This is a genomic window from Tepidicaulis sp. (assembly GCF_965222285.1).
Taxonomy (GTDB): domain Bacteria; phylum Pseudomonadota; class Alphaproteobacteria; order Parvibaculales; family Parvibaculaceae; genus Tepidicaulis.
Genome location: NZ_OZ244942.1, coordinates 1908536 through 1962321 on the forward strand (window position 1 = coordinate 1908536; position 53786 = coordinate 1962321).

63 protein-coding genes and 4 tRNA genes (2 of these 67 running past the window's edge) are annotated in these 53786 nt (G+C 60.6%); 6 read left to right on the plus strand and 61 right to left on the minus strand.

Features of this window, described 5'->3' with window-relative positions; all coding sequences use genetic code 11:
* The 52 genes from ACOQOT_RS09055 to ACOQOT_RS09310 form a co-directional block, all read right to left on the minus strand.
* Positions 1–1945: the 5' portion of an acetyl-CoA carboxylase biotin carboxylase subunit gene (locus ACOQOT_RS09055; protein ID WP_420558978.1), read on the minus strand. Its footprint begins 77 nt before the window's first position; 1945 of the gene's 2022 nt are visible here — the first part of the coding sequence; its start codon is at positions 1943–1945; the stop codon falls past the left edge of the window.
* 9 nt (positions 1946–1954) lie between these two features.
* Positions 1955–3487 (minus strand): acyl-CoA carboxylase subunit beta, encoded by a 1533-nt coding sequence (locus ACOQOT_RS09060; protein ID WP_420558979.1) that lies wholly within the window; start codon positions 3485–3487, stop codon positions 1955–1957.
* Positions 3488–3700: 213 nt separating this feature from the next.
* Positions 3701–4480: an ATP12 family chaperone protein gene (locus tag ACOQOT_RS09065; protein WP_420558980.1), complete on the minus strand. Its 780-nt coding sequence runs from the start codon at positions 4478–4480 to the stop codon at positions 3701–3703.
* Positions 4477–5205, minus strand: coding sequence for an HAD-IA family hydrolase (locus tag ACOQOT_RS09070; RefSeq protein ID WP_420558981.1), 729 nt, complete (start codon positions 5203–5205; stop codon positions 4477–4479). Before ACOQOT_RS09070 ends, ACOQOT_RS09065 begins: the two co-directional genes overlap by 4 nt.
* Positions 5202–6194: an RluA family pseudouridine synthase gene (locus tag ACOQOT_RS09075; protein WP_420558982.1), complete on the minus strand. Its 993-nt coding sequence runs from the start codon at positions 6192–6194 to the stop codon at positions 5202–5204. Before ACOQOT_RS09075 ends, ACOQOT_RS09070 begins: the two co-directional genes overlap by 4 nt.
* Positions 6191–6565 carry a fluoride efflux transporter CrcB gene (gene crcB, locus ACOQOT_RS09080; RefSeq protein WP_420558983.1) on the minus strand — a complete coding sequence of 125 codons (375 nt, stop codon included), beginning with the start codon at positions 6563–6565 and terminating at the stop codon, positions 6191–6193. The genes ACOQOT_RS09075 and crcB overlap by 4 nt, the downstream gene beginning before the upstream one ends.
* A gap of 2 nt (positions 6566–6567) precedes the next feature.
* Positions 6568–7872 carry a replication-associated recombination protein A gene (locus ACOQOT_RS09085; protein WP_420558984.1) on the minus strand — a complete coding sequence of 435 codons (1305 nt, stop codon included), beginning with the start codon at positions 7870–7872 and terminating at the stop codon, positions 6568–6570.
* A gap of 56 nt (positions 7873–7928) precedes the next feature.
* Positions 7929–9365 carry a DegQ family serine endoprotease gene (locus ACOQOT_RS09090; RefSeq protein WP_420558985.1) on the minus strand — a complete coding sequence of 479 codons (1437 nt, stop codon included), beginning with the start codon at positions 9363–9365 and terminating at the stop codon, positions 7929–7931.
* Between the two features lie 208 nt (positions 9366–9573).
* Positions 9574–9993 (minus strand): 50S ribosomal protein L17, encoded by a 420-nt coding sequence (rplQ, locus tag ACOQOT_RS09095; protein ID WP_045448932.1) that lies wholly within the window; start codon positions 9991–9993, stop codon positions 9574–9576.
* A gap of 52 nt (positions 9994–10045) precedes the next feature.
* Positions 10046–11116 (minus strand): DNA-directed RNA polymerase subunit alpha, encoded by a 1071-nt coding sequence (locus ACOQOT_RS09100; protein ID WP_420558986.1) that lies wholly within the window; start codon positions 11114–11116, stop codon positions 10046–10048.
* A gap of 50 nt (positions 11117–11166) precedes the next feature.
* The gene (rpsK, locus tag ACOQOT_RS09105; RefSeq protein ID WP_420558987.1) at positions 11167–11556 is read right to left on the minus strand and encodes a 30S ribosomal protein S11; all 390 of its coding nucleotides are present in this window, start codon (positions 11554–11556) and stop codon (positions 11167–11169) included.
* A gap of 36 nt (positions 11557–11592) precedes the next feature.
* A complete protein-coding gene (rpsM, locus tag ACOQOT_RS09110) occupies positions 11593–11961 on the minus strand; it encodes a 30S ribosomal protein S13 (protein WP_045448940.1) in 369 nt (122 codons plus the stop codon).
* A gap of 197 nt (positions 11962–12158) precedes the next feature.
* Complete coding sequence (locus ACOQOT_RS09115; RefSeq protein ID WP_420558988.1) at positions 12159–12731, minus strand: adenylate kinase; 573 nt, start codon at positions 12729–12731, stop codon at positions 12159–12161.
* On the minus strand, positions 12728–14059 hold the full coding sequence (gene secY, locus ACOQOT_RS09120) for a preprotein translocase subunit SecY (RefSeq protein WP_420558989.1): 1332 nt from the start codon (positions 14057–14059) through the stop codon (positions 12728–12730). Before secY ends, ACOQOT_RS09115 begins: the two co-directional genes overlap by 4 nt.
* Before the next feature lie 53 nt (positions 14060–14112).
* The gene (gene rplO, locus ACOQOT_RS09125) at positions 14113–14592 is read right to left on the minus strand and encodes a 50S ribosomal protein L15 (RefSeq protein WP_045448946.1); all 480 of its coding nucleotides are present in this window, start codon (positions 14590–14592) and stop codon (positions 14113–14115) included.
* A 26-nt stretch (positions 14593–14618) separates the two neighbouring features.
* Positions 14619–14813: a 50S ribosomal protein L30 gene (gene rpmD / locus ACOQOT_RS09130; RefSeq protein WP_045448948.1), complete on the minus strand. Its 195-nt coding sequence runs from the start codon at positions 14811–14813 to the stop codon at positions 14619–14621.
* 21 nt (positions 14814–14834) lie between these two features.
* Complete coding sequence (rpsE, locus tag ACOQOT_RS09135) at positions 14835–15404, minus strand: 30S ribosomal protein S5 (RefSeq protein WP_045448950.1); 570 nt, start codon at positions 15402–15404, stop codon at positions 14835–14837.
* 7 nt (positions 15405–15411) lie between these two features.
* Positions 15412–15768, minus strand: coding sequence for a 50S ribosomal protein L18 (rplR, locus tag ACOQOT_RS09140; protein ID WP_420558990.1), 357 nt, complete (start codon positions 15766–15768; stop codon positions 15412–15414).
* A gap of 8 nt (positions 15769–15776) precedes the next feature.
* Positions 15777–16310, minus strand: coding sequence for a 50S ribosomal protein L6 (gene rplF, locus ACOQOT_RS09145; protein ID WP_420558991.1), 534 nt, complete (start codon positions 16308–16310; stop codon positions 15777–15779).
* 39 nt (positions 16311–16349) lie between these two features.
* Positions 16350–16748, minus strand: a complete 399-nt coding sequence (gene rpsH / locus ACOQOT_RS09150; protein WP_420558992.1) for a 30S ribosomal protein S8 — start codon at positions 16746–16748, stop codon at positions 16350–16352.
* A 13-nt stretch (positions 16749–16761) separates the two neighbouring features.
* Positions 16762–17067 carry a 30S ribosomal protein S14 gene (gene rpsN / locus ACOQOT_RS09155; RefSeq protein WP_045448959.1) on the minus strand — a complete coding sequence of 102 codons (306 nt, stop codon included), beginning with the start codon at positions 17065–17067 and terminating at the stop codon, positions 16762–16764.
* A 40-nt stretch (positions 17068–17107) separates the two neighbouring features.
* A complete protein-coding gene (gene rplE, locus ACOQOT_RS09160; RefSeq protein WP_420558993.1) occupies positions 17108–17665 on the minus strand; it encodes a 50S ribosomal protein L5 in 558 nt (185 codons plus the stop codon).
* The gene (rplX, locus tag ACOQOT_RS09165) at positions 17658–17975 is read right to left on the minus strand and encodes a 50S ribosomal protein L24 (protein ID WP_420558994.1); all 318 of its coding nucleotides are present in this window, start codon (positions 17973–17975) and stop codon (positions 17658–17660) included. Before rplX ends, rplE begins: the two co-directional genes overlap by 8 nt.
* On the minus strand, positions 17975–18343 hold the full coding sequence (gene rplN, locus ACOQOT_RS09170) for a 50S ribosomal protein L14 (protein WP_045448967.1): 369 nt from the start codon (positions 18341–18343) through the stop codon (positions 17975–17977). The genes rplX and rplN overlap by 1 nt, the downstream gene beginning before the upstream one ends.
* A 49-nt stretch (positions 18344–18392) precedes the next feature.
* Entirely contained in the window at positions 18393–18629 is a 237-nt protein-coding gene (gene rpsQ, locus ACOQOT_RS09175) for a 30S ribosomal protein S17 (protein ID WP_420558995.1), read from the minus strand.
* 3 nt (positions 18630–18632) lie between these two features.
* A complete protein-coding gene (gene rpmC / locus ACOQOT_RS09180; RefSeq protein ID WP_045448971.1) occupies positions 18633–18836 on the minus strand; it encodes a 50S ribosomal protein L29 in 204 nt (67 codons plus the stop codon).
* Between the two features lie 40 nt (positions 18837–18876).
* A complete protein-coding gene (gene rplP, locus ACOQOT_RS09185; protein WP_045448973.1) occupies positions 18877–19296 on the minus strand; it encodes a 50S ribosomal protein L16 in 420 nt (139 codons plus the stop codon).
* Positions 19297–19327: 31 nt separating this feature from the next.
* On the minus strand, positions 19328–20032 hold the full coding sequence (gene rpsC, locus ACOQOT_RS09190; RefSeq protein ID WP_045448975.1) for a 30S ribosomal protein S3: 705 nt from the start codon (positions 20030–20032) through the stop codon (positions 19328–19330).
* A complete protein-coding gene (gene rplV / locus ACOQOT_RS09195; RefSeq protein ID WP_420558996.1) occupies positions 20032–20412 on the minus strand; it encodes a 50S ribosomal protein L22 in 381 nt (126 codons plus the stop codon). Before rplV ends, rpsC begins: the two co-directional genes overlap by 1 nt.
* A 3-nt stretch (positions 20413–20415) precedes the next feature.
* Positions 20416–20694: a 30S ribosomal protein S19 gene (rpsS, locus tag ACOQOT_RS09200; protein WP_420558997.1), complete on the minus strand. Its 279-nt coding sequence runs from the start codon at positions 20692–20694 to the stop codon at positions 20416–20418.
* Positions 20695–20706: 12 nt separating this feature from the next.
* Positions 20707–21540: a 50S ribosomal protein L2 gene (rplB, locus tag ACOQOT_RS09205; RefSeq protein ID WP_420558998.1), complete on the minus strand. Its 834-nt coding sequence runs from the start codon at positions 21538–21540 to the stop codon at positions 20707–20709.
* Between the two features lie 24 nt (positions 21541–21564).
* The gene (locus ACOQOT_RS09210; RefSeq protein ID WP_420558999.1) at positions 21565–21858 is read right to left on the minus strand and encodes a 50S ribosomal protein L23; all 294 of its coding nucleotides are present in this window, start codon (positions 21856–21858) and stop codon (positions 21565–21567) included.
* On the minus strand, positions 21855–22475 hold the full coding sequence (gene rplD, locus ACOQOT_RS09215; RefSeq protein ID WP_420559000.1) for a 50S ribosomal protein L4: 621 nt from the start codon (positions 22473–22475) through the stop codon (positions 21855–21857). The genes ACOQOT_RS09210 and rplD overlap by 4 nt, the downstream gene beginning before the upstream one ends.
* The gene (rplC, locus tag ACOQOT_RS09220) at positions 22475–23215 is read right to left on the minus strand and encodes a 50S ribosomal protein L3 (protein WP_420559001.1); all 741 of its coding nucleotides are present in this window, start codon (positions 23213–23215) and stop codon (positions 22475–22477) included. The genes rplD and rplC overlap by 1 nt, the downstream gene beginning before the upstream one ends.
* A gap of 37 nt (positions 23216–23252) precedes the next feature.
* Positions 23253–23561 carry a 30S ribosomal protein S10 gene (gene rpsJ / locus ACOQOT_RS09225; protein ID WP_045448991.1) on the minus strand — a complete coding sequence of 103 codons (309 nt, stop codon included), beginning with the start codon at positions 23559–23561 and terminating at the stop codon, positions 23253–23255.
* Between the two features lie 60 nt (positions 23562–23621).
* The gene (gene tuf / locus ACOQOT_RS09230) at positions 23622–24812 is read right to left on the minus strand and encodes an elongation factor Tu (protein ID WP_420559002.1); all 1191 of its coding nucleotides are present in this window, start codon (positions 24810–24812) and stop codon (positions 23622–23624) included.
* A gap of 38 nt (positions 24813–24850) precedes the next feature.
* Entirely contained in the window at positions 24851–26926 is a 2076-nt protein-coding gene (fusA, locus tag ACOQOT_RS09235; protein WP_420559003.1) for an elongation factor G, read from the minus strand.
* Between the two features lie 42 nt (positions 26927–26968).
* The gene (gene rpsG, locus ACOQOT_RS09240) at positions 26969–27439 is read right to left on the minus strand and encodes a 30S ribosomal protein S7 (RefSeq protein ID WP_420559004.1); all 471 of its coding nucleotides are present in this window, start codon (positions 27437–27439) and stop codon (positions 26969–26971) included.
* Positions 27440–27451: 12 nt separating this feature from the next.
* Entirely contained in the window at positions 27452–27823 is a 372-nt protein-coding gene (gene rpsL, locus ACOQOT_RS09245; protein WP_045449717.1) for a 30S ribosomal protein S12, read from the minus strand.
* Between the two features lie 448 nt (positions 27824–28271).
* The gene (locus ACOQOT_RS09250) at positions 28272–29222 is read right to left on the minus strand and encodes a DUF4344 domain-containing metallopeptidase (RefSeq protein ID WP_420559005.1); all 951 of its coding nucleotides are present in this window, start codon (positions 29220–29222) and stop codon (positions 28272–28274) included.
* 127 nt (positions 29223–29349) lie between these two features.
* Positions 29350–33591 (minus strand): DNA-directed RNA polymerase subunit beta', encoded by a 4242-nt coding sequence (gene rpoC, locus ACOQOT_RS09255; protein WP_420559006.1) that lies wholly within the window; start codon positions 33589–33591, stop codon positions 29350–29352.
* Positions 33592–33733: 142 nt separating this feature from the next.
* Entirely contained in the window at positions 33734–37819 is a 4086-nt protein-coding gene (gene rpoB / locus ACOQOT_RS09260) for a DNA-directed RNA polymerase subunit beta (RefSeq protein ID WP_420559007.1), read from the minus strand.
* 131 nt (positions 37820–37950) lie between these two features.
* Complete coding sequence (gene rplL / locus ACOQOT_RS09265) at positions 37951–38328, minus strand: 50S ribosomal protein L7/L12 (protein WP_420559008.1); 378 nt, start codon at positions 38326–38328, stop codon at positions 37951–37953.
* A 51-nt stretch (positions 38329–38379) separates the two neighbouring features.
* Positions 38380–38898 carry a 50S ribosomal protein L10 gene (rplJ, locus tag ACOQOT_RS09270; protein WP_420559009.1) on the minus strand — a complete coding sequence of 173 codons (519 nt, stop codon included), beginning with the start codon at positions 38896–38898 and terminating at the stop codon, positions 38380–38382.
* A 373-nt stretch (positions 38899–39271) separates the two neighbouring features.
* Complete coding sequence (rplA, locus tag ACOQOT_RS09275) at positions 39272–39973, minus strand: 50S ribosomal protein L1 (protein WP_420559010.1); 702 nt, start codon at positions 39971–39973, stop codon at positions 39272–39274.
* Between the two features lie 4 nt (positions 39974–39977).
* Complete coding sequence (rplK, locus tag ACOQOT_RS09280; RefSeq protein ID WP_420559011.1) at positions 39978–40406, minus strand: 50S ribosomal protein L11; 429 nt, start codon at positions 40404–40406, stop codon at positions 39978–39980.
* 111 nt (positions 40407–40517) lie between these two features.
* Complete coding sequence (gene nusG, locus ACOQOT_RS09285) at positions 40518–41048, minus strand: transcription termination/antitermination protein NusG (RefSeq protein ID WP_045449728.1); 531 nt, start codon at positions 41046–41048, stop codon at positions 40518–40520.
* A gap of 13 nt (positions 41049–41061) precedes the next feature.
* The gene (gene secE, locus ACOQOT_RS09290) at positions 41062–41259 is read right to left on the minus strand and encodes a preprotein translocase subunit SecE (RefSeq protein ID WP_045449730.1); all 198 of its coding nucleotides are present in this window, start codon (positions 41257–41259) and stop codon (positions 41062–41064) included.
* A gap of 85 nt (positions 41260–41344) precedes the next feature.
* Positions 41345–41420, minus strand: a tRNA-Trp gene (locus ACOQOT_RS09295).
* 11 nt (positions 41421–41431) lie between these two features.
* Positions 41432–42622 (minus strand): elongation factor Tu, encoded by a 1191-nt coding sequence (gene tuf, locus ACOQOT_RS09300; protein WP_420559002.1) that lies wholly within the window; start codon positions 42620–42622, stop codon positions 41432–41434.
* A 132-nt stretch (positions 42623–42754) separates the two neighbouring features.
* Positions 42755–42828: transfer RNA gene (locus ACOQOT_RS09305), tRNA-Gly, on the minus strand.
* Between the two features lie 44 nt (positions 42829–42872).
* Positions 42873–42957, minus strand: a tRNA-Tyr gene (locus tag ACOQOT_RS09310).
* A gap of 219 nt (positions 42958–43176) precedes the next feature.
* On the opposite strand from ACOQOT_RS09310, the gene rlmB reads away from it, so the two are divergent.
* Positions 43177–43983 (plus strand): 23S rRNA (guanosine(2251)-2'-O)-methyltransferase RlmB, encoded by an 807-nt coding sequence (rlmB, locus tag ACOQOT_RS09315; protein WP_420559012.1) that lies wholly within the window; start codon positions 43177–43179, stop codon positions 43981–43983.
* An 11-nt stretch (positions 43984–43994) separates the two neighbouring features.
* Here rlmB and ACOQOT_RS09320 read toward each other — a convergent pair whose 3' ends face one another.
* Positions 43995–44759 carry a TSUP family transporter gene (locus ACOQOT_RS09320; RefSeq protein WP_420559013.1) on the minus strand — a complete coding sequence of 255 codons (765 nt, stop codon included), beginning with the start codon at positions 44757–44759 and terminating at the stop codon, positions 43995–43997.
* Positions 44760–44910: 151 nt separating this feature from the next.
* Here ACOQOT_RS09320 and ACOQOT_RS09325 point away from each other — a divergent pair.
* Together ACOQOT_RS09325 and ACOQOT_RS09330 are read left to right on the plus strand one after the other, a co-directional pair.
* Positions 44911–44986: transfer RNA gene (locus tag ACOQOT_RS09325), tRNA-Thr, on the plus strand.
* A gap of 79 nt (positions 44987–45065) precedes the next feature.
* A complete protein-coding gene (locus tag ACOQOT_RS09330) occupies positions 45066–45428 on the plus strand; it encodes an STAS/SEC14 domain-containing protein (RefSeq protein ID WP_420559014.1) in 363 nt (120 codons plus the stop codon).
* On the opposite strand, the gene ACOQOT_RS09335 is transcribed toward ACOQOT_RS09330, so the two are convergent.
* The 3 genes from ACOQOT_RS09335 to ACOQOT_RS09345 form a co-directional block, all read right to left on the minus strand.
* Positions 45409–45999, minus strand: coding sequence for a hypothetical protein (locus ACOQOT_RS09335; protein ID WP_420559015.1), 591 nt, complete (start codon positions 45997–45999; stop codon positions 45409–45411). The two genes, ACOQOT_RS09330 and ACOQOT_RS09335, sit on opposite strands and share 20 nt — an antisense overlap.
* 39 nt (positions 46000–46038) lie before the next feature.
* Positions 46039–46686, minus strand: a complete 648-nt coding sequence (locus ACOQOT_RS09340; protein WP_420559016.1) for a glutathione S-transferase family protein — start codon at positions 46684–46686, stop codon at positions 46039–46041.
* Between the two features lie 96 nt (positions 46687–46782).
* Complete coding sequence (locus ACOQOT_RS09345) at positions 46783–47688, minus strand: LysR family transcriptional regulator (protein WP_420559017.1); 906 nt, start codon at positions 47686–47688, stop codon at positions 46783–46785.
* A 111-nt stretch (positions 47689–47799) separates the two neighbouring features.
* Between ACOQOT_RS09345 and ACOQOT_RS09350 the strand changes: the two genes are divergently transcribed.
* Genes ACOQOT_RS09350 through ACOQOT_RS09360 form a run of 3 tightly spaced genes read left to right on the plus strand, consistent with a single transcriptional unit; the run spans position 47800 to position 49777 of the window.
* Positions 47800–48135 carry a darcynin family protein gene (locus ACOQOT_RS09350; RefSeq protein ID WP_420559018.1) on the plus strand — a complete coding sequence of 112 codons (336 nt, stop codon included), beginning with the start codon at positions 47800–47802 and terminating at the stop codon, positions 48133–48135.
* Between the two features lie 11 nt (positions 48136–48146).
* Positions 48147–48767 (plus strand): hypothetical protein, encoded by a 621-nt coding sequence (locus ACOQOT_RS09355; RefSeq protein WP_420559019.1) that lies wholly within the window; start codon positions 48147–48149, stop codon positions 48765–48767.
* A gap of 44 nt (positions 48768–48811) precedes the next feature.
* Positions 48812–49777, plus strand: coding sequence for a zinc transporter ZntB (locus tag ACOQOT_RS09360; protein WP_420559020.1), 966 nt, complete (start codon positions 48812–48814; stop codon positions 49775–49777).
* Between the two features lie 3 nt (positions 49778–49780).
* On the opposite strand, the gene ACOQOT_RS09365 is transcribed toward ACOQOT_RS09360, so the two are convergent.
* The 5 genes from ACOQOT_RS09365 to yaaA all read right to left on the minus strand — a co-directional run.
* Positions 49781–50320 carry a hypothetical protein gene (locus ACOQOT_RS09365; RefSeq protein WP_420559021.1) on the minus strand — a complete coding sequence of 180 codons (540 nt, stop codon included), beginning with the start codon at positions 50318–50320 and terminating at the stop codon, positions 49781–49783.
* A 236-nt stretch (positions 50321–50556) separates the two neighbouring features.
* Positions 50557–51774 carry an LLM class flavin-dependent oxidoreductase gene (locus tag ACOQOT_RS09370; protein ID WP_420559022.1) on the minus strand — a complete coding sequence of 406 codons (1218 nt, stop codon included), beginning with the start codon at positions 51772–51774 and terminating at the stop codon, positions 50557–50559.
* 38 nt (positions 51775–51812) lie between these two features.
* On the minus strand, positions 51813–52847 hold the full coding sequence (locus ACOQOT_RS09375; protein WP_420559023.1) for a hypothetical protein: 1035 nt from the start codon (positions 52845–52847) through the stop codon (positions 51813–51815).
* Between the two features lie 36 nt (positions 52848–52883).
* Positions 52884–53549 (minus strand): TetR/AcrR family transcriptional regulator, encoded by a 666-nt coding sequence (locus ACOQOT_RS09380; protein ID WP_420559024.1) that lies wholly within the window; start codon positions 53547–53549, stop codon positions 52884–52886.
* A gap of 135 nt (positions 53550–53684) precedes the next feature.
* A protein-coding gene (gene yaaA, locus ACOQOT_RS09385; protein WP_420559025.1) for a peroxide stress protein YaaA crosses the window boundary here: on the minus strand, positions 53685–53786 show its 3' end. The gene runs 684 nt beyond the window's last position; the window shows 102 of its 786 coding nt (coding positions 685–786); its start codon lies beyond the right edge, outside the window — the gene reads right to left on this strand; the stop codon is at positions 53685–53687.

Here is a 53786-nt window from a genome sequence, read left to right on the forward strand (position 1 = left end):
CGCGCTCGGCGCGCAGGATGTTTTCCATCTTCATCGCCTCGACAACGGCAAGGGACTCGCCCGCTTTGACTTCCTGGCCGACTTCCACATTGATGGAGACGACAAGACCCGGCATCGGACAAAGCAGCAGTTTGGACGTATCCGCTTCCACCTTCTCCGGCATCAACAGCGCGAACTCATGGGCGCGGCGTGTGCGCACCACGACATTGGCCGAAGAGCCGCGATAATTGAGGTGATAGCCCTGCAGGCCCTTCGCGCGGTCAAGCTGCATGACGACCGGCTGGCCGTCGATCGCCCCGCGGAAGACCTTCTGGCCCGGCGTCCAGTTGCTGGAAATGTGATGACGGCTCGTGACCTCACCATCATCGCTCAGGAACGCCACATCGAGCCCGCCTGCCGCTTCCTGCGCTTTGACGCGCTGCGACCAGTCGGTACCGAAGGACACGACCCAGTCTTCCGGCAGCTTGCGCTGGCGGTGCGGCAGCTGATGGGAAATCTCCGTCGCCCGCGCCGCATGCAGCTCGTTCACATAAGTAGCGACAAGCGCGAAGAGATCCGCCCGTTCCGGCGTCACCTCAATGCCGCTGAACCCGTCCGGGAATTCTTCGGCGATGAAGCCCGTGGTCAGTGCGCCCGAGCGGAAGCGCGGATGCTCCATGATCGCGCCGAGGAACGGGATATTGTGCTGAATGCCCTCAATGCGGAACTGGTCCAGCGCCTCGGACATGGCATCGATCGCTTCTTCGCGGGTTGGCGCATGGGTGCAGAGCTTGGCGATCATCGGGTCGTAATAAAGGGAGATTTCACCGCCCTCGAAAACGCCCGTGTCGTTGCGAACCGTACGCGTGCCCGTCACCCCTTCGGCCGGCGGCTGATAGCGCACCAGACGGCCCGTGGAGGGCAGGAAGTTACGGTAGGGATCTTCCGCATAGATACGGCTTTCGATGGCCCAACCCTTCAGCTTCACATCCGCCTGTTTGAGTGAGAGTTTTTCGCCTGCCGCAATGCGGATCATATGTTCCACAAGGTCGATGCCGGTAATGAGTTCCGTCACCGGGTGCTCCACCTGGAGGCGCGTGTTCATTTCAAGGAAATAGAAGTTCTTTTCCTTGTCGACGATGAATTCCACCGTGCCCGCGCTGCGGTAATCGACGGCTTTGGCAAGCGCCACGGCCTGCTCGCCCATCGCCTTGCGGGTGGCTTCGTCGAGGAAGGGGCTCGGCGCCTCCTCGATCACTTTCTGGTTGCGGCGCTGAATGGAACATTCGCGCTCGCCCACATAGATCGCTTCCTTGCCGTCGGCCAGCACCTGAATTTCAATGTGGCGCGGCTCGGTCACGAATTTTTCGATGAAGATACGGTCATCGCCGAAGCTCGACTTTGCTTCGGAGACGGAGGAATTAAAGCCGTCCGCAACCTCGCCTTCCGACCAGGCAATACGCATGCCCTTGCCGCCGCCGCCGGCCGAGGCCTTGATCATCACCGGATAGCCGATTTCGTTGGCGATCTTCACCGCCTCATCCGTATCCTTGATGACGCCGAGATAGCCCGGCACCGTGTTGACCTTGGCTTCGTTGGCGAACTTCTTGGACGCGATCTTGTCGCCCATCACTTCGATGGCTTTGACGTTCGGCCCGATAAAGGCAATGCCTTCTTTTTCCAGCGCCTCGGCGAACTTCGCATTCTCCGACAGGAAGCCGTAACCCGGATGCACAGCTTCCGCGCCCGTCTCTTTGATGGCTTTGAGAATGTTTTCGATAATCAGATAAGACTGATTGGACGGCGCCGGGCCGATATTCACCGCCTCATCCGCCATTTCCACATGCAGCGCATCGCGGTCGGCGTCCGAATAAACGGCAACGGTTTGAATGCCCATGCGGCGGGCGGTCTTGATGACGCGGCAGGCAATCTCGCCGCGGTTCGCGATCAGAATCTTCTTGAACATGACGCCCCCTTACAACGGCAAATTGTCGTGTTTTTTCCAGGGATTTTCGAGCTCCTTGTCGCGCAGCAGCGCCAGAGCCCGGGCCACCCTGGCCCGTGTGCCGTGAGGCATGATCACATCGTCGATATAGCCGCGCTCGGCTGCGACGAACGGGTTGAGGAAGCGGTCTTCATAGGCCTTGGTATGCGCCTCGATCTTTTCCGGATCGCCAAGGTCCTGGCGGTGAATGATCTCCACCGCCCCTTTGGCGCCCATCACCGCGATCTGCGCCGTCGGCCAGGCATAGTTGATGTCGCCGCGCAGATGCTTGGAGGACATCACGTCATAGGCCCCGCCATAGGCTTTCCGGGTAATCACCGTCACCTTGGGAACGGTCGCTTCGGTATAAGCAAAGAGCAGCTTGGCGCCGTGCTTGATCAGCCCTCCATATTCCTGCGCCGTGCCCGGCAGGAAGCCCGGCACATCGACGAAGGTGACGATCGGAATCTCGAAACAATCGCAGAAGCGCACGAACCGCGCCGCCTTGCGGCTTGCATCGGAGTCAAGCACGCCCGCCAGCACCATGGGCTGGTTGGCGACGATGCCGACCGTGCGCCCTTCGATGCGCCCGAAACCGGTAATGATGTTCTTGGCGAAGTTTTCCTGCAGCTCGAAGAAGTCACCCTCATCCACCGTCTTCAGCACCAGCTCCTTCATGTCATAGGGCATGTTGGGATTGTGCGGGATGAGCGTGTCGAGCGAGGGTTCCTCGCGGTTCGGATCGTCGAAGAAAGGACGCTCCGGCACGCCGGACACGTTGGAAAGCGGCAGGAAGTCGATCAGCCGGCGCAGCTGCGTCATGGCGATCACGTCATTGTCGAAAGCCCCGTCGGCGACGGAAGATTTCGTCGTGTGGATCGAAGCACCGCCCAGCTCTTCGGCCGTCACGGTCTCATTCGTCACGGTCTTCACCACATCCGGGCCCGTCACGAACATGTAAGACGTATCGCGCACCATGAAGATGAAGTCGGTCATGGCGGGTGAGTAAACGTCGCCGCCCGCGCACGGGCCCATGATCACGGAAATCTGCGGCACGACGCCCGAAGCCATAACGTTCCGTGTGAAGACTTCCCCGTAACCGCCCAGCGCATCGACGCCTTCTTGAATGCGCGCGCCGCCCGCATCGAAAAGGCCGATCACCGGCGCGCCGGTGCGGATCGCCATGTCCTGAACCTTGGTGATTTTCTTGGCATGGGTACGGGAGAGTGAGCCGCCGAAAACGGTAAAGTCCTTGGCAAAGATATAGACCTTGCGCCCGTTCACCGTGCCCCAGCCGGTCACCACGCCATCACCCGGGAATTTGGTCTTTTCCATCCCGAATTCGTGGCAATCATGTTCGACGAACATGTCGAACTCTTCAAAAGAGCCTTCGTCGAGGAACAGTTCGATACGCTCGCGGGCGGTCAGTTTGCCCTTTGTGTGCTGCGCATCGATGCGGCGTTGCCCCCCGCCCATCCGGGCGTTCTGACGCCGCTCTTCCAACTGGCGGACGATTTCTTTCATGGCGTCCCCTCACCTTGTTACTTTGCGTTTTGAGGCCGTTTTCAGACAGGCGGCGAACCCGCCCTTGCGATACCCTAAAAGCCGGGAAAAGCTGAAAATTTGGCGCCTTGAATAGCACCCGCGCCGGGCAATGACCACCCGCTTCTTGCCTTTCTGCACCCGCTCCCGCGCAAGCTGGCGGTGACGTTGCGGCAATCTCTCCAGCCTAGGCGCTTAGCGTCCCATAAGCGCGAGGAATCGCCCCGCCGCCTCGATAGCGCCGCGCCGGGCCACCAGCCTGTCCCGCGCTTCTGCGTCCTCGCCCCATTGCTCGGCCTGGAAGGCTTCATCGAGATGGGCGGCCTCATAAGCAGTCTCCGGCGTGATATGACCGCGATGGACCGCCAGCGCGATGATCAACGAGCCGGTAAGCGCGGTCAGGCTGGAAAAGCCGCTCAGCTCGAAATCGTCCATCCCTTCGACGGGGCCCCGAAGACGCGCCAAATGCGAGGCATCCTGTTCGAGCGGCAGCACGCTCGCAGTTATGGCAAGCCGCGCGCCAAAACTTTCCTCCGCCCAATCGAGCAGCGGCTGCCACTGCGCCGCCTGCCGCTCGGCCAAGGCTTCGGGAAAATCCGCCCGGTAACACAGGAGGTCCGTGCCCGCGAAATTCATTACTTCGTCGATCACTGCCGCCCGCTGCGCCGAAATCCGGTCGATGGCGGTATTGGCAAGCTTGGTGAGCGGCATGGAGAAGGTGTCGATATGTTCCTTCTGCGCGTCCCATTCACCGGCAATCGCCCGGCCAAGCGGTTCGGCGGGCACGCGCAGCACGGCTTTGGCCGGCGTCTTCACCACCCGCCCGTCCAGGGTGATGGCAAAACCGCCTTCCTCTTCGCGGATATTCACATCCTTGTAGAAGCGTTTGGGCTTCGGCGCTTTGGCGTCCTTGCCCGGATGCGGCTTGAAACGGTCTGCGGCAAGGTTCCGGCCCAATTCATCATCAATGCTCATTCCGCCGCCTCTTTACCGTTCGGGGCTTTGCCTTGCGCCTTACTCTGCCACTCCGTCCAAAGCGTGCCGAGCGCCTCTTCCGTTTCGCCGAAATGCTGCAAAATGAGCCGCGCGCCGCTGGCGCTGAGCGCGGTCGGCTCATGATAGCCCCAGGCAACGCCAAGCCCGTGTGCGCCCGCGCTCCGCGCCATCAGCATATCATAGCTGGTGTCACCGATAACGACCGTGTGGTCCGCCCGGGCACCGGTTTCGCCGAGCGCCCGCTCGATCATGCCCGGATGGGGTTTGGAAGGCGCATCGTCGGCGGTTTGCAGCGTGATGAAATAATCGGACAGTTCATGCAGCGCCAGAATGTTGCGCAGGCCCTTTTGCGATTTGCCCGTCACGATGCCGAGCAGCACATTTTCTTCGTTCCGCAGCCAGTCCAGCGCCTCCTGCGCGCCTTCGAACAAAGGTTCGTGCAGATCGGGCCGCCCGCGCAGGGTCGTGAACGCATCGCGGTAAGCCTCCGTTACCCGCATCAAGGTCGCAGGGTCCGTTTCCGGCAAAAGCGCGGCAATGGCGTTTTCAAGCGAAAGGCCCACAATGGACAGCACTTCCCCGCGGGGCAGCAGTTCCAGGCCGTTTTGCGTGAAGGCCTCGTTCATCGCCGCGACAATCATATGCTGGCTGTCGACAAGCGTGCCGTCGCAGTCAAAGAGCACGAGTTTCAGCTCTCCGCTCATGCCAGAAGCTCCACAAACGGATCACCGTCATCATTGGGATCGAAACCGAGCAGTTTCCAGGCTTTCAGCATATGCTCCGGCAACGGTGCGGTGCATTTCAGCCGCCCGCCTTCGGGGTGGGCAATATCGAGAGCGCGGGCATGAAGATGCAGCTTGCGCTCGATCTCCCCGCCCGGATGCGCTTCCGCCCCGCCATATTTGCCGTCCCCGGCAATCGGCGTTTTCAGCGCATAGGCGGCATGGGCGCGGATCTGGTGCGTGCGCCCTGTCACCGGCATGAAGGCCACCCAGGCAAGGCGCTGACCCGCCTGCGCCACCACGGCGAAATGGGTCGTGGCGTTTTTCGCTTCTTCATCCTCGAACTCGGCGGCATGCACCCGCTCGCGCCCCGGCCCGCCGAGTTTGGCAAGCGGCATACGGATCGTGCCTTGCGCCGGGCGCGGCACACCGACGGTGAGCGCCCAATAAATCTTGTGCGCATCCTTCTTTTTGAACGCCCGCCCGAGATAGGCCGCCGCCTTGCCGGTCCGTGCCAGCACCAGCACGCCGCTCGTATCCCTATCGAGCCGGTGGACGAGTTTCGGGCGCTCCGGCGCATCGAATTTCAGCCCCTCCAGCATCCCGTCGAGATGGCGTTCGGTTTTCGAGCCGCCCTGCACGGCAAGACCGGCCGGCTTGTTGATGACGATGAGCGAACTATCCTTATGTCGCACCAGCTCCTGCACATAGGCGCGGTCCTGCGGCGTGGTTTTTGGCTTCGGCTTTGCCGGCGGCGGGCTGAGATCGCCGAGCGGCGGCACGCGCACCATCTGCCCGGCCTCAAGACGGGCATTGCTTTTCACGCGCCCGCCATCCACCCGCACCTGCCCCGTGCGCAGCAGCTTTTCGACGCGCCCTTGAGTGAGGCCCGGGTAACGCTTCTTCAGCCACTTATCGAGGCGCACGCCGTCGTCTTCGGCGCGGACATCCACTTGTTCGACATTACTCACGTCAGCACCGCCCTTACGGCATAAAGTCCCGCGAAGACCGCGGCGATGGAAAGGCCCATGGAACCGAACGCATAAAGCAGCGCCAGGCCCGCCTGTTTCTTTTCAAAAAGGTTCGCCACATCGAGCGAATAAGCGGAGAAGGTCGTAAAGCCGCCGAGCACGCCCGTCACGAGAAACGCGCGCATCTCAGGGGTAAGCGAAAGCCGCAAGGCGCCCGCTTCCACCAGCGCGCCGATGAGGAACGAGCCGATGACATTCACCCCGAACGTGCCCCAGGGAAAATTCGGCCCGAAAAGGCGCAGCGCCTGTGCGGCAAAGAGATAACGGGCGGACGCGCCCAGCGCTCCGCCCAGCGCCACAGATAGCAGCATTTTCACTTTGTCTTCTCCTGCCTCAGCTTTGCCCAATAGGCGAGCCGCTTGGCAATCTCCCGCTCGAACCCGCGCTCGGGCGGCTTATAGAACTGCCGGCGGTCCATTTCATCGGGAAAGTAATTCTGCCCCGAAAAAGCCTCCGGCGTGTCGTGGTCATAAACATAGCCTTCCCCGTAGCCAAGCTCCTTCATCAGTTTGGTCGGGGCATTGAGGATATGGGCGGGCGGCGCCACGGAGCCCGTCTCCTTCGCCGCGCGCATGGCCTGGCCATAGGCTTTGTAAGCCGCGTTCGATTTCGGCGCGCTCGCCATATAAAGCACGGCCTGGGCAAGCGCCAGCTCGCCTTCCGGGCTGCCGAGAAAGTCATAGGCCTCTTTCGCATCGAGCGCCACGCGCAGCGCCTGCGGGTCGGAAAGGCCGATATCCTCGACCGCCATGCGCACCACCCGGCGAATGATATAAAGCGGGTCTTCCCCGCCCGTCAGCATCCGCGCCAGCCAGTAAAGCGCCGCATCCACATCCGAGCCGCGCACGGATTTATGCAGGGCACTGATGAGATTGTAATGCCCTTCCCGGCCCTTGTCGTAAAGCGGCGCGCGGCGCTGGACGAGACGGATCAGCTCGTCCGTCTCCACGACCTCCGGCAGATCGAGAGCGAAAAGCTCCTCGGCCATATTGAGCAGGAACCGCCCGTCCCCATCCGCCATGGCCCGCAGGGAGGCCCGCGCTTCTTCGGTAAGCGGAAGGCTGCGGCCCTCATAAGCTTCGGCGCGCTTCAGCAGCTCTTCGAGCGCCGGATCATCGAGCCGGTTCAGCACCAGCACCTGCGCGCGCGAGAGCAAAGCGGCGTTCAGCTCGAAAGAGGGGTTCTCCGTCGTCGCCCCGATCAGCGTCACCGTGCCGTCTTCCATCACGGGCAGAAAACTGTCCTGCTGGGTGCGGTTGAACCGGTGGATCTCGTCGATGAAAAGCAACGTGCCCTTGCCCGTCTCCCGCCGCGCGCGGGCCGCCTCGAAGGCTTTCTTCAAGTCCGCAACGCCGGAAAAGATCGCCGACATCTGATGGAACTCGAGCCCCACATGCCCCGCCAGAAGCCGTGCCATGGTGGTCTTGCCGGTACCGGGCGGCCCCCAGAGAATGATCGAGGAAAGATGGCCGGAGGCGACCATCCGCCCGATGGGCCCCTCCGGGCCGATCAGGTGGCTTTGACCCACCACTTCCTCGAGCGACTTCGGGCGCAAACGGTCCGCCAGGGGCCGCGGCGCCTCATCGCCCATTCCGGCTGCATCGAAAAGCGTGTTCATCCGCTATGCCTAGCACGGAACGGCGCGCGTCTCACCCCGTCCCGCCAGCTTGTCACCTAGCCGCGCACACTGGCCGAGAAAATCTCGTCCCCGCGCTTGATCTTGAATTCCCATTGCCCGCGCGGCGTAGCAATCAGCTTTTGCAATTCGGCCGTATCGCCAACCTCATCCTCATCGATGGAAATGATGATATCGCCTGGGCGCACCCCGATCCGCTGGGCGGGGCTGCCCCGCTGCACGCGCAGAACCACGACGCCGGTCGCCAGCGTGTCGATGCGCAGTTCATCGGCAAAGGCGGGGGAAAGATTGCCCACCGTCGCCCCGGAAAAGGGGTTGCGGCCCGAAAGCTCCGTCACATTGCGGGGCGGGTCTTCCGGTGGAAGCTGCAGGGAGAGCCGCGCCGTACCCGTGCGCCCGCCGCGCACATAGGAAACTTCCATGCGCGCGCCTTCCGCCTTCGTCGCCACCCGGTAGCGCACGCTTTGAGGGTCGAACACATCGCGCCCATCGACGGCGCGGATCACGTCCCCGGTGCGAAGGCCCGCCTTATCCGCTGGCCCGCCCGGATAAACATTCTGCACCAAGGCCCCCCCCGGCCTATCAAGGCCCAGACTTTCGGCAAGGTCGGAGGTGACGGGCTGCAGGCTCGCCCCGAGCCAGGGCCGCTTCACCGTGCCGCCATCGACCGCGAATTCCACCACCGAGCGCACCATATTGGCCGGGATGGCAAAGCCGATCCCGATCGAGCCGCCCGAGCGGGAAAAGATCGCCGTATTGATGCCGATCAGCTGACCGTCCATCGTCACCAATGCACCGCCGGAATTGCCCGGATTGACCGCGGCATCGGTCTGAATGAAGAATTGATAATCGGACACCCCGACCTGCGTGCGCGCCAGCGCCGAGACGATCCCGCTCGTCACGGTCTGCCCGACACCGAAGGGATTGCCGATCGCCAGCACCAGATCGCCCACCTCGACCGCATCGGAATCCTTGAAGGTAATCGCCGGCAGCGTCTCGCCCTTAGGGTCGATGCGCAAAACGGCAAGGTCCGTGCGTTCATCGGCCAGCACGAGCTCCGCGTCGAATTCACGCCGGTCCGCCAGCGCCACGGTAAAGCTGTCACCCTCCGCCACCACGTGATTGTTGGTGACGATGATCCCGTCGCCCCGCACGATGACGCCGGAACCCAGCGACTGTTGCACCCGCTCACGCGGCACACCGAAGCTGAAACGGTCGCCGAAAAAGCGCTGGAAGAATGGATCATTGGAGAAAGGAGATGGGCTCTCCTTCACCACCCGTTTGGAATAGACATTGACCACGGCAGGCGCGGCCTTTTGCACGACCGGCGCATAGGAAAGCTGCACCTCGGCCCGCGAGCCGGGCACCACGCGCGTGGTTTCGGCGCGCGCTGAAAGCGGCGTGAAAAGCAAAGCGGCGATCAAGAGGACGGCGGCAACCGCCATCCAGAACAGCGCATACGCGGAATCAGACATTACTTCCCCTACCATCACTCACTGCCCCGGCTATGGGCGGCCCCCTCGTCGAGGGTATTTTGGCCCACGCCGGTATTTTGGCAAAGGCCGGACCTTGCGCAAGTTACGATCCAGCCAGATTCCTGAAATATCCGGTTTATCCAAAACAAAAGGGCAGAAGCCGAAGCTCTGCCCTTTGTTTCTCGAAGACTTAAGTCACCGGCGGCCTTTAAGCTGCGGCATCCTCGTCATCCATGATCACGGGACCCGAATCCTGCCCGCGGGCGGTCTCATCACGGTCGACGAATTCGATGACAGCCATCGGCGCATTGTCGCCATGACGGAAACCGGCTTTCAGAACACGCGTGTAGCCGCCCTGGCGCTCTTTGTAGCGCGGACCCAGTTCGTCGAAGAGCTTGGCGGCCCATTTCTGGTCCGGCAGCTGCGAATAGGCCTGACGGCGCGCATGCAGATCGCCGCGCTTGCCGAGCGTCACCAGCTTCTCCACATAGGGGCGAAGCTCTTTGGCTTTCGGCAACGTGGTCACGATCTGCTCGTGCTTGATCAGCGCAACGGCCATATTGGCGAGCAACGCCTTACGGTGGCTAGCTGTTCTGTTGAGCTTGCGGCCGGCTTTCCCGTGGCGCATGACTGTCTCCTGCTCTTCAATCTACGGCGCCTCACGGCGCGGCATGTCAAACTTAATACTGATCTTCGAAACGCTTGGCCAGATCGTCGATATTTTCCGGCGGCCAGTTCGGCACTTCCATGCCGAGATGCAGGCCCATCTGCGCCAGCACTTCCTTGATTTCGTTCAAGGACTTACGGCCGAAGTTCGGCGTGCGGAGCATTTCCGCTTCCGTCTTCTGAATGAGATCGCCGATATAAACGATGTTGTCGTTCTTCAGGCAGTTGGCCGACCGGACCGAAAGTTCCAGCTCGTCCACCTTCTTCAGAAGCGCCGGGTTGAATTCCAGCTCCGGACGGCGGTCTTCGACCACGGCTTCCTTGGGCTCTTCGAAATTTACGAAGATCTGCAGCTGGTCCTGGAGAATGCGGGCCGCATAGGCAAGCGCATCGTCCGGCGTCAGCGAGCCGTCGGTCTCAATCTGCATGGTCAGCTTGTCATAGTCGAGCACCTGACCTTCGCGGGTGTTTTCGACCTTGTAAGAGACGCGCTGCACGGGGCTGTAAAGGCTGTCGACCGGGATCAGGCCGATCGGCGCATCTTCCGGGCGGTTGCGCTCGGCGGCAACATAGCCCTTGCCCGTGTTGACCGTGAATTCCATACGGATTTCCGCCCCCTCATCGAGGGTCAGCAGCGCATGGTTCGGGTCCAGAATGTCGATATCCGCGCCCGCTTCGATGTCCCCTGCCGTCACGATGCCGGGGCCCGTTTTCACGAGGCTCATGCGCTTCGGACCTTCCGCATGCAGCTTGAGCGACATCTTCTTGATGTTCAGGATCACGTCGGTGACGTCTTCGCGTACACCGGCGATCGAGGAGAACTCGTGCAGCACACCGTCGATATGCACCGCCGTCACCGCAGAGCCCTGCAGCGAGGACATCAGCACCCGGCGCAGCGAGTTGCCAAGGGTCATGCCGAAGCCGCGCTCGAGCGGTTCTGCAACCACCGTCGCCTGACGCTTCGGGTCGTGGCCCGGCTGAACTTCAAGCTTGGCCGGCTTGATCAATTCTTCCCAATTCTTCTGGATCACTTGTGCAACCTCGTGCCGTTTTTCGGGGTTTCGATCAAACACCCTGGGCAGCATTCCCTGCCCGTTCGATCCAGCGCTGCAGCCCGCGGCCGCAGCGCTTCATATTAAACGCGCCGGCGCTTGGGCGGACGGCAGCCATTATGCGGGATCGGCGTCACGTCGCGGATCGACGTGATCACGAAACCGGCTGCCTGCAGTGCGCGCAACGCGGACTCGCGCCCGCCGCCCGGACCGCAAACTTCCACTTCCAGGGTCTTCATGCCGTGCTCGGCAGCTTTCTTGCCGGCGTCTTCAGCCGCAACCTGCGCCGCGAACGGCGTGGACTTACGGCTGCCTTTGAAACCCATGGCGCCGGAAGAGGACCACGAAATCGCGTTGCCCTGGGCATCCGTGATCGTGATCATCGTGTTGTTGAAGGAGGAATTCACATGGGCCACGCCAGAGGTGATGTTCTTCCGTTCCCGGCGTTTGACGCGTGCTTTTTCCTTGGCCATCTCTTAACCTTCGTCGCTTGCGGAAAACCCGCGTGATTACTTCTTCTTGCCGGCAATAGCTTTTGCCGGGCCTTTGCGGGTGCGCGCATTGGTGTGCGTGCGCTGGCCGCGAACCGGAAGACCGCGGCGATGCCGCAAGCCGCGATAGCAGCCCAGGTCCATCAGACGCTTGATGTTCATGGCCGTCTCACGGCGCAGGTCACCTTCCACGGTGTACCCGGCGTCGATCGTTTCACGGATCTGGATCACCTCGGCGTCGGTGAGTTCGTTCACGCGGCGCTCAGGGGCAATACCAACTTTCTCACAGATATCGGCCGAATGTTTGGCACCGATGCCGTGAATATATTGAAGCGCGATCACGACCCGCTTATTGGTCGGGATGTTGACGCCAGCGATACGAGCCACGTTGTCTCTCCTAATCCGAGGAATCGCAAGCCAAAAACCAGCACCAAGCAGCACCCGGGTTTGCCGAAAAATGCCGGAATTCCGCCATTTTTCGTTAAGCAACCGAAAATCTGCCTGGAACTGTTGCTACGGAGGCCGGGATTATAGGAATTACCCCAATCCAGTCAACCGCTTAGGCAGCAGTTCCTGCGTTTCTTCTACAGTTTGAGCACGGCCTCGATTTCAGCCGTGACATCGTCAATCGATTTCATGCCGTCGACCGACCGGAGAATGCCTTTTTTCCCGTAATAGTCGATCAGCGGCGCGGTTTGTTCATGATAAACCCCAAGCCGCTTTTTCAGCGCTTCGGCATTATCATCCGCGCGGGCGCCCCCGGCGGTCTCGGCTGCCCGGGTTTCGATCCGGGACAGCAGAATCTTGTCGTCAACTTTCAGCTCGATTACGGCATCGAGCGCCTCGCCGCGACCGGCCAGCATCTCGTCCAGCGCCTCGGCCTGGGCCACATTCCGCGGAAAACCGTCCAGAATATAGCCGTTTTTGCAATCCGCCTGCTCGGTGCGCTCGGAAATGATGCGGACAACAACCTCGTCCGGCACCAGATCGCCGCGCGCCATGATCGCTTCGGCTTTTTTACCCACTTCCGTGCCCGCGGCAACGGCGGCGCGCAGCATGTCGCCCGTCGACAATTGCACGAGCCCGTGGCTCTCCTGGATACGCTGGGCTTGCGTCCCCTTGCCCGCGCCGGGAGGGCCCAAGAAAATCAACTTCATCGACGGCTTCCCCTGAGCTTGGACTTCTTGATGAGTCCTTCATACTGATGCGCAAGCAGATGGCTCTGGATCTGGGCGACCGTATCCATGGTCACGCTCACGACAATCAGAAGAGACGTACCGCCGAAATAGAACGGCACGCTGTATTGCGAAATCAGAATTTCAGGCAAGAGGCAGACAAGCGTAATATAGCCGGCGCCCACCACGGTCAGACGGGTCAGCACGTAGTCGATATATTCCGCCGTGCGCTTGCCGGGACGGATACCGGGAATGAACCCGCCATATTTGCGCAGGTTTTCCGCCGTATCCTCGGGATTGAAAACAATCGCCGTATAGAAAAAACAGAAGAAAATGATGCCGGCCGCATAAAGCGCCATATAGAGCGGCTGACCATGGCCGAGCAGCGCCGTCACCGTGTTCAGCCAGCCGGGACCCTGCCCTTGCGTGAAATTCGCAAGCGTGATCGGCAGCAGCAGAATAGACGAGGCGAAGATCGGCGGAATGACGCCGGCCGTATTCAGTTTCAGCGGCAGATGTGAGCTGTCGCCGCCGTAAATCTTCATGCCGACCTGGCGCTTGGGATATTGCACGATGAGCCGCCGCTGCGCCCGCTCCATGAAGACGATGGCTGCGATGACGCCCACCACCATGACCAACAGGAAGAGGATCAGTGCCGTAGAAATCGCGCCTTCACGGCCAAGCTCCAACGTGCCCACCAGCGCGGCAGGAAGCTCGGCGACGATACCGGCGAAAATAATCAGTGAAATCCCGTTACCGACGCCGCGCGCCGTGATCTGCTCACCCAGCCACATCAGAAAGACGGTGCCGCCCACCAGCGTAATGACTGTGCTCGCGCGGAAGAAGAGCCCCGGATCAAGCACCACATTGCCTGCCCCTTCCAGACCCACGGCAATGCCGTAGCCCTGCATCGTGGCCAGAAGCACCGTGCCGTAGCGTGTATACTGGGTAATCTGCTTGCGGCCCTGCTCACCTTCCTTCTTGAGCTGCGCCAGATGCGGGCTCACCGTCGTCATCAACTGAATGATAATCGACGCGGAAATGTAGGGCATGATCGTCAGCGCGAAGATCGCCATACGGCCGACCGCCCCGCCCGAGAACATGTTGAAGACGCCGAGCAGGCCGCTCTGCTGCTGCTGGAAGACCTGAGCCAGCGCCGCAGGGTCGATGCCGGGGAGCGGAATGTAAGTACCGAGCCGGTAAATGATCAGCGCGCCGAGCGTAAACCAAAGCCGCTTCTTGAGTTCCTCCGCCTTGGCAAAGGCAGAGAAATTCAGATTTGCCGCCAGCTGTTCCGCCGCTGATGCCATATCATGCCGCTCCAGGCAAAGGGCAGGTCGATGCCTGCCCTAATTTCTTGGAATTATTCGGAAGCTTCCGGTTTCGGAGCAACCTTGACGCTGCCGCCCGCTTTCTCAACCGCCTCGATGGCGCCCTTGGAGGCACCGGCGATATCGAAATTCACCTTGGCTTTCAGCTCGCCCTTGGCCAGAAGACGCACGCCGTCCTTCTTGACCCGGCGGATCACGCCGGCAGCCTGAAGAGCTTCACCCGTCACCGGTGCATTCGCATCGAGCTTGCCGGCATCGATGGCGGTCTGCACGCGGCCCAGATTGACCTCGTTATATTCCTTCGGCGAAGGCACGTTGAAGCCGCGCTTCGGCAGGCGCCGGTGCAGAGCCGTCTGACCGCCTTCATACCCTTTGATGGCCACGCCCGAACGGGATTTCTGACCCTTGACGCCCCGGCCGCCGGTCTTGCCCTTGCCGGAACCGATACCGCGGCCCACACGCATACGGGACTTACGGGCACCTTCGTTATCGGAAAGCTGATTGAGCTTCATTTCTCTGTCCTCGCCGCTGACGCGGTTTACGATTCTTCGACGATCCGCACCAAGTGTGCGACCTTGTTGACCATGCCGCGCACGGAAGGCGTATCTTCCAGCACGGAGGTCTTGTGCATTTTGTTGAGCCCGAGGCCGATCAACGTCTGCCGCTGATCGGGCTTGCGCCGGATCGGGCTAGCGATCTGCTGGACCGTAAGAGTGGACTTCTTGGCTGCCATCGGTCTAATCCTCGCTCAGGCTTACTCGCTTGCCAGCGCTTCGCCAGCACCATCGCTGCGGCGGCCAACAATGTCAGAAACTTTCTTGCCCCGGCGCGAAGCAACCATGCGCGGGCTCTGCTCCAGCGACAACGCATCGAAGGTTGCGCGAACCATGTTATAGGGATTCGAGGAGCCGAGCGACTTGGCAACCACGTCCTGAACGCCGAGCGTTTCGAACACGGCGCGCATCGGACCGCCTGCGATGATCCCGGTACCGGGAGGCGCCGAACGCAGAACCACACGGCCCGCGCCATGACGGCCTTCGATATCGTGGTGCAGCGTGCGCCCTTCGCGCAGCGGCACGCGCAACATGTTGCGCTTTGCCGATTCCGTCGCCTTACGGATAGCTTCCGGCACTTCGCGCGCCTTGCCATGACCGAAACCGACCCGGCCCTTCTGGTCGCCTACGACGACGAGAGCTGCGAAACCGAAACGCCGGCCGCCCTTCACCACCTTTGCGACGCGGTTGATATGGACCAGCTTGTCCACAAATTCGCTATCGCGCTCTTCCCGGTTGTCCTTACGTGCCACTTTGCTCGTCCTTTGAATTGAGACCTTAGAAGCTCAGGCCGCCCTCGCGGGCAGCGTCGGCAAGGGCCTTCACACGGCCGTGGTAGATGTAACCGCCACGGTCGAAAACCACTTCCTTCACACCGGCTTCCAGCGCGCGCTTGGCGACCAGTTTACCGATCTCGGCTGCAGCCGCCTGGTCCGCACCCTTAGCTGTGAAGTCTTTTTCCAGCGTCGAGGCCGAAGCCAGCGTTACGCCCTTCGTGTCATCGATGACCTGGGCATAAATATGCTTCGACGACCGGAAGACGGACAGCCGCAGGCGACCATTCGACATTTTGCGCAAACGGGCGCGATTGCGCTGTTTCCGCCGCTCGTTCAGATTGCGTTGCTGCTTGCTCATGGCTCTCGTTACTTCTTCTTGCCTTCCTTACGGAAGATGTATTCGTCCGAATAACGCACACCCTTGCCTTTGTAAGGCTCCGGCGGGCGGTATCCGCGAATTTCTGCCGCGACCTGGCCGACCTTCTGCTTGTCGATCCCGGTAATTTCGATTTCGGTCGGCTTCGGCGTTGCCACCTGAACACCTTCCGGCACCTCGTAAACCACATCGTGGCTAAAACCAAGAGCCAGCTGCAGTTTCTGGCCCTGAGCCTGCGCACGGTAGCCGACGCCGGTGATTTCCAGGTTCTTTTTGAACCCTTCCGCCACACCGTCAACCAGGTTCTGCACCAGCGTGCGCTGCATGCCCCACATGGAGCGGGCCCGCTTGCTGTCGTCGCGCGGAGCGACGGCGATGCCGTCTTCGCCCTGCGAGATCGATACTTCGTCCACCAGCGTGAGCGAAAGCTGACCCTTCGGGCCCTTCACCGCCACGTTCTGCCCGTCGATGTTCACAGTCACGCCGTTCGGGACGGTGATGGGTAGTTTACCAATTCGCGACATCGTTTTCGCTTCCTTGATCCGTTAGTCTGTTCCGCCGTCTTAGAAGACGCGGCACAGAACCTCGCCGCCGACATTGTTTTCGCGCGCCGACGCGTCAGACATCACACCTTTAGGCGTCGACAGGATCGAAACGCCGAGGCCGTTGCGCACCGCAGGAATGCCCCGCGCCGAGGAATAGACCCGGCGGCCAGGCGTCGAAACCCGCTGAATTTCATGAATGACCGGATGGCCTTCATGATACTTCAGGTGCACCTCAAATTCAGATTTACCGCCGCCATGGTCCACACGGGTATACCCGCGAATGAACCCTTCGGCTTCAAGAACGTCCAGAACCCAGCCACGCAGTTTGGAAGCCGGCGTGGAAACCGTCGACTTGCCCCGCATTTGGGCATTACGGATACGCGTGAGCATATCTCCGAGCGGATCGGTCATTGTCATGCGATCGCCCTCCTTACCAGCTCGACTTCACAAGCCCCGGGACCAGGCCATTCGACCCCAGCTCCCTGAGCGCAATACGTGACATACGCAGTTTGCGGTAATAAGCGCGCGGGCGTCCGGTCACATCGCAGCGATTGCGAATGCGAACCTTGGCCGAGTTGCGCGGCAGTTTCGCAAGGTCGAGCTGCGCCTGAAAGCGCTCCTCGGCCGAAAGCGACTTATCACTCGCAACCGCCTTAAGCTTTTCGCGCTTGTTTGCATAGCGCGCGACCAGCTTCTGACGTTTCATATTCTTTTCAATGGCGCTCTTCTTAGCCACTTAAACCTCCGATGACCGCATTGCGGACCCGTGTCCAAAATTATTTGATGAAGGGGAAATTGAAGCCCTTCAACAACTCCCGTGCTTCGTCATCCGTCTTTGCCGTGGTGCAGACGATGATGTCCATACCGCGCACCTCATCGACCTTGTCGTAGTCGATTTCGGGGAAAACGATATGCTCACGAAGGCCCATGGCGTAATTGCCGTTGCCGTCGAAGCTCTTGCCGTTCAGACCGCGGAAGTCACGCACGCGCGGCAGCGCGATGTTCACCAGCCGGTCCAGAAATTCGTACATCTGGGCACGGCGCAGCGTCACTTTGCAGCCGATCGCCATGCCGTCACGGATCTTGAAGCCGGCTTCCGACTTCTTGGCCCGCGTTACGACCGGCTTCTGACCGGAGATGGCAGCAAGGTCTGCGACCGCCGCTTCCATCTTCTTCTTATCGGCGACGGCTTCGCCGACACCCATATTGATCACGACCTTATCCAGGCGCGGCACTTCGTGCACGTTCGCATAGCTGAACTTTTCCTGCAGCTGCGCGCGGATCTGATCGTCATATTGCTGTCTCAGACGCGGCTTGTTTTGCACATCAGCCATCGATCACTTCTCCCGACGCCTTGGCGTACCGAACCTTGCGCCCGTCATCGAGCGTCTTGAACCCTACCCGCGTCGCCTTGCCGGACTTCGGATCGACCAAAGCCAGGTTCGACAACTGAATCTTCGCTTCACGGCGCTGCAGGCCGCCAGGGCCGGTCTGGGAAGCGCGCTCATGCCGCGTCACCATGTTGACCCCTTGAACAAGCGCCCGGTCTTCCTGCGGGAAAACACCGATGACCTGGCCTTGCTTGCCCTTGTCTTTGCCTGTCAGCACGACGACCTTGTCGCCTTTTTTAATCTTCGCAGCCATCAGATCACCTCCGGCGCGAGCGAAACGATCTTCATGTGGCTCTTCGCACGCAGCTCGCGGGTTACCGGACCGAAGATACGCGTCCCCACCGGTTCGCCCTGGTTGTTAATCAGCACCGCAGCGTTGCGGTCGAAACGGATGACGCTGCCGTCGGGACGGCGGATGTCCTTGGCGGTACGAACGACGACCGCTTTCATCACATCACCCTTTTTCACACGGCCGCGCGGAATGGCTTCCTTTACGCTGACCACGATAATGTCGCCAATGCCGGCATATTTTCTCTTCGAACCGCCCAGCACTTTGATGCACTGAACGCGACGAGCGCCCGAATTGTCCGCGACATCCAAGTTCGTCTGCATCTGAATCATGGCTGTCTGCCCTTCACCTTAAGCGAGAGACCGGATACCCAAATGGGTTTCAGGCTTCGTCTCGAATAACTTCCCAACGTTTATTCTTCGAAATCGGCGGGCATTCGCGGATGCGAACGGTCTCGCCTTCTTTCACCGTGTTCGTCTCGTCATGCGCGTGGTAGCGCTTCGACCGGCGCACGGTTTTCTTCAAAACCGGATCGATGAAGCGGCGCTCGACATTGACGACGACGGTCTTGTCGTTCTTGTCGCTCACGACGACGCCCTGCAGGATACGTTTCGGCATAGGTTACTCCTTGCCTGCTTCCAGCGCGCGGGCGCGCTGAACGGTCTGAACTCGCGCAATGTCCTTGCGCACCTGGCGCACGCGGAACGTGTTCTCAAGCTGTCCGCTGGCTGCCTGAAAGCGCAGGTTGAACTGCTCTTTCTTGAGCTTCACCAGCTCATCGGACAGCTGGTCCGGCGTCATATCTCTCAGCTCGCTGGCCTTCATGGCCTCATCCTCTCTTTAACGCTTGGGGCGTCACGCCCGCTTATGCCCCTTCGCCAGGACGGCTGACGAAACGTGTCTTGATCGGCAGTTTTGCCGCTGCCAGCTTCAAGGCTTCTTCCGCCACATCGTGCGGAACGCCGTCCACTTCGAACATGATCCGGCCGGGCTTGACGCGGGCGGCCCAATATTCAGGCGAACCTTTACCTTTACCCATACGGACTTCCGTCGGCTTCTTGGAGACCGGCACATCCGGGAAAATCCGGATCCACACACGGCCGGCACGCTTCATGTGACGCGTGATGGCACGGCGGGCGGCTTCGATCTGCCGGGACGTGATCCGTTCAGGTTCCATCGCCTTCAGGCCATAGGCGCCGAAGTTGAGCGCAGTGCCGCCCTTCGCCACACCATGAATGCGGCCCTTATGCGCCTTGCGGAACTTTGTGCGCTTCGGTTGCAGCATCTTTCAAACTCTCTCGTTTCCCGTTCGCCGATCAGTTGGCGCCGGCGTCGCGGCGGCGGCCGCCATCTCCACCTTCAAGCGCGCGACGTTCCTGCGCCATCGGGTCGTGCTCAAGGATCTCGCCTTTGAAGATCCAAACTTTGATGCCGATCGTGCCGTAGGCAGTGTGTGCCGTGGCAACGCCGTAATCGATATCCGCACGCAGCGTGTGAAGCGGCACACGGCCCTCGCGGTACCATTCGGTCCGGGCAATTTCAGCGCCGCCGAGACGGCCCCCGCAATTGATCCGGATGCCCCCGGCACCGAGCCGCATCGCCGACTGAACGGCGCGCTTCATGGCGCGGCGGAAAGCCACACGGCGTTCCAGCTGCTGCGCGATGTTCTCGGCAACCAGCGTCGCGTCGATCTCGGGCTTGCGCACTTCAAGAATGTTGAGATGGACTTCGGAATCCGTCATCTCACCGATCTTGCGGCGCAGGCGCTCGATATCCGCGCCCTTCTTGCCGATCACCACGCCCGGACGGGCGGTGTGAATGGTCACGCGGCACTTCTTGTGCGGGCGTTCGATAACGACGCGCGACACACCGGCCTGCTTCAGTTCCTTCTGCAGGAACTCACGGATACGGATGTCTTCATGAAGAAGCGTGCCGTATTCGCGGCCATCGGCGAACCAACGCGAATCCCAGGTACGGTTGATGCCGAGGCGAAGGCCAATCGGATTAATTTTCTGTCCCATCAGGCAGACTCCTCGACTTGACGAACGACGATCGTGAGCTGGGAGAACGGCTTTTGAATCCGCCCCACCCGGCCGCGTGCCCGCGGCTTCCAGCGCTTCATGACCAGGTTCTTGCCGACATAGGCTTCGGCGACGACCAGGCCGTCCACGTCCAGATCGTGGTTGTTTTCTGCGTTCGCGACGGCGCTTGCCAGCACCTTCTTCACGTCATCCGAAATCCGCTTGCGCGAGAAAGTCAGATCGGCCAGCGCCTTTTCCACTTTCTGCCCGCGGATCATCGCTGCTACCAGGTTGAGCTTCTGAGGGCTCACCCGCAGCATCCGGCCGACGGCTTTCGCCTCGTTATCGGCGAGCGTGCGTTGCTTCGACGGCTTACCCATCGCTTACTTCCTCTTCGCTTTCTTGTCGGCCGCATGACCGTAATAGGTACGCGACGGCGCGAATTCACCGAACTTGTGACCGACCATGTCTTCCGACACGAGCACCGGAATGTGCTTCTGGCCGTTATAGACGCCGAAGGTCAGCCCGACGAATTGCGGAAGGATCGTGGAACGGCGGCTCCAGATTTTGATCACTTCCTTGCGTCCGCCTTCGCGAACGGCATCGGCCTTCTTCAGCATGTAGCCGTCTACAAACGGGCCCTTCCAAACAGAACGAGTCATGCTTCGTTTCCCTTACTTCCGGCGCTGGTGACGGCTGCGGACAATGAACTTATCCGTAGACTTATTCGAACGGGTCCGCTTGCCCTTGGTCGGCTTGCCCCAAGGGGTCACCGGGTGACGGCCACCCGAGGTACGGCCTTCACCGCCGCCATGCGGGTGATCGATCGGGTTCATCGCGACACCGCGAACCGACGGACGCTTGCCGTGCCAGCGCTTGCGGCCTGCCTTGGCCAGCGTAATGTTTGCCTGATCCGGGTTGGACACGGCGCCGATAGAGGCCATGCACTTGCCGGAGACGAGACGCTGCTCACCGGAGCCGAGGCGCAGAATGGCGTAACCCTGATCGCGGCCCACGAGCTGCGCGTAAGTGCCTGCCGAACGCGCCATCTGGCCGCCCTTGCCCGGCTTCATCTCCACATTGTGGATGATGGTGCCGACCGGAATGCTGGACAGCGGCATCGCGTTGCCCGGCTTCACGTCCACGCGCTCGCCCGAGATCACCCGGTCGCCGACCGCCAGACGCTGCGGTGCCAGAATGTAGGACAGCTCGCCGTCTTCGTATTTGATCAGCGCGATGAAAGCCGTGCGGTTGGGGTCGTATTCCAGACGCTCGACCGTCGCTGCCACGTCGTATTTGCGGCGCTTGAAATCCACCACGCGGTAAGCGCGCTTGTGACCGCCGCCAATGCGCCGGGCTGTGATGCGGCCGGTATTGTTACGGCCACCCTTCTTCGTCAGCCCTTCGGTGAGCGACTTGACGGGCTTGCCTTTCCACAGGGCGCTGCGATCGACGAGGACCAGACCGCGCTGGGCAGGGCTTGTAGGTTTATAGCTCTTAAGTGCCATTGTTCTCTAGCTCTTCCCTTAGTCTTAAAGGCCCGTCGTCACGTCGATCGAGTAACCTTCCTCGAGCGTCACGATAGCTTTCTTGAAATCGCTGCGGCGGCCGATGGTGCCGCGGAAGCGCTTCGTCTTGCCCTTCTGGCGCAGCGTGTTCACGGCTTTCACCTTCACGCCAAAGAGCTTTTCGACGGCTTCTTTGACTTCCGGCTTGGTCGCGACCAGCGGCACACGGAAAATCACCTGGTTCTGCTCCGAAGCCATGGTGGCTTTTTCGGTGATCAGCGGCGAAACGATGGTGTCGTAATACTTGGCGTCGCTCATTTGAACCGCGCCTCCAGGCTGTCGAGGGCCGCTTTGGTCAAGACCAGCTTGTCGCGGCGCAGAATGTCATAAACGTTGATGCCCTGAGCCGGCAGCACATCCACATGGGGAATGTTGCGGGCTGCCAGAGCGAAGTTTTCGTTCAGCTCCGGGCCGTCGATGATCAGAACCGAGTTCAGACCGAGCTTGCCGAACGCTTCCTTGACCGTCTTGGTCTTCGGCGCCGTCATGTTGACGTCTTCCAGAATGACCAACTCACCAGCCGTCGCTTTGGCCGAAAGAGCGTGACGGAGCGCCAGCGCGCGGATCTTCTTCGGCAGGCTTACGGCATGGCTGCGCACAACCGGACCGAAGGCCTTGCCGCCGCCGCGGAACTGCGGGGCTTTCTTGTTGCCGTGACGTGCCCCGCCCGAGCCCTTCTGGCGCACGATCTTTTTCGTGCTGCCGGCTACTTCCGAGCGGCCTTTGGACTTGTGCGTGCCTGCCTGCTGACGGGCCAGCTGATAGGTCACCATCCGGTGCAAGAGGTCGGCCCGCGGTTCCAGACCGAAGACGTCCTCCGGCAGATCGACCGTACCGGCCTTCTTGGCCTCAAGAGTCGTTACATCCGCCTTCATCACTCTTCACCTTTCTCTTCAGCTGCTTCGGCCGGTTCGGCGCTTTCGGCAGCCGCGCCACCATTCGCCGCACGGATCGCAGCCGGCATCGGCACACCTTCCGGCAGCGGATGCTTCACGGCATCGCGCAGGAAGACCCAGCCGCCTTTGGAGCCGGGAACGGCGCCGCGCACCAGGATCAGACCGCGGTCCGCATCCGTCTGCACGATTTCCAGATTCTGCGTCGTCACCCGCACCGAGCCCATGTGACCGGCCATCTTCTTACCTTTGAAGACGCGGCCCGGCTCCTGGCACTGACCCGTGGAACCATGGCTACGGTGGCTGATGGACACGCCGTGCGAGGCGCGAAGGCCGCCGAAATTGTGCCGCTTCATGGCACCGGCAAAGCCCTTACCGATCGAGGTGCCGGAAACGTCCACCTTCTGGCCCGCCACGAAGTGGTCGGCGGTGATTTCCGAACCGACATCGATCAGATTGTCGGCGCTCACGCGGAACTCGGCCATCTTCCGCTTGGGCTCGACATGAGCGACGGCGAAATGACCCCGCATCGCGCGGTTCACGTTTTTCGGCTTCACCCGGCCAGCACCGAGCTGAACGGCGGAATAACCATGTTTGTCTTCGGTACGCTGAGAAACGACCTGGCAATTATCCAGACGAAGAACGGTAACCGGAACGTGCCGGCCGTCTTCGGTGAATACGCGGGTCATCCCCAACTTCTGTGCAATCACTCCGGAGCGCATGGGTCCGAAATCCTTTTTCTAATCCGAGATCGCGCTCTTAGAGCTTGATCTCAACATCAACACCAGCAGCAAGATCGAGCTTCATAAGCGCATCGACCGTCTGCGGGGTCGGATCTACGATGTCGAGTACCCGCTTATGCGTGCGGATCTCGAATTGTTCACGGCTCTTCTTGTCGATATGAGGACCACGAATAACCGTAAACTTCTCAATGCGGGTCGGCAGCGGAATAGGCCCGCGCACCTGAGCGCCCGTGCGCTTTGCGGTATTCACGATTTCCTTCGTCGAAGTGTCCAGAATTCGATGATCGAACGCCTTCAACCGGATGCGAATATTTTGGCTCTGCATTGCTTCTTCCTAATGCCTACCCGGTGGAGGGGGCCCGTTGCCGGGCGCCGCCTGCCCTGATTACTCGATGATAGCGGAGACGACGCCGGCGCCGACGGTACGGCCGCCTTCACGGATAGCGAAGCGCAGCTTCTCTTCCATGGCGATCGGAGCGATAAGCTCGACTTCCATCTCCACATTGTCGCCCGGCATAACCATTTCCGTGCCTGCCGGAAGCTGAACAACACCCGTCACGTCCGTCGTACGGAAGTAGAACTGCGGGCGGTAGTTCGTGAAGAACGGCGTATGACGCCCGCCCTCTTCTTTCGTCAGGATGTAGGCTTCTGCCTTGAACTTCGTGTGCGGCGTGATGGAGCCGGGGGCCGCCAGAACCTGGCCGCGCTCAACACCTTCACGGTCGACACCGCGCAAGAGCGCACCGATGTTGTCGCCCGCTTCGCCCTGGTCGAGCAGCTTGCGGAACATCTCAACGCCCGTGCAGGTCGTCTTCTTCGTGTCCTTGATGCCGATGATTTCGATTTCATCGCCAACATGGATGATCCCGCGCTCAACGCGGCCCGTCACAACCGTACCGCGGCCCGAGATCGAGAACACGTCTTCGATCGGCATCAGGAACGGCTGATCCTTCGGACGCTCCGGCTGCGGGATGTACTCATCCACCGCTTCCATCAGCTTCAGAATGGCTTCCTTGCCGATCGCCGGGTTGCTGTCGTCCAGCGCCGCAAGAGCCGAGCCCTTGATGATCGGAATATCGTCGCCCGGGAAGTCGTAAGAGGACAGAAGTTCGCGGATTTCCATTTCCACGAGCTCCAGAAGCTCTTCGTCGTCCACCTGGTCGACCTTGTTCATGAACACGACCAGAGCCGGCACACCCACCTGGCGGGCAAGCAGAATGTGCTCGCGCGTCTGCGGCATCGGGCCGTCGGCAGCCGACACAACCAGGATCGCGCCGTCCATCTGCGCCGCGCCCGTGATCATGTTCTTCACATAGTCGGCGTGGCCGGGGCAGTCGACGTGAGCGTAGTGACGCTTCTCGGTCTCGTACTCAACGTGCGCCGTCGAGATCGTGATACCGCGGGCGCGCTCTTCAGGCGCCTTGTCGATCTGATCATATGCCGAAAACGTCGCACCGCCCGTCTCTGCCAATACTTTCGTAATAGCCGCCGTCAGCGTCGTCTTGCCATGGTCAACGTGACCAATCGTCCCGATGTTGCAATGCGGCTTGTTCCGCGAGAACTTTTCCTTGGCCATGATGGCGCTCCTTCCGGGCTAACTAACTGCCAAACTTATTAAGCAAGCTTCGCTTGAATTTCGTCCGCTACGTTCTGCGGCACTTGCTCGTAATGATCGAACTGCATGGTGTACTGGGCACGTCCCTGGCTCATCGAGCGCAGCGTGTTCACGTAACCGAACATATTGGCCAGCGGCACCATGGCGGTGATCGCGGTCGCAATACCGCGCGCTTCCGTGCCGTTGATCTGACCGCGGCGGCTGTTCAAGTCGCCGATAATATCGCCCATATACTCTTCAGGCGTCACAACCTCGACCTTCATCACCGGCTCGAGAAGTTTCGCGCCGGCATCTTTAGCCACTTCGCGCATCGCAGCACGCGAGGCGATCTCGAAGGCGAGAACGGAGGAGTCCACATCGTGGAAGGCGCCGTCCGTCAGCGTGACTTTGAAGTCGATCAGCGGGAAGCCGGCAAGCACGCCATTCTCGGCAACGCTCTGAACGCCCTTCTCCACGCCGGGGATATACTCTTTCGGCACCGAGCCGCCGACGATCTTGCTTTCGAAGACGAGACCCGAACCGATTTCGCCCGGCTCCACCGTCATCTTCACGCGGGCGAACTGACCCGAACCACCCGACTGCTTCTTGTGGGTGTAGTCGACGTCTGCCGTCTTGGTGAAGGTTTCACGGTAGGCCACCTGCGGCGCACCAACATTCGCGTCCACCTTGAATTCGCGGCGCATACGGTCCACCAGAATATCGAGGTGAAGCTCGCCCATGCCGGCGATGATCGTCTGACCGCTTTCGTGGTCGGTGGCAACGCGGAAGGACGGATCTTCCTGAGCCAGACGCGCCAGCGCCATGCCCATCTTTTCCTGGTCCGCTTTGGTCTTCGGTTCGACGGCAACTTCGATCACCGGATCCGGGAATTCCATACGCTCGAGAATAACCGCGTGGTTCGGATCACAGAGCGTGTCGCCCGTCGTCGTATCCTTCAGACCGGCGAAAGCAACGATGTCACCGGCTGCTGCTTCTTTGATTTCTTCGCGGCTGTTGGCATGCATAAGCAGCATACGGCCGATGCGTTCACGCTTGTCCTTCACGGAGTTCAGCACACTCGAACCGGCAGTGAACGTGCCCGAGTAGATACGGGCGAAGGTCAGCGAGCCCACGAAGGGATCGTTCATGATCTTGAAGGCAAGAGCTGCGGCCGGCTCATTGTCGTCGGCGTGACGCTCGATCGGCTCACCCTTCATATCGACGCCCTTGATGGCTTCGATATCGAGCGGCGACGGCATGAAGTCGACAACGGCGTCGAGCAGCGGCTGCACGCCTTTATTCTTGAAGGCCGTGCCGTTCAGCACCGGCACGAAGGCCTGCACCATGGTGCCTTTGCGGATGCAGCGCTTCAGCGTTTCTTCATCCGGCTCATTGCCTTCAAGGTAAGCTTCCATCACCGCGTCATCGACTTCGACGGCGGTTTCCACCAGCGCCGAGCGGTATTCGTCCGCCTGCTCTTTCAGGGAATCGCGGATATCGCGGTATTCGTATTCAGCGCCCAGGCTCTCATCTTTCCAGATAATTTCCTGCATCTTGATGAGGTCGATCAGGCCTTCATAATCGGACTCAGAGCCGATCGGCAGCTGCAGAACCAGCGGACGGGCACCGAGACGGTTGACGATCATGTCAACGCAGCGGAAGAAATCCGCGCCCATACGGTCCATCTTGTTCACGAAGCACATACGCGGCACGCGGTACTTGTCCGCCTGGCGCCACACGGTTTCGGACTGCGGCTCCACACCGGCAACGGAGTCGAACACGGCAACGGCGCCGTCGAGCACGCGCAGCGAACGCTCCACTTCAATCGTGAAGTCCACGTGACCGGGTGTGTCGATGATGTTGATGCGGTGATCTTTCCAGAAACAGGTCGTCGCAGCGGAGGTAATCGTGATCCCGCGCTCCTGCTCCTGCTCCATCCAGTCCATGGTGGCGGCGCCATCATGAACTTCGCCGATCTTATGGCTGCGACCGGTGTAATAGAGAATACGCTCCGTGGTCGTCGTCTTACCGGCATCGATGTGCGCCATGATGCCGATATTACGATAATCTTCGAGCTTGGTCTTGCGAGCAACCATGATGAAACCTCTTGAGCCGCCAGCCTATCTGGCGATCATCCTTTACCAGCGATAGTGCGAGAAGGCGCGGTTGGCTTCCGCCATCCGGTGCGTGTCTTCACGCTTCTTGACGGCAGAACCGCGATTGTTGGCCGCATCCAGCAGCTCGCCGGACAGGCGATCGACCATCGTCGTTTCGTTGCGGCCGCGGGCAGCGGAAATCAGCCAGCGAATGGCCAGCGCGCGGCGGCGGTCGGGACGAACCTCGACCGGCACCTGGTACGTTGCACCGCCCACACGGCGCGAGCGCACTTCGATCTGCGGCATGACATTTTCAAGCGCGTCGTGGAACGTCTGCAGCGGATCGGCAGCGCCCTTGGACTGGATCTTATCGAAGGCGCCATAAACGATACCTTCAGCGACGGACTTCTTGCCGTCTTTCATCAGGCTGTTCATGAACTTGCTCAGCACGAGATCGCCGAACTTGGGATCCGGGAGCACTTCACGTTTTTCAGCGCGGTGACGTCGAGACATCAGCTGTGTTCCTTACTTCGGCCGCTTAGCGCCATATTTAGACCGGCGCTGGCGGCGATCGCCAACACCCTGCGTGTCAAGCACGCCACGAAGAATGTGGTAACGCACACCCGGCAAGTCCTTCACACGGCCGCCGCGGATCATCACGACGGAGTGTTCCTGCAGGTTGTGCCCCTCACCGGGAATGTAGCTCGAAACTTCGAAGCCATTTGTCAGGCGAACGCGAGCAACCTTACGCAGAGCCGAGTTCGGCTTCTTCGGTGTGGTCGTATAAACGCGTGTGCATACGCCGCGCTTTTGCGGGCACGCTTCCATCGCCGGGACTTTGTTGCGCTTCACCGGCTTTTTGCGCGGCTTACGAATAAGCTGGTTGATCGTAGGCATATGCCGTTCCGTTCGTTCAAACACCAAGTCACACGCAATTCCTTGCGGGTAAAAACCCAAAGGAACGCGCGAGAAAACGAGACACTCAGCACATGACTGGCTGGTGTCCCAAAAAGCAGAGGATCCGTTAGGATCGTGCGCCAAACTTCGTATTCGGTTGTGTGCGTCAGCGTCTAGGCCCAGATGAACGCCGCCAAGTGGCCTACCGCCTGATGCGAAAGTGCGCGGAAATTACTCCGCGCCCTGGGAACCGTCAACCCCGCATCTCCCGTTTTCAGGGGCCTTTCGGCGTTTTTTTACACTTTTATCGCGCCGCCTGTCGCGCCGGAGAGGAAAACCGGGAAAATACCCCTCCTTTTGCCTGCCAAGGGCCGGAATCTCCGCCATTTTGCCGCAGGCGGGCTTCTGATTCCATCCCGCCCCGCCGGACTCGCCAGGTAGGGATTCGCTAGGGAGCCGGAGCCGGACATCCGATCCGCGCCCCGAAAAGCCGGCGCAGCCCGGCATTGGCGCAGACCTCATGCAGGTCTTCACGCAGCGCAATCAAAGCCAGTTCGTGAAACTTCTCCAGGAGTTCATGGCAAACCACGATCTCCCCCACCCTGTTATTGAAATAAGCGTCCGAGTTACCCGGGCAGGCCTCGAAGCGGATCGTCAGCGGCTCGGGCCATGCATAAAGGGCTTCGGCACGGCCAGCCACGTGCTCGGCCAGCCCCTCCTCGCGCATCCAGCCCATCAGCTCGATGCTCAGAGGTGTCCGCGGCTCTTTGTATAGAATAGAAATTTTATCATAGCCGAAACCAGGAAGCCGCTCCCACAGCCGCCGCCCGAAACGTTTTTCGATCCAGAGCCCTGCTTTCTCGGCAGCCTTATACTCATCCTCACAAACGAACCCTCGTTCCGCGGGTAAGTACTCACTGTCCATCAGGAAGGCGAATTCCACCGGGTTCCCGCCATACACGAGGCAATTCACATTAAAGAACCGTTGAATGGCAAGGGAATGGTTGTCCCAATAAGCCGGTTTGGCCGTGCCATATCCCCCCTCATGCAGCCATTCCCGCCGCCATTCCGCCGAGACCATGAGGAGCTTGTTGACCCCGGCGGGATTGGCGCTCAGATCCGCGTTCCGGATCATGACCATGGTCGCCAGTTGATCGGCGGCGTCTTCCTCATGGCCGAGCACCGGCACATCGAAATAATAGAGAAAGGCATGGCCGAATTCGTGCAGCAGCGTGAACTCGGTATTGGCGAGCACGAATTCGCGGATGATTTCCCGCTTTACCGCCTCGCTGAGTACAGGCGCAGGTGCCGCTTCGCTGGCCTGTGCCGGAGCCCGCAAAGTCACGGCAAACAGCAGCGCATAGATGATCCGCAGGCCAAACGATCCCGCCTTCACCATATCGGCCTCCCTGCGCTGGTCTTTTCGTCTCAAGGGTAAGTTTGCCCGCCGGCAGAGCCTGAGACCACCCAAAAGAAAGGGGCCGCAGCAATGCCGCGGCCCCGATCTTTCATACCGGCAGGACGGTTTATGCCGTCTCGTCCGGGGTCTCGCTCGGCGCTTCTTCCGAAGACGCCTCCGCAGGCGCTTCGGCAGTCTCGCCGGCAGCTTCCTCGGCGGTGATCACACCGGCAGCCACCTGCTCTTCCAGCAGCACGTCGTCGCGCTCACGCGCTTCGCCGCGCAGAAGGTCCATCATGCGGCCCGTACCGGCAGGAATAAGCCGGCCCACGATGATGTTCTCCTTCAGGCCCGCCAGATCGTCCACCTTGCCGATAACGGCGGCTTCGGTCAGCACGCGGGTCGTTTCCTGGAAGGAAGCGGCGGAGAAGAACGAACGGGTCTGCAAGGACGCCTTCGTAATCCCCAGAAGGACGGGCGTGCCGGAAGCCGGGTTGCGGCCTTCGGCCACCAGCTTCTCGTTCACTTCGTCCATTTCCTTCCGGTCGACCTGCTCGCCGGACAGGAAGGTGGAATCGCCGGCATTGGTGATTTCCACCTTCTGCAGCATCTGGCGCACGATCACTTCAATATGCTTGTCGTTGATCGTCACGCCCTGCAGGCGGTAGACGTCCTGGATTTCGTTGACGAGGTAAGCGGCAAGCTCCTCGACACCGGAAATCGCCAGAATGTCATGCGGCGCCGGGTGGCCATCGAGCAGGAATTCGCCCTTCTCGATCACGTCCCCTTCCTGAATGGCAATGTGCTTGCCTTTCGGGATCAGATATTCCACCGGATCGCTTCCGTCTTCCGGGTGAATGATCAGGCGGCGCTTGTTCTTGTAGTCGCGGCCGAATTCGACCCGGCCCGTGACTTCCGCGATGATCGCATGGTCCTTCGGACGGCGGGCTTCGAAAAGCTCGGCCACACGCGGCAGACCACCCGTAATGTCGCGGGTCTTGGCGCCTTCCGTCGGGATACGGGCAAGCACGTCGCCGGCATGGACATCCGCGCCATTGTCGACGGACAGGATCGCGTCCACCGACAGGAGGTAGCGGGCATCGTTGCCGTTGGAGAGCTTCATGATCTCCCCGTTCTTGCTCTTCACGACGATGGCCGGACGCAGTTCCGCCCCTTTCGGGCTGGCGCGCCAGTCAACCACGACGCGCTGGGAAATCCCCGTCGCCTCGTCCGTGACTTCCTTGATCGACATGCCTTCGACCAGGTCCTCGAACTCGATGACGCCGTTGACTTCCGTCAGAAGCGGCATCGTGTAGGGGTCCCACTCGGCGATACGGTCGCCGCGGTCGATCTTGTCGCCGTCATCGACGCGCAGGCGCGAGCCGTAGCTCAGCTTGTTCGTCGAGCGCTCCTGACCGTGTTCGTCGATCACCTGCACCTGCACGTTGCGGCCCATGACCACCAGCGCGCCGGAAGAGTCCTTCACCACGTTCCGGTTCAGGATCTTGATCGTGCCCTTATGGTTGGACTCGATGAAGGAGCTATCGACAACCTGCGCCGTCCCGCCGATGTGGAACGTACGCATGGTCAGCTGCGTGCCCGGCTCACCGATCGACTGAGCGGCGATGACACCGACGGCTTCACCCATATTCACGGGCGTGCCGCGCGCCAAGTCGCGGCCATAGCAGGCCCCGCAAACGCCGTTCTTGGTTTCGCAGGTCAGAGCCGAGCGGATGCGGATGCTCTGCACATTCGCCTGTTCGATCAGCTCGACATGCGGCTCTTCGATCAGCGTGCCCTTCTTAATGATCACCTCGCCCGAAACCGGGTCGATAATGTCATCGGCAGGCGTGCGGCCGAGAACCCGGTCGCCGAGCGACACGATCACTTCACCGGATTCGATTACCGCCTGAACGGTAATGCCGGCATCGGTGCCGCAATCGCTTTCCACGACGATGCAATCCTGCGCCACATCCACAAGGCGGCGGGTCAGGTAACCGGAGTTCGCCGTCTTCAGCGCCGTATCGGCCAGGCCTTTACGCGCACCGTGCGTCGAGTTGAAGTACTCGATAACCGACAGGCCTTCCTTGAAGTTGGAAATGATCGGCGTCTCGATGATCTCGCCCGACGGCTTGGCCATGAGGCCGCGCATACCGGCAAGCTGCTTCATCTGAGCGGGCGAACCACGCGCGCCCGAATGCGCCATCATGTAGATGGAGTTGATCGGCTTCTCGCGCTTCGACTCATCGTCGACCTGCACGGAAGAAATCTTCTCCATCATGGCGTCGGCCACGCGGTCGGTACATTTCGCCCAGGCGTCGACAACTTTGTTGTACTTCTCACCCTGAGTGATCAGACCGTCGATATATTGCTGCTCGTATTCCTTGGCGAGCTTGTCGGTCTCTTCAACGAGACCCTGCTTCTCGCCCGGAATGACCATGTCGTCCTTGCCGAAGGAAATACCGGCGCGGCAGGCATGACCGAAACCGAGGGCCATGATCTGGTCACAGAAGATCACCGTCTCCTTCTGACCGCAGTGGCGGTAAACCACGTCGATCATCCGCGAGATTTCCTTCTTGGTGAGCAGCTTGTTCACCAGGTCGTAGGAAATGTTGGCATTCTTCGGCAGAAGCTGACCGACCAGCATGCGGCCCGGCGTCGTATCCACCAGAGAAACGACTTCGTTGCCATCGGCATCGACCGTCTTCCAGCGCACCTTCACCTTGGCATGCAGCGTCACGGATTTGGATTCGAGCGCATGATGGATTTCATCCACATCGGCGAAGACCATGCCCTCGCCCGGCTCGTTCTGTTTTTCCTGCGTAACGTAATAAAGGCCGAGCACGATGTCCTGCGACGGAACGATAATCGGCGAACCGTTGGCCGGATGCAGAATATTGTTCGTGGACATCATCAGCACGCGCGCTTCGAGCTGCGCTTCCAGCGAAAGCGGCACGTGCACGGCCATCTGGTCCCCGTCAAAGTCGGCGTTGAACGCCGCGCAGACGAGCGGATGCAGCTGAATGGCCTTGCCTTCGATGAGGGTCGGCTCGAACGCCTGGATGCCGAGGCGGTGCAGCGTCGGCGCGCGGTTCAGAAGAACCGGGTGCTCGCGGATCACCTCTTCCAGAATATCCCAAACTTCGGGGCGTTCTTTCTCGACCAGCTTCTTGGCCTGTTTCACCGTCGCCGAAAGGCCTTTGGCCTCAAGGCGCGAATAGATGAAGGGCTTGAAGAGCTCGAGCGCCATCTTCTTCGGCAAGCCGCACTGGTGCAGCTTGAGTTCCGGGCCCACCACGATCACCGAGCGGCCGGAATAGTCGACGCGCTTACCGAGCAGGTTCTGACGGAAACGGCCCTGCTTGCCTTTCAGCATATCGGAGAGCGACTTCAGCGGACGCTTGTTCGCGCCCGTGATGATCCGCCCGCGCCGGCCATTGTCGAACAGCGCGTCCACGGATTCCTGCAGCATGCGCTTTTCGTTCCGGATGATGATATCCGGGGCGCGCAGCTCCATCAGCCGCTTCAGACGGTTGTTACGGTTGATCACGCGGCGGTAAAGGTCGTTGAGGTCCGACGTCGCAAAGCGGCCGCCATCGAGCGGCACGAGCGGGCGCAGTTCCGGCGGAATGACCGGAATGACCTTCATGATCATCCATTCCGGCCGGTTGCCGGATTCAATGAAGGCTTCGACGACTTTCAGGCGCTTGGCGAGTTTCTTCGGCTTCAGTTCCGACGTGGACTCGGCAATCTCGACGCGCAGATCGTCGCGCAGCTTTTCAAGATCAAGACCCATCATCATGTCGCGGATGGCTTCGGCGCCGATACCGGCAGTGAAGCTGTCCTCGCCATATTCGTCCTGGGCGTCCATGAACTCTTCTTCGGAAAGCAGCTGGCGCTCTTTCAGCGGGGTCAGGCCCGGCTCGAGCACGATGTAGTTTTCGAAGTAGAGAACCCGTTCCAGATCCTTCAGCGTCATGTCGAGCAGAAGGCCGATACGGGAGGGAAGCGATTTCAGGAACCAGATATGGGCGACGGGCGCGGCCAGATCGATATGGCCCATGCGCTCGCGGCGGACCTTGGACAGGGTCACTTCCACGCCGCACTTTTCGCAGATGATGCCTTTATACTTCATCCGCTTGTATTTGCCGCAAAGACATTCGTAGTCCTTGATCGGGCCGAAAATACGCGCGCAGAAAAGACCGTCACGCTCCGGCTTGAACGTACGGTAGTTGATGGTTTCGGGCTTTTTGATCTCGCCGTAGGACCAAGACAGAATCCGTTCCGGGCTTGCGATGGAGATCCGAATTTGATCGAAGCTCTGCGCGCTCGCCAACGGGTTAAAGAGATTCATGACCTCTTGGTTCATGGACTTCTCCTCATTTCAGCCGCAGCAGATAATCTGCCTTGGCGTTGGGGGCGTATTAAACGGCCGGGCCAGCCGAACCCCTGATTGCAATCTTTAAAAGCAAGATGTCAGGCGGCGCCGGAGCACCGCCTGAAATCCATCATCAGTTAACCTGCTTGGTCTGCAGCTCGACATTGAGGCCGAGCGACCGCATTTCTTTCACCAGCACGTTGAAGCTTTCCGGAATGCCGGCCTCGAACGTGTCGTCGCCGCGCACGATGGCTTCGTACACTTTGGTACGGCCGGCCACGTCGTCCGACTTCACGGTCAGCATTTCCTGCAGCGTATAGGCAGCGCCGTAAGCTTCCAGCGCCCAGACTTCCATTTCGCCGAAGCGCTGGCCGCCGAACTGCGCCTTGCCGCCGAGCGGCTGCTGCGTGACCAGGCTGTAAGGGCCGATGGAACGGGCGTGGATCTTGTCGTCCACCAGGTGGTGCAGCTTGAGCATATAGATGTAGCCCACCGTCACCTGCCGGTCGAACGGCTCACCCGTCCGCCCGTCATGCAAGGTCACCTGTCCGGAACGGTCCATACCCGCTTCCTCCAGCATGCCCACGATATCGGTTTCCTGCGCCCCGTCAAAGACCGGGGTCGCAATCGGCACACCACGGGTCAGGTTCCCTGCCATTTCGACGAGCTCTTTCTCGTCCATGCCGGAAACTTCCTCGTTGTCGCCGTAAACCGCGTTGAGCGTCTGGGAAAGCGGAGCAAGATTGCCTTCGCGCTGATAAACACCCAGCGCGTCGTTGATCTTGCGGCCCATGCCCGCGCAGGCCCAGCCGAGATGGGTTTCGAGAATCTGACCCACATTCATACGGCTCGGCACCCCAAGCGGGTTCAGCACGATATCCACCGGCGTCCCGTCATCGAGATAAGGCATGTCTTCCATCGGCAGGATGCGGGAGATAACCCCCTTGTTGCCGTGGCGGCCGGCCATCTTGTCGCCCGGCTGCAGCTTGCGCTTCACCGCAACGAAGACCTTGACCATTTTCATGACGCCGGGCGGCAATTCGTCACCGCGCTGCAGCTTATCAACCTTGTCGGCAAAGCGGGCTTCAAGACGCTCCTTGCCTTCGTCGAAGAGCTTCTTCAGCGCTTCGATTTCGGACATGGCGCTCTCGTTCTTCAGCGCGATCTGCCACCACTGGCCTTTCGACAATTCGTCGAGCGAGGCCTGCGTAACCTTGGCGTCCGCGTCCATATTGGGCGCGAAGGAAACCTGCTTGCCGAGCAGAAGCTCCTGCAGGCGGCCATAGACGTTGCGCTCCAGAATGGCGAGTTCGTCGTCCCGGTCTTTCGCCAGGCTTTCGATCTCTTCGCGCTCGATCTGCAGCGCGCGCTCGTCCTTGTCCACGCCGTGGCGGTTGAAGACGCGCACTTCCACGACCGTGCCGGCAACACCGGGCGGCAGGCGCAGCGACGTGTCGCGCACGTCGGAGGCTTTTTCACCGAAGATGGCGCGCAGAAGTTTTTCTTCCGGCGTCATCGGGCTTTCGCCCTTCGGCGTGATCTTGCCGACCAGAATATCGCCCGGATGCACTTCCGCGCCGATATAGGTGATCCCGGCTTCGTCGAGATTTTTCAGCGCTTCTTCACCGACATTGGGAATGTCGCGGGTGATTTCTTCCGGGCCCAGCTTCGTGTCGCGGGCTGCCACTTCGAATTCCTCGATATGGATCGACGTGAACACGTCATCGCGCACGATCCGCTCGGAAATCAGAATGGAGTCCTCGAAGTTGTAGCCGTTCCAGGGCATGAACGCGACGAGCACGTTCCGGCCGAGCGCCAGTTCGCCAAGCTCCGTCGAGGGGCCGTCGGCAACGATGTCGCCGGCAATCACCTTGTCGCCCACCCGCACCAGCGGACGCTGGTTGATACAGGTGTTCTGGTTGGAGCGCTGGAACTTGCGCAGCTTGTAAATGTCGACACCGGGCTTCGTCGCATCGGTCTCTTCGGTGGCGCGGATAACGATACGTTCCGCATCCACCTGATCGACCACACCCGTGCGGCGGGCGGCGATAGCGGCGCCTGAATCGTGCGCCACAACCGATTCCATGCCCGTGCCCACGAACGGCGCTTCGGCCTGCACGAGCGGCACAGCCTGACGCATCATGTTCGAACCCATGAGCGCGCGGTTGGCGTCATCGTTTTCAAGGAACGGAATAAGCGCGGAGGCCACCGAAACGATCTGCTTGGGCGACACGTCGATGAGATCGACCTGCGCCGGCGGCACCATTTCAAAGTCCCCGTCGAAGCGGCAGTTCACCAGCTCTTCGGTGATCTCGCCCTTCTCGCTCAGCGGCAGGCTTGCCTGTGCCACGTGATAGCGGGCTTCTTCCATGGCGGAGAGATAAACGATCTCGTCCGTCACCTTGCCCTCTTTCACTTTACGGTACGGGCTTTCGATGAAGCCGTATTTGTTCACACGCGCAAACGTCGCCAGCGAGTTGATCAGACCGATGTTCGGGCCTTCCGGCGTTTCGATCGGGCAGATACGGCCATAGTGCGTCGGGTGCACGTCGCGCACCTCGAAGCCCGCGCGTTCGCGCGTCAGGCCGCCTGGGCCAAGCGCCGAAAGACGGCGTTTGTGGGTGATCTCGGAAAGCGGGTTCGTCTGGTCCATGAACTGCGAGAGCTGCGAGGAACCGAAGAACTCACGCACGGCAGCCGCCGCCGGCTTCGCGTTGATCAGGTCGTGCGGCATGACCGTGTCGATATCAACCGAGCTCATGCGCTCCTTGATCGCCCGTTCCATGCGCAGAAGGCCGATGCGGTACTGATTTTCCATCAGCTCGCCGACCGAGCGCACACGCCGGTTGCCAAGGTTGTCGATGTCGTCGATTTCGCCCTTGCCATCGCGCAGGCCGACCAGCGTCTTGATGACGGCCAGAATGTCTTCTTTGCGCAGCACACGGACGGTATCTTCCGCATCGAGGTCGAGGCGCATATTCATCTTCACGCGGCCAACCGCGGAAAGATCGTAACGCTCGGAATCGAAGAACAGGCTGTTGAACAGCGCGCCAGCCGTATCCAGCGTGGGCGGCTCACCCGGACGCATGACGCGGTAGATATCGTAAAGCGCCTGCTCGCGGTTCGTCGATTTGTCGATCGCCAGCGTGTTGCGGATGAAAGCACCCGTATTGATGTGATCGATGTCGAGCGTCGGAATTTCCGAGTACCCGGCCTCTTCCAGCTGCTCCAGAAGCTCGGCCGTGATTTCCTGACCGGCTTCGGCAAAGATCTCACCGGTTTCCGCATTCACCAGCTCTTCGGCGATGTAGCGGCCGTAAAGGTCCTCGTTCTGCACCAGCAGTTCTTTCAGACCGTCTTCGGCAAGCTTGCGGGCAAGGCGCGGCGTGATCTTGCGGCCGGCTTCCACCACCACATTGCCGCCCTTGGCGTCGATCAGGTCGCGCTCGGGCTTGGCGCCGCGGTAACGCTCGGCGTCGAACTCGACTTTCCAGCCCTTCTTGTCCTTCTTGTAGGACACGGTGTTGTAGAAGGTGGAAAGAATTTCTTCCGCATCCATGCCCAGCGCATAAAGCAGCGTCGTCACCGGCAGTTTGCGGCGGCGGTCGATGCGCACATGCACGATGTCCTTGGCGTCGAATTCGAAATCGAGCCAGGAACCGCGGTAAGGAATGACGCGGGCGGCGAACAGCAGCTTGCCGCTCGAATGGGTCTTGCCTTTGTCGTGATCGAAGAACACGCCCGGGCTGCGGTGCATCTGGGAAACGATGACGCGCTCGGTGCCGTTGACGACGAACGTGCCGTTCGAGGTCATCAGCGGCATGTCGCCCATATAGACGTCCTGCTCCTTGATATCCTTGACGGACTTGGCGCCGGTGTCTTCATCCACTTCGAAGACGATCAGACGGAGCGTGACTTTCAGCGGCGCGGCAAAGGTCATGCCCCGCTGCTGGCACTCTTCAACGTCGTATTTCGGCTCTTCGAATTCATAATCGATGAACTCAAGAACAGCCGTCTCGGAGAAATCGTTGATCGGGAAGACAGACTTGAATACTGCCTGAAGCCCCTGGTCGATGCGGCCCTCACCGGGCTTTTCGACTTGGAGAAACTGGTCGTAAGAATATTTTTGAACTTCGATCAGGTTGGGCATTTCGGCCACTTGCGGAATGCGCCCGAAAGATTTGCGAACCCGTTTGCGACCAGTGAAGGACTGCGTCATGTCTCATGCCTCTTTACGTTCTGCAGAACGGCTGCCGGGCGCTTGGCGGATAACCGCCGGGAACGGCCCCTGCCCGGTTGGGACCTAACTTGAAACATGCCGGGGGAACCGGTGGTTCCCCCGCCACATCATTACTTCAGCTCGACGGAAGCGCCTGCTTCTTCGAGCTTTTTCTTCATTTCTTCGGCTTCCGCCTTCGGCACGTCCGTCTTCACTTCTTTCGGAGCACCTTCGACCAGATCCTTGGCTTCTTTCAGACCAAGACCCGTGATCGCGCGAACTTCCTTGATCACGTTGATCTTCTTGTCGCCTGCGGAGGCGAGAACGACCGTGAATTCGGTCTTTTCTTCCGCAGCGGCCTCACCGCCGCCTGCGCCCGGAGCTGCCGCAACAGCAACCGGAGCCGCTGCCGACACACCCCACTTCTCTTCCAGAAGCTTTGCGAGTTCCGCAGCTTCCAGAACGGTCAGGTTGGAAAGGTCTTCTGCAATTTTTTCGAGATCAGCCATTTGTCTCTTTTCCTATCAATCGGTTCGAACCAGGTTTGCCAAAACAGCTCTTTAAGCTGCTTCGCCCTTCGCGGCATATGCGCCGAGAACGCGAGCAAGCTGACCTGCCGGAGCCTGAACGACGCCAGCCACTTTCGTAGCCGGAGCCTGGATAAGGCCGACAAGCTTGCCGCGCAGCTCGTCCAGGGACGGCAGGTCGGCCAAAGCCTTCACACCGTTCTGATCGAGCACGGTCCCGCCCATAATTCCGCCCAGAACAACGAGCTTCTCGTTATCCTTGGCGAACTTCATAGCGACCTTCGCCGGAGCGACGGGGTCCTCTGAATAGGCGATTGCCGTGGGGCCGGTGAAAAGGTCGGCGATGCCGTCCTTGCCGGTCCCCTCGAGAGCGAGTTTGGCGAGCCGGTTTTTGGTCACTTTGAAGCCCGCGCCCGCTTCCGCCATCTGTTCGCGAAGATTGGTCATCTGCGCGACCGTCAGGCCGGAATAGTGGGCAACGACGACCGTCTCGGCACCGTCAAAGGCACCTTTCAGGAACGTCACGAGCTCCGACTTTTGGGCTCTATCCACCTTACTCTCCTTCCGCGTCATGAAATCCGGATTGGCTTCCATGCGCTTCTGGCGCGGTTCGGGAACATCCCTCCCCGCTGTTGGCGTTTGCCGGCATCTTTGCGCCGCTCAGGCACGCCGAATACCGACGCTCGTGCCTGTCCCGGGTCCAAACCAATTCCGAAAAGGAGACCTTTCCGAAATCCGCTCATCTCCCGTCTATTGCAGGTCGGCCAGCTGGCCCATTAAGCCGCTTTCCAGAGGAAAGAGGCGCCTACCGTCTCGGACAGGTTGAGGACGAACCGGCCTTGCAGCCGGTCGCCCCCGCCATCCGCAAGAAGCGGATGGAAACTCAAATTGTGCTCCGCCCTTACACGGCCGGAGAAACGCTTTATCAGGCGTCTGCCTGAAGGCTCGACAGCTCGACCTTCACGCCGGGGCCCATCGTCGAAGAAAGGGCGATGCGCTTCAGATACGTGCCTTTCGCACCGGCGGGCTTGGCTTTCTGCACCGCATCCACAACCGCGCGGATGTTGCCGCTCAGTTGCTCTTCGGTGAAGCTTGCCTTGCCGATACCTGCATGCACGATGCCGGCCTTCTCGACGCGGAATTCCACGGCGCCGCCCTTGGCAGCTTTCACTGCTTCGGCGACATCCGGCGTCACGGTGCCGACTTTCGGGTTCGGCATCAGGCCGCGCGGGCCGAGCACCTTACCCAGACGGCCAACGAGCGGCATCATGTCCGGGGTGGCGATGCAGCGGTCGAAATCGATCTGGCCGCTCTGGATCTGATCGGCCAGATCGTCCGCGCCCACGATATCGGCGCCGGCTGCTTTTGCCTCTTCCGCCTTCTTGTCCTTGGCGAACACGGCCACACGCACCGAGCGGCCCGAGCCGTTCGGCAGCTGGCACACACCGCGGACCATCTGGTCGGCATGGCGCGGGTCGACGCCGAGATTGATCGCCACTTCGATCGTCTCGTCGAACTTGGAGATTGCGCGCTCTTTTACAAGCTTAACGGCTTCGTCAAGATTGTAGAGTTTCTTACGGTCGATCCCTTCACGGACCTTCTGGAGACGCTTGCCAATTTTCGCCATCGTCTTACTCCGCCACTTCCAGGCCCATGGAACGCGCGGAACCCATAATAATACGGGTCGCAGCGTCGAGGTCCGTTGCATTCAGATCTTTCAGTTTCTGCTCGGCGATTTCACGGCACTGAGCCACGGTCACCTTGCCTGCCACTTCGCGGCCGGGCGTCTTACCGCCCTTCTGCAGCTTCGCGGCCTTTTTCAGAAAGTAAGAGGCCGGCGGCGTCTTCGTCGCGAACGAGAAAGACTTGTCCTGATAGATCGTGATGATGGTCGGAATGGGCATGCCCTGTTCCATACCCTGCGTGGCGGCATTGAACGCCTTGCAGAATTCCATGATGTTCAGCCCGCGCTGACCCAGCGCCGGACCGATCGGCGGCGACGGGTTCGCAGCCCCCGCCGGCACCTGAAGCTTCAGATAGCCTGTAATCTTCTTAGCCATTCTTCCATTCCCCTGCCGCCTATAAAGACGGCAACTTTAAAGGGTTAGTGGTGCGGCCCGGACCTGCCGGAACCTCCCACGCGAAACACCCGAGGGCCGATGCTCTCAAACTCAGAGCTTTTCGACCTGGGCATACTCCAGTTCGACCGGCGTTGCCCGGCCGAAAATGGACACCGCCACTTTGAGGCGGGCCCGTTCTTCGTCGACTTCCTCGACAAATCCGTTGAACGAGGCGAAGGGGCCGTCGGCCACCCGCACCTGCTCGCCGATCTCGAACGTAATGGAGGGCTTGGGCCGCTCCACACCTTCCTGCACCTGCTGCAGAATCTGATCGACTTCTTTCTGGCTCACCGGTACCGGCTTGCTGTCGGACCCCAGGAACCCGGTCACTTTCGGCGTATTCTTGATCAGGTGGAACGCTTCATCCGTCATTTCCATCTTCACGAGAACGTAGCCCGGAAAGAATTTGCGCTCGGCGTTCACTTTCCGCCCGCGCCGCAATTCCACCACCTCTTCGGTGGGCACCAGGATTTCCTCGAACTGCTCTTCGAGGCCCGCGCCAACCGCGCGTTCCCGGATGGACTCCGCCACCTTCTTCTCGAAATTCGAGTAGGCGTGAACGATGTACCACCGCTTCGTCATCCGCGCCGCATCCTTAAGTTGAAAGGCCAAGCACGAGCGACACGCCCCAGCTCAGCACCTGATCGACCGCAAAAAAGAAAATCGCGGCCAAAAAAACCATGATGAAGACCATCACAGTGGTGATCATCGTCTCGCGCCGGGTCGGCCATGTGACTTTGGACGCTTCGGACCGCACTTGCCGTGCGAATTCCAATGGGTTGGTCTTAGCCATGTCCTACCTTTTTCCGGCAACCAAAACAAATGCTTCTCTGACTCGGAAAGGCGGCGCGCCATTTAGCGGCGCACCACCTTGTCCGTGGCAGGAGTGGAGGGACTCGAACCCCCAACCCCCGGTTTTGGAGACCGGTGCTCTACCAGTTGAGCTACACTCCTAATCCGCAACCTTACTCGATGATAGCGGAGACGACGCCGGCGCCGACGGTACGGCCGCCTTCACGGATAGCGAAGCGCAGCTTCTCTTCCATGGCGATCGGAGCGATAAGCTCGACTTCCATCTCCACATTGTCGCCCGGCATAACCATTTCCGTGCCTGCCGGAAGCTGAACAACACCCGTCACGTCCGTCGTACGGAAGTAGAACTGCGGGCGGTAGTTCGTGAAGAACGGCGTATGACGACCGCCTTCTTCTTTCGTCAGGATGTAGGCTTCTGCCTTGAACTTCGTGTGCGGCGTGATGGAGCCGGGGGCCGCCAGAACCTGGCCGCGCTCAACACCTTCACGGTCGACACCGCGCAAGAGCGCACCGATGTTGTCGCCCGCTTCGCCCTGGTCGAGCAGCTTGCGGAACATCTCAACGCCCGTGCAGGTCGTCTTCTTCGTGTCCTTGATGCCGATGATTTCGATTTCATCGCCAACATGGATGATCCCGCGCTCAACGCGGCCCGTCACAACCGTACCGCGGCCCGAGATCGAGAACACGTCTTCGATCGGCATCAGGAACGGCTGATCCTTCGGACGCTCCGGCTGCGGGATGTACTCATCCACCGCTTCCATCAGCTTCAGAATGGCTTCCTTGCCGATCGCCGGGTTGCTGTCGTCCAGCGCCGCAAGAGCCGAGCCCTTGATGATCGGAATATCGTCGCCCGGGAAGTCGTAAGAGGACAGAAGTTCGCGGATTTCCATTTCCACGAGCTCCAGAAGCTCTTCGTCGTCCACCTGGTCGACCTTGTTCATGAACACGACCAGAGCCGGCACACCCACCTGGCGGGCAAGCAGAATGTGCTCGCGCGTCTGCGGCATCGGGCCGTCGGCAGCCGACACAACCAGGATCGCGCCGTCCATCTGCGCCGCGCCCGTGATCATGTTCTTCACATAGTCGGCGTGGCCGGGGCAGTCGACGTGAGCGTAGTGACGCTTCTCGGTCTCGTACTCAACGTGCGCCGTCGAGATCGTGATACCGCGGGCGCGCTCTTCAGGCGCCTTGTCGATCTGATCATATGCCGAAAACGTCGCACCGCCCGTCTCTGCCAATACTTTCGTAATAGCCGCCGTCAGCGTCGTCTTGCCATGGTCAACGTGACCAATCGTCCCGATGTTGCAATGCGGCTTGTTCCGCGAGAACTTTTCCTTGGCCATTGCCCTATCTTACCTTTTGCCTGACCCTAATCTATGATCGGTCTTGTTAACGCCTGCCGTCCCGCCGTAACCGGCCACAGGATCGGCCCCTTCAAGTGTCTTCGAGCGTGAACGCTCCAGAAGTTCAAGAGATGGAGCGGGTGAAGGGAATCGAACCCTCATCGTCAGCTTGGAAGGCTGCTGCTCTACCATTGAGCTACACCCGCCTTGAGCGATCCTCTTGGATCCGTTCCTATCCCGCATTGACCGGTGGTGGAGGGAGTTGGATTTGAACCAACGTAGGCATAGCCAACGGATTTACAGTCCGTCCCCTTTAACCGCTCGGGCATCCCTCCGTGCCAGTCAAAAATCTGTTTAAACCCAGTGAGTTCCGGCAGAAAATCCCTCACTCTCAGTGAGCGGATTTATGCGGACCTCCCCAAGCTGTGTCAACCGAAAATCCGCTAAAATGCATAAAAGCCCCCGCAGCGCCTCTCTCGTTTTATTCAATCGAGCTCGAAGCACTGTGTTGACTTGCGTTGCGAACGCCGGTGGCCGGGACTATAAGCGGCCTCATGAAAGAGCGCAAGCGCCCGGGCCGCCGGGAAATCGGGAAAAAAGAGGCAATTCCGGGAAAGCAAGGGTCCCGGCGCGGCGCCCGCTCGCCTGCCGGTCAAAGTCCCTATATATACGGGCTGCATGCGGTCGAGGCGGCGCTGCAAAACCCGGCCCGCACCCTCCATAAATTCCTCGCGACCCAGAACGCCTGGAACGAAATCACCGCCCGGCTCTCTGCGCCGCCGCGAATCGCACCGGAGATCACCTCCGCCGAAGAGATCACCCGCCTTTTGCCCCCGGGCGCGGTCCATCAGGGCATCGCGCTCCATGTTGCCCCCCTGCCCGAGCCCGATCTGGAAGAGGCCTGCTTCGAGGCAAACCGCATCGTTGTGCTCGATCAGGTGACGGACCCGCATAATGTGGGGGCGATTCTGCGCTCGGCCGCCGTTTTCGGCGCCTCAGCCCTTGTCATGACGGATCGCAACAGCCCGCCGCTGACCGGCGTGCTCGCCAAAGCGGCGTCCGGTGCCATAGAACACGTAAAAATTGCAAAAATCGGCAATCTCTCCCGCGCGCTGCAATCTCTCAAGAATATGGGCTTTCTCATTGTCGGCCTCGACGGGGATGCCGAGACGCCCCTTTCGCAGATCGACACCGCCCGGCCCATCGCCCTTGTCATGGGGGCGGAAGGCGCGGGCCTGCGCCGCCTGACGCGGGAAACCTGCGATCTTCTGGCAAAACTGCCCGCTTCCGGGCCGATGCGCAGCCTCAATGTCTCTAATGCCGCCGCCGCCGCCCTTTATGAGCTCGCCCGCGCCCGTTAACCCGCCTGCTTTTAACTCATAAGGCCGCGCGCAAGGCCCGCCAGCGCCAGAAGGCAAAGCCCGATCAGCGCCACTTTGCGCACCAGCGCCTTATCCACCCGTGTGAAAACATGCGCCCCGGCAAAGGCCGCCGCCATCATCACCGGGGCAAGAAAGGCGAAGCGCCAGGCCTCAAGGCTCCCGTAAAGCCCGTTTCCGGCGGCAAACCCTGCGGCCACGAGGTCGGTGCCGAGGAAAAAGCCGATCAGCGAGGCCCGCGCCATTTCCTCCCGCCCCGGCACGGAGAAGAAGAAAAGCACCGCAGGCGGCCCGCCGATCGCCGCCGCCCCATTGAGCCCGCCCACCGCAAGGCCCGTCGCCACTGTCGCCGCTTTGCCAGGCGCTTCCTTCGGCCCGATCCCGGCAAGAAGCGCCAGGGCCGCGCAGGCAACCCCTGCCTGAATGACAAGCACCATGGCGGCGGCCGGCAGCGCCATGAGAAGCGCGAGCCCCAAAGGCGTTGCCACCACCATGCCCGCGAACATCCAGAACAGGGCCCGCCAGTTCACATATGCAAAAGCGCCGGGCAGCAGCACGGCACTTGCCAGCACCTCCAGAAGAAAGATCACCGGCACCACTTCCACCGGCGGCCAGATCAGGCTAAGCGCGGAGACGGAAAGCAGCGAAGCCCCGAAGCCCGCAAAACCGCGCAGGAAAAACGCGAGCGCCACCGCAAAGGCCGCGAACCACAGCGCCGCAGGCCCCGCCTCCCCGGCCATGAATGTCAGAATCTCCACGCCCCCTCCTCGCGCACCGCCCCATATTGCGCCAGCTTACCCTTACCAGCGCATGCGGGGAAAAGATGCCGCGAACCTGACGGGCACCCGCCTCAAATCCCCAAAAAGCCTGTTGTGAGATGAGACGGCGGCCAGTATGTTCGCGCCCGAAGCCCTTGTAGCTCAGTTGGTAGAGCACCTGATTTGTAATCAGGGGGTCGGGAGTTCGAGTCTCTCCGGGGGCACCATTTTCCGCGCATAATTCCGCCAGATTTTTCGGCCACCGTCCCTCTTCTCACAGCCAAAGCAGTGAAAGGAGAAGACGCCATGCTGAAAAGGATCGGCTCGCTCCCCGCCCATGTCGTCGCGCTGGAAGCGGAAGGCACCGTCAGCGCCGAGGATTATGAAACCGTTCTTATCCCCGCCGTCGAGGAAGCTTTGAAAGAGCACAGCAAAGTCAGCTTCCTCATGGTGCTGGGCGATGCATTCGAAACCTATGAGGCGGGCGCGCTCTGGGACGACACGGTTTTCGGCTTCAAGCACCTCACCGATTTCAAGAAAGTCGGCGTTGTGACGGACCGGAACTGGATTGCCGAGACCATGCGCCTGCTCTCGCCGCTCATTCCCGCCGAGACCCTTGCCTTTCCGCTCAAAAAGCGCGAGCAGGCACTTAAGTGGATTGCAAACTGAGCCGCCGGCGCCGGTAGGCCAGCATTGCAATAAAGATCACGCAGACCCCGCCCACCGCCGCCGGAAAGAGCATGGTGGTGAGCGTGTAATTTTCCAGCGCGCCCAAGACGACAAAATTGCGCAGCGCGGCAAGCGCGAAGAGGCTCGCCTGTTCTTCAAACGGAAAGTGATAGGCCTTGCGGAAGGTGGGGCCGAAGCCGAGAAGATCGACGCTGGTCAGCACCACTACCGCCCATAGCGGGTCTTGCGTCAGATACCAGAGCGGCAGCGAGGTCAGCGCGAGCGTCAGGAAAATCCAGTCGAGCCGCGCAATCGTCATATCGCCCCGGCGCCGATAGGCGAGGTACGCCACATAGAAGGTAATGAGCCCCGAAAGCGCGATGGGCCAGGCGCCGACGCCCGCCCCATCCGCAAGCTGTGCGAGCGCGACGATGAATGTCACCGCGCCCCAGATCACCCAGGAAAAAACATGGGGCCGCGTCGCCCCCTTATGGATGGAGCGAATATAGGGCCAGAAGGCAAGAAAGGTGAGCGCCACGGCAATGGCGCTGAGCAATTCCTTGTAAGGCACATCTTTCTCCTGCGGGGCCGGTCCTTCCTTCCATCTTTTCTATATTTCCGGAACTGGCAAGCGGTTGGCGGCAAGATAATCCGCCACGCCCTTCACGATGGGCGCCACGGCTGGACGCACGGCGATGCGTTTGCGCCAACCCGAAAGATGGAAAAGCGACGGGTCCGGCGCGCCGCCCAGGAAAGAGGCGAAATAGCTTGCCGTGAAAAAGGCGATATCGGCGTAGGAATACCCCTCGGCAATAAATTCTTGGCCCGCAAGGCGCGCATCCATGTCGCGGTAATACGCATCCATCTTTTCCAGCGCTTCTTTGCATTCGGGCCGGGATATGTCCGCTGCCGCATTAATCAGCACAATGACATTGGGGAAATAAATCTCGTCGGCCTTCAGCTCCATCAGCCGCGCCATAGCGCGCGCTTGCCTCTCACGCGGCCAAAGCGAAGGTTCCGGGAACTTGTCCTCGAGATATTCGAAAATCTGCGTGGAATCGAAAATCTCCACCTCCCCGTCGAGCAGCACCGGCACCTGCCCTTTCGGGTTGAGCCGCGCCACATCGGGATGCAGCGGGTTATAGCGGGTCTTCAAAGAAAACGGCACATACTCGATCTCGCATGGCGCATTCTTCTCGGCGACGGCAATGCGCGCCTTCGTGCCGAACATGCTGAGCGGTCCTGTCAGTAATTTCATCTTCTCGCCCTCTCTTTGTTAGAGAGTGAAGATGTGTACGGAACCGGTTTTTACACGGACCAATTTCGAACCCGCCTGCAATCCTCTTACCCGGGTTCAAGCAAGCACAGGTTCTTCATCGCGCAAGAGCGAGGCGACAAGCGCCTCCCCCGCTTTGCCGGGCGGGCGGCGCGTCGTCCAGACCGCCGCGAACCGGCGCAGCGAAGGCTGGGCGATACCGTCACAGTTCAAATGCACAAGCCTTCCTGCTTCGATAGCCGGGCGCGCCGTTTCCTCCGGCATGAAGCCCCAGCCCAGCCCTTCTTCGATCATCATGCGCAACGCGCTTTGCGTATCGACGCCCCAGACATCCGTGCGGTGCACGCGGTAATCGAAGGCGCGGATATCGAAGGCGCCGCTATGCAGATGGATCTGGCGATGATTTTCCAATTCGGCAAGCGGAAAAGCGCCCTCGATCTGCGCCAGCGGATGGGCGGGCGCGGCAACGAGCGCAATCTTGTCGGCCGCCACCTGCCGCCCGTCGATCCCGTCCCATTGACGGCCATGGTCGAGCAGCATGATGCCGAGCGGAAACTCTTCCTCGCGCACCGCCCGCACCACTTCCTCGCTCTCCGCCCGGCGCACGGTGATGGTGACGAGCGGATATTGCGCTTCGAATTTTTTCAGCGCGTCCACGAGAAAACCTTCCGGGTAGGACGGGTCGGCAATGAGGGGAAGCACCGCTTCCACCTTCTCGCGCAAGGAGCGCGCCCGCGCTTCCCAGCGCTCGGCCCGGCGCAGAAGAATTTCCGCATCATTGAGGAGCGCCTGCCCTTCCGGCGTCAGCGAGACACGGTATGTCGAGCGGTCGAAAACCTGAAAGGCGAGCTGCTCTTCAAGCGCATTGATCGCGTAGCTGATGGCCGAAACCGCGCGGCCCAGCGTGCGCGCAGCGGCGGCAAAACTGCCGCCTTCCACCACGGCCTGAAAAACCCGGAGCTGGTCGAGAAGATTGGGGTGCATCTGATTAATCAAATAATTTGAACGAGAACGACAATATTATTCTGTTTTTCCCGTCATGCAATCGCCCTAGCGTCAGCCGGCAATCTCGACACGCCTGTAAGGAGCCGGCCCATGACAACGCACCCGACCTTCACAATTTTCATTCTGCTGCGCGCCGCCGCCCCCTGGCTGCGCCTCACCCATGAGGAACGCAGCAAGGCGGCACGCGCCGCTTTCGGCCCCTGGATGAAGGACCACCCGGACGCCAGGATCCGCTATTTCGATGCCGAGGCTTTTTCCGGCCGCTGCTCGGACATTCTGCAGATCGAGACAAGCAACCTCGCCGCCCATTGCGGGCTGATGGACCGCTTGCGCGATTCCGATCTCTTCACCGTGCCCTATTACGAGCTTATCGACATCATCCCGAGCGTCGAAGACACGTTCCGCGCCAGCAATCTGGCCGCATGAGGAGAGGCCCCATGAACGTTTCTGGCTTGCGCTTCCTCAGCGCACTCACGCTTGCCCTTTGTTTCTGGCTCGGCCTTGTCCAATCGGTGATCTGGAACGGCGCTGAGGCCCCCGCCTGGATCACCGCGCTGCCGGGCGCTCAAGACTTGGCATCGCATATCTTTGCCCGTACCGGCGCACCGCTCGGCATGGAGCCTTATTACTTTTTCGGGCGCATCGTTCCCGCGGTCTATGCGGGTTTGCTCATTACGCTCTTCTGCCTGCCGCACCTGCGGCCAGCTCTAAAGCGCCCTCGCGCCTACCGCCTCATGCTTATCGCCCTTCTCGTTGCACTGGCGGGCGATCTCACCGCCTATTGGGGCGGTGGCTGGTACGGCACGGGCGTCCGGTTCTGGGGGTTCTGGGTGACGGAAGTGCCGAGCCTTCTTGCCGCCATGGCCGCGGCATTGACGGCAGGTATTACTATACGCCATGAAGACAGGACGGCAGGTCTCGTCCTTGCGCTCCTGCCGCTCATGAGCATTCTGGCAACGCTCGCCTTCGCCTATATGCCGCACGGACCGCTTCTGGGTTTTTGTCTTGCCGGTTTTCTTCTCCTTTGGCTTCCAAGCGGTTCCCGCCCTGCCGCTTGAGCGGTAAGATGAGAGCGACACGGCCAACGCCCAAAGGAGAGCCGATGACCGCCGCCGCTCTTGTCTGCGCCTTCGACATTGCCGGTACGCCCACAGGCATTGCCTGGCAGGACTTGCATTCCCCGCCCCCCGCCGAAGGCTGGCGCTGGGTCCATCTCAACCGGACCGAACCTTCCGCGGTGAAATGGGTGCGCAAGGAGAGCGGGTTGCCGAAACATGTGGCCGAAGCGCTGCTTGCCGAGGAAACCCGCCCGCGCTGCGCCGTCTCGCCCGAAGGCACGCTGCTCATCCTGCGCGGGGTCAATCTCTTCCCGGAAGCCGACCCGGACGCGCTCGTCTCCATCCGCCTGTGGATCGAGCCCGGCCGCGTCATCAGCCTGCGCAAAGTCAAACTGCTCGCCATCGACGACATACGCCGCTCTTATGAGGCCGGCGCCGGGCCTGCCAGCATCGGCGAGTTCGTCATCGAACTGGCGCGCGGCCTGACCGAACGCATGGGCGCAGCCATTCAGGACATCGAAGAAGAGATCGACGATCTGGAGGAAAGCGGCATCGACCTGCCGAGCCAGGACATCCGCAAAAGGCTGATCGACATCCGCCGCCAGACCATTCCGCTGCGCCGCTATCTTTCCCCGCAGCGAGACGCGCTGGGGCAACTCGTTGCGGCGAAACCGGACTGGCTGGATACCTGGCAGCAAAGCCGGCTGCGCGAGGTGGCCGATCAGGTGATCCGCTATGTGGAAGATCTCGATGCCTTGCGCGAGCGGGCAAGCATCCTGCACGAGGAACTCTCGAACCGGCTCTCCGAAACGCTGAACCGGAACATGTATATTCTCTCGCTCGTCGCGGCCGTGTTTCTGCCGCTCGGCTTTGCCACGGGCCTTCTCGGCATCAATGTGGGCGGCATGCCGGGGGCGGAAGATGCGGCGGCCTTTTATATCGTCTGCGGCATACTCATCATTATCGGGCTTGCCGAGATTGCACTCTTCCGCTGGCTGAAATGGATTTGAACGTCAGTTGACGTCGCAGGAAACCTCGCAAATCTCCTTGCCGTCCACCACTTCGCAAATGCCGGTGTCGAGCACGATGGAGGCCGTCTTGGCGCCCGGCGCAGGCAGGCCCGGCAATTCCTCGAATTGTGGTTTGACAGGGCTCCCCGGCATGGCCGGCAGCGGCGTGTCGATGCCGGGCCGGTAATTCGTGCCCTTGAAAGCCCGCGTCAGATCGATGGCGCATTCGCCTTTCAGTTCCGTCTTGAGCTCTGCGCCCTCTTCCACAGGGCAATGACCGGCAACTTTTACGATCGCCCATTCAGGCCGCACCCCTTCGCGCAGGCCGTAACGTTTCGTCTCACCTGCCGGAATGGTAAGCGCGCAGCCGCCGAAACCGAAACAGGCATCGTTCCCCGTCGCTGTCAGCGTCAGCTCGCCGCAGGTGCGGTTCTTGAAGGAAATGACATTGGCGCTGCCCTCCGCCGCATAGGCGTGAGTGCGGGCGGAGGCGAGCACCGCCGCCACCGTCAGAACAAAAGCAATAAGTAAGCGCCAGATCATGCCGGTCTCCCTTCCTAAGTGCTCCTTCAGCTTGGCGAAGGCGCCGCCTCTCCGCCTTGATCCAGAACAAGCCTGATCCCGAGCATGACCTTTGAGACGGAAAAAGAAAAGGCCGGTTCCAGGAACCGGCCTTAGCGGCGTTTGACGCCTCCCTGGTTGATCCAGGGTTGTTGCGGTGCCTGCCTCTTGTTCTTCTTGCGGAACTCTCGGGCCGGCGCCGTTTAACTCAAAATCCTTTAGCCTGTCTTCTTGCCCTCCTCGGCAATCTGACGGCCCAATGCCACGATGGTCGGAATTTCATCGTCGGCCAGTTCCTTCATGCGCTCCTTGCGGGCCATGGCCTTTTCGACATAGGGCGCAAGTTCTTCATCCTTGCGCTTTTGCCGCTCGGCTTCCTTTTCTTTGAACTCGGGCATGACGTCGCTGGCGAAAAGCTCCAGCGCCTCGCAAATATGCTCATGCCGGTTGCGCCCGCCCTGTTGAATGAACGTCACCTGATCAACGCCCGCTTCCTGAAAGCCGCGCAAATGATCGCGCATCTGCTCCGGCGTGCCGATGCCGCGGTTGCCGCCTTCTTCGGGCATCGTGTCGCGCGCCGCTTCAAAAGCGTCCCAGATATTCGTACGGCCCGGCTTGTGCTCACCGAAAATATAATGATGGCCGAGCCCGTAGCCGAAGAAGCGGAAGCCGTCCATGCCGCGGCGCTTGGCTTCTTCGGCATCCCGGTGCACGGAAAAGCCCGTCACCATGGCGATGTTCGGATTGACCGCATGGCCGATCGGCACGCATTCCTCTTTGAAGATGCGGTAATAATCGTCCACCCATTGCTTGGCCTCGGAGGCGTCCACAAAAGCGAAGGTCAGCGCGCCGATGCCGAGCCGGGCGGCGAGCTTGATCGTCTCGCGGTTCGAGCAGGCCACCCAAAGCGGGGGATGCGGGCGCTGCACGGGCTTCGGCACCACATTGCGGCAGGGCATGGAGAAATACTTGCCCTCGAAACCGGGATAAGGGTCCATCGCCATCATATTGGCGCATTGCTCCACCGCCTCGCGCCACATGGGCCGCTTGTCGGCGACGGGAATGTTGAAGCCGCCAAGCTCGGCCAGCGCCGAGGACTCGCCCGTCCCCCATTCGACGCGCCCGTTCGAGACGAGATCGAGCGTCGCAATACGCTCGGCCACACGCGCCGGATGGTTATAGGGGGGCGGCATGAGGTTGATGCCATGGCCGAGGCGGATGTTCTTCGTGCGCTGCGAACAGGCGGCCAGAAAAACTTCCGGTGCGGAGGAATGCGAATATTCCTCGAGGAAGTGATGTTCGACTTCCCAGGCATGATCGATGCCGAGTTTGTCCGCAAGCTCCACCTGATCGAGCGCGTCCTGGAAAAGTTTCAGCTCGTCGCCCTCGTTCCAGGGGCGCGGCAATTGGTGCTCGTAAAAAATACCGAACTTCATGAGGCTGCCTCCCTTGGCCTTCCGCTCTTATTGCTTCTTCAAGCGGCTTTGGCCCGCGCGCCGAGCGCATTGAACTGATCGAGCAGTTTCGCGCCCTCCGGCATCGCCTCGAAATGTTCGCGCACACGCGCGTAAGAAAGCTCGCGCGCCTTTTCATGCTGGGTTTCGGCATGCCAGTGGATCATGCCCTGCCAGATGGGATCGATCAGGTCCTTGCCTGCAATCGTGCCGCCATCCACGGTCTTGAAGGTGAAGGCGCGCATCTCGGAGACGACGGTCTGCAGGTAGCCCACATGAATGGCCTCGTCCGTGCGGATGCGCTCGACCATGGTTGCCGCCCGCTCCGCCGCCTCGCGGCGGTCCTGGAAGACGTCCGGATCGCGCATAACCTTCTGGCAGAAGCTGAAAAAGGCTTCGGCACGCACTTCGATCATCAGCACGTTCATCAGAAGCAGAATGATCTGCTCATAGACATCCGGCAATTGCGGCATCAGGCGGCCCTGGTCCGGGCGGCTGATATTGTCGGGCTCGATATCGGCGGGATAGGCATTCGCGCCGAAAAGCAGATCGCGCGCGGCAAACCACATCGCATCATGGGCGCCATATTGCGGCTGATCGGGATCGCCGCCTTCATCGGCGCCGTGGGCATAAAGGAGCCCCTTGCCGAGATGTCCCGTTGCCGTCTCGGAAATATCGTCGACGATGATATCCTGAAAATCCGGCGCGGTGAATTCACACAGCGCCCGCCCGCGCGCTTCGACGATGCCCGTCACCGTCAGCGAATTCCAGAGCGACTGGCCATAGCCGTTTTTGAGGAGAAATTTCTGCTGCTCGACATTCGGAAAATTGCCGTGCTTCAACAGCTCGACCGAAGCATCGATCAGCGGCACGCCCTTTTCCTTCAGCGCGCCCTGCCAGGCTTTGACAGCCGGCCAGCGGTGCAGCGTGCGCGGGGAGATATAAGTGCCCGTTTCATCGAAGCCGCCATGCATCAGATATCCCGCATCCTCCTGCCGCTTGGCATAAGGATGATCCGCCATCAACTCTTCCTGGCTGTAAACGAGCTTTGCCATTGCCTTTCCTCCTCCCAAAGGTCCGGTCTGCCGGTGCTATTGCCGCGTCAGCGCCCCGAAAAGAGCCTGCGCGATATCGTTGATCAATTTGTCCCGGTCCACCTGATAGAGATAGCCATAGGCCATGCCCTGGCTGATAGCGCCGACGATCAGGTGGCCTGAAAGCAGCGGATCGACATCCGAGGGAATGTCCTTTTCCGCGCGCCATTGCAGCACCATCTCGGTCCATTGCGCGGCCCAGCGTTCCATGGGCGAGCGGCGTTTCGTCTCTTCCACCGAGAGCATTGCCGTATTCGTCATGGCTGCGGCCAGCACGCCGGGATTGGCGTCCGAATATTCGTAAATCGCATAGAGCGTTTCTTTCACGCTCTCTTCCACGGTGCGCGCGCGGCCCAAATGGTCCTGCAGCACGACTTCCAGCTCGTCGCACACTTCATCGGCGAAGGTGAGAAAGCAGTCGAGCTTGTCCGTGAAATGAAGATAGAACGTGCCGTGGCCGACACCGGCCAGTTTGGAAATGTCCTGCGGGCGCGTCGCGTGGTAGCCGCGCTCGACAAAGAGCTGGCGGGCGGCGGCAATCAGCTTGCGCCGGCTTTCCAGCCGCCGCCGCGAGAGGCCGTTCGCCGCATCCCCGCTCCCCGCCTTTTCGGCAGGCGCGCGGGCGGCTTCGCTCACGGCTTCTTTGGTTGTCGTGTCACTCATACGTAAAGTCTCCCCCTTCACCTGACAAATTGTCAATACGCATTATGACAATTCGTCAAAAAAGAATGCGCCCGATTCCCCATCGGGCGCAAGCCAGCTCCTCAAAACATCTTGTGAAACGCGCAGCCCGCTACGTCACTCTTCATCCTGCAGGCGGGTAAAAACCAGATTATGCGCATCCGAAAGCGGCGCGCGGAACCTGTAGCCTGCCATATCGAAGGCTTTCAGCCCGTCCGC

What these genes read in the sequence shown, in the direction of transcription:
- tuf (WP_420559002.1), bottom strand. Translation starts at nt 42,622, where the DNA reads ATGGCCAAGGAAAAGTTCTCGCGGAACAAGCCGCATTGCAACATCGGG.
- tuf (WP_420559002.1), bottom strand. Translation starts at nt 24,812, where the DNA reads ATGGCCAAGGAAAAGTTCTCGCGGAACAAGCCGCATTGCAACATCGGG.
- ACOQOT_RS09085 (WP_420558984.1), bottom strand. Translation starts at nt 7,872, where the DNA reads ATGAACACGCTTTTCGATGCAGCCGGAATGGGCGATGAGGCGCCGCGG.
- rplX (WP_420558994.1), bottom strand. Translation starts at nt 17,975, where the DNA reads ATGGCTGCGAAGATTAAAAAAGGCGACAAGGTCGTCGTGCTGACAGGC.
- rplA (WP_420559010.1), bottom strand. Translation starts at nt 39,973, where the DNA reads ATGGCGAAAATTGGCAAGCGTCTCCAGAAGGTCCGTGAAGGGATCGAC.
- ACOQOT_RS09065 (WP_420558980.1), bottom strand. Translation starts at nt 4,480, where the DNA reads ATGAGCATTGATGATGAATTGGGCCGGAACCTTGCCGCAGACCGTTTC.
- rplP (WP_045448973.1), bottom strand. Translation starts at nt 19,296, where the DNA reads ATGCTGCAACCGAAGCGCACAAAGTTCCGCAAGGCGCATAAGGGCCGC.
- rpmC (WP_045448971.1), bottom strand. Translation starts at nt 18,836, where the DNA reads ATGAAGGCCAGCGAGCTGAGAGATATGACGCCGGACCAGCTGTCCGAT.
- rplQ (WP_045448932.1), bottom strand. Translation starts at nt 9,993, where the DNA reads ATGCGCCACGGGAAAGCCGGCCGCAAGCTCAACAGAACAGCTAGCCAC.
- rpsG (WP_420559004.1), bottom strand. Translation starts at nt 27,439, where the DNA reads ATGTCTCGACGTCACCGCGCTGAAAAACGTGAAGTGCTCCCGGATCCC.
- rpsC (WP_045448975.1), bottom strand. Translation starts at nt 20,032, where the DNA reads ATGGGACAGAAAATTAATCCGATTGGCCTTCGCCTCGGCATCAACCGT.
- rplC (WP_420559001.1), bottom strand. Translation starts at nt 23,215, where the DNA reads ATGCGCTCCGGAGTGATTGCACAGAAGTTGGGGATGACCCGCGTATTC.
- rpmD (WP_045448948.1), bottom strand. Translation starts at nt 14,813, where the DNA reads ATGGCAGCCAAGAAGTCCACTCTTACGGTCCAGCAGATCGCTAGCCCG.
- rplV (WP_420558996.1), bottom strand. Translation starts at nt 20,412, where the DNA reads ATGGGTAAGCCGTCGAAGCAACGCACGCTCGCCGATAACGAGGCGAAA.
- ACOQOT_RS09340 (WP_420559016.1), bottom strand. Translation starts at nt 46,686, where the DNA reads ATGAAATTACTGACAGGACCGCTCAGCATGTTCGGCACGAAGGCGCGC.
- secY (WP_420558989.1), bottom strand. Translation starts at nt 14,059, where the DNA reads ATGGCATCAGCGGCGGAACAGCTGGCGGCAAATCTGAATTTCTCTGCC.
- ACOQOT_RS09375 (WP_420559023.1), bottom strand. Translation starts at nt 52,847, where the DNA reads ATGGCAAAGCTCGTTTACAGCCAGGAAGAGTTGATGGCGGATCATCCT.
- crcB (WP_420558983.1), bottom strand. Translation starts at nt 6,565, where the DNA reads ATGCTGCTATCTGTGGCGCTGGGCGGAGCGCTGGGCGCGTCCGCCCGT.
- rplK (WP_420559011.1), bottom strand. Translation starts at nt 40,406, where the DNA reads ATGGCTAAGAAGATTACAGGCTATCTGAAGCTTCAGGTGCCGGCGGGG.
- secE (WP_045449730.1), bottom strand. Translation starts at nt 41,259, where the DNA reads ATGGCTAAGACCAACCCATTGGAATTCGCACGGCAAGTGCGGTCCGAA.
- rpoB (WP_420559007.1), bottom strand. Translation starts at nt 37,819, where the DNA reads ATGACGCAGTCCTTCACTGGTCGCAAACGGGTTCGCAAATCTTTCGGG.
- nusG (WP_045449728.1), bottom strand. Translation starts at nt 41,048, where the DNA reads ATGACGAAGCGGTGGTACATCGTTCACGCCTACTCGAATTTCGAGAAG.
- rpsL (WP_045449717.1), bottom strand. Translation starts at nt 27,823, where the DNA reads ATGCCTACGATCAACCAGCTTATTCGTAAGCCGCGCAAAAAGCCGGTG.
- ACOQOT_RS09360 (WP_420559020.1), top strand. Translation starts at nt 48,812, where the DNA reads ATGACCGCCGCCGCTCTTGTCTGCGCCTTCGACATTGCCGGTACGCCC.
- fusA (WP_420559003.1), bottom strand. Translation starts at nt 26,926, where the DNA reads ATGGTTGCTCGCAAGACCAAGCTCGAAGATTATCGTAATATCGGCATC.
- rplN (WP_045448967.1), bottom strand. Translation starts at nt 18,343, where the DNA reads ATGATTCAGATGCAGACGAACTTGGATGTCGCGGACAATTCGGGCGCT.
- ACOQOT_RS09070 (WP_420558981.1), bottom strand. Translation starts at nt 5,205, where the DNA reads ATGAGCGGAGAGCTGAAACTCGTGCTCTTTGACTGCGACGGCACGCTT.
- rpsQ (WP_420558995.1), bottom strand. Translation starts at nt 18,629, where the DNA reads ATGCCGAAACGTATCCTGCAGGGCGTCGTCGTGAGCGACAAGAACGAC.
- ACOQOT_RS09345 (WP_420559017.1), bottom strand. Translation starts at nt 47,688, where the DNA reads ATGCACCCCAATCTTCTCGACCAGCTCCGGGTTTTTCAGGCCGTGGTG.
- rplB (WP_420558998.1), bottom strand. Translation starts at nt 21,540, where the DNA reads ATGGCACTTAAGAGCTATAAACCTACAAGCCCTGCCCAGCGCGGTCTG.
- ACOQOT_RS09370 (WP_420559022.1), bottom strand. Translation starts at nt 51,774, where the DNA reads ATGAAGTTCGGTATTTTTTACGAGCACCAATTGCCGCGCCCCTGGAAC.
- ACOQOT_RS09090 (WP_420558985.1), bottom strand. Translation starts at nt 9,365, where the DNA reads ATGTCTGATTCCGCGTATGCGCTGTTCTGGATGGCGGTTGCCGCCGTC.
- ACOQOT_RS09210 (WP_420558999.1), bottom strand. Translation starts at nt 21,858, where the DNA reads ATGAGCGACGCCAAGTATTACGACACCATCGTTTCGCCGCTGATCACC.
- rplR (WP_420558990.1), bottom strand. Translation starts at nt 15,768, where the DNA reads ATGAGCAAGCAGCAACGCAATCTGAACGAGCGGCGGAAACAGCGCAAT.
- ACOQOT_RS09380 (WP_420559024.1), bottom strand. Translation starts at nt 53,549, where the DNA reads ATGAGTGACACGACAACCAAAGAAGCCGTGAGCGAAGCCGCCCGCGCG.
- rpsS (WP_420558997.1), bottom strand. Translation starts at nt 20,694, where the DNA reads ATGACTCGTTCTGTTTGGAAGGGCCCGTTTGTAGACGGCTACATGCTG.
- rpsK (WP_420558987.1), bottom strand. Translation starts at nt 11,556, where the DNA reads ATGGCCAAGGAAAAAGCACGCGTCAAACGCCGGGAACGGAAGAACATC.
- rplF (WP_420558991.1), bottom strand. Translation starts at nt 16,310, where the DNA reads ATGTCGCGAATTGGTAAACTACCCATCACCGTCCCGAACGGCGTGACT.
- rplL (WP_420559008.1), bottom strand. Translation starts at nt 38,328, where the DNA reads ATGGCTGATCTCGAAAAAATTGCAGAAGACCTTTCCAACCTGACCGTT.
- ACOQOT_RS09355 (WP_420559019.1), top strand. Translation starts at nt 48,147, where the DNA reads ATGAACGTTTCTGGCTTGCGCTTCCTCAGCGCACTCACGCTTGCCCTT.
- ACOQOT_RS09365 (WP_420559021.1), bottom strand. Translation starts at nt 50,320, where the DNA reads ATGATCTGGCGCTTACTTATTGCTTTTGTTCTGACGGTGGCGGCGGTG.
- rplD (WP_420559000.1), bottom strand. Translation starts at nt 22,475, where the DNA reads ATGAAGGCGGATGTAACGACTCTTGAGGCCAAGAAGGCCGGTACGGTC.
- rpsH (WP_420558992.1), bottom strand. Translation starts at nt 16,748, where the DNA reads ATGACAATGACCGATCCGCTCGGAGATATGCTCACGCGTATCCGTAAT.
- ACOQOT_RS09350 (WP_420559018.1), top strand. Translation starts at nt 47,800, where the DNA reads ATGACAACGCACCCGACCTTCACAATTTTCATTCTGCTGCGCGCCGCC.
- ACOQOT_RS09115 (WP_420558988.1), bottom strand. Translation starts at nt 12,731, where the DNA reads ATGAAGTTGATTTTCTTGGGCCCTCCCGGCGCGGGCAAGGGGACGCAA.
- ACOQOT_RS09330 (WP_420559014.1), top strand. Translation starts at nt 45,066, where the DNA reads ATGCTGAAAAGGATCGGCTCGCTCCCCGCCCATGTCGTCGCGCTGGAA.
- rpoC (WP_420559006.1), bottom strand. Translation starts at nt 33,591, where the DNA reads ATGAACCAAGAGGTCATGAATCTCTTTAACCCGTTGGCGAGCGCGCAG.
- rplE (WP_420558993.1), bottom strand. Translation starts at nt 17,665, where the DNA reads ATGGCTGATGTGCAAAACAAGCCGCGTCTGAGACAGCAATATGACGAT.
- ACOQOT_RS09250 (WP_420559005.1), bottom strand. Translation starts at nt 29,222, where the DNA reads ATGGTGAAGGCGGGATCGTTTGGCCTGCGGATCATCTATGCGCTGCTG.
- rplO (WP_045448946.1), bottom strand. Translation starts at nt 14,592, where the DNA reads ATGAAGCTCAATCAGCTTTCCGATAACGAAGGTGCCCGTAAGTCCCGT.
- rpsJ (WP_045448991.1), bottom strand. Translation starts at nt 23,561, where the DNA reads ATGCAGAGCCAAAATATTCGCATCCGGTTGAAGGCGTTCGATCATCGA.
- ACOQOT_RS09100 (WP_420558986.1), bottom strand. Translation starts at nt 11,116, where the DNA reads ATGCTGCCCAGGGTGTTTGATCGAAACCCCGAAAAACGGCACGAGGTT.
- rlmB (WP_420559012.1), top strand. Translation starts at nt 43,177, where the DNA reads ATGAAAGAGCGCAAGCGCCCGGGCCGCCGGGAAATCGGGAAAAAAGAG.
- ACOQOT_RS09060 (WP_420558979.1), bottom strand. Translation starts at nt 3,487, where the DNA reads ATGAAAGAAATCGTCCGCCAGTTGGAAGAGCGGCGTCAGAACGCCCGG.